The organism is Caballeronia sp. GACF4 (assembly GCF_023631025.1).
GTDB lineage: Bacteria > Pseudomonadota > Gammaproteobacteria > Burkholderiales > Burkholderiaceae > Caballeronia.
On record NZ_JALQDW010000042.1, the window covers coordinates 1 to 57,671 of the forward strand.

Here is a 57,671-nt window from a genome sequence, read left to right on the forward strand (position 1 = left end):
GGGTCGATCAGCTCGACCGCCCGGACCTGATCGATGAAGCCGCGCATCAACGCATCGCGGCCGCGTGATGGCGATGCGGTTCTGAAAGGCGTGCGGCGGACGCATCGCCGCATGGCGCTCGCGTGAGATCGGCTCAACGCCGCCTTCCATCGAATGCGCCGAATCGAACGCGTTCTTAGCGTATTCAGAGGGCACGGAGCCGCGCACAAGTTTGTCCAACTCGCGCGCCAGAGCAAGCAGATGACTCAGCGCCTCGCTTCCCTCGAATCCGCCGAATCCGCCGACTCTGCTGAATCGCACGCAGTCTTGAGCGTGTTCAAAAGGCGCAACGCCGCGCGAAAATCGTCCCACTCGCGCCATTGCGAAAAGCGCGCGCACGCCGTTTCCAGCACCGTCATCGCCTGCGCGTTGCGGCCGCTCGCATGCAAGTGACGCGCGTAGCTCGTGGCCGCGGTCAGATAGAACGAATCGCTACCCTGCATCGACGCCGTTTCCAGCGCGGACGCAAAGCAGACTTCCGCATCGAGCGACACGGCCTCGCCCGGCGGCCCCATCAGCAGAAGTTCGCCCTGCGTGCGCAAGAGTTCGCTCGCATACCACGCGTCGCCATTGTCGTTGCAACGCTTGAGCGCGCGCACGGTCGTGTCGATGGCTTCGCCGTGCCGTCCCACCTGCCCGAGCGCACGCGCATATTGCGCGGCAAGCATGGAGCGCGGCGCGTTGAAGCCGAGCGTATCGAGTTCCTTCAACGCCGCGTCGAACGCTTGAAGGACGTCGGGCGTGATGTCATCGAGCGAAATCAGGTACGCGTCGAATGCCGCGCCGCACGCCTGCGCAACGTTCAAACCCGTGCGCATCGAAATCCCAAGCAGCATGTCGATAGCCTGCCGCGCCGCCTCCCGTTCGCGCGAGAGCAACGCCAGCGGGATGCGCGCTTCGATCAGCACATAAGCGGTCACGATAGCCTGCTCGGCGGCGCATGCATCCACGACGCACGCTTCGGCCAACCGCCGCGCCTCGTCGCGCGCGCCTTGCAGCCAGAGCACGCGCGCAAGCGTGGCCTCCCCGACGATCCGCTGATCGACCGATCTCCCAAGCGGCATACGCGTCTGCAAGCGCGCCGCATGCTGCAGAAAGTGTTCGAGCGATGCCCGCGCCTTCGCCTGTTCGCCCGCATAGTGGGAAGCAATGCCGAGCAGCCGATAGCCGAGCAGCACATCGGTCGATTCCGGCTCGGCGTCGGTGGTCTGCGAATCGGCGGCGAGTGCCGCAAAGCGCCGGGCGAACGACAACGCGCTGCGCACTTCGCCCGCGCTTTGGCTCGCGTTCCACATGCCCCAGAGCGCGCGCGCCTCGAAGACGCGATCCGCCAGCGCCAGCGACAACGCCAGCACTTCCGACCACAACGCGCGAGTCTCCTTGTCCGGACCATGCACATAGACGAGCGCGGCAGCAAGCGCCGCCTGCAGACGCATCCGCACGCGCATGCAGCGATGCGAGAAAGCTTCCGCCTCGCGTCCGGTTTGCAGCGCGGCAAGCGAGCGCCGCGCCCACACGCAGCATTCCTCGACGAGCGAGAGTTCGAACAGCAGCGAGACGAATTTCACGCACAGCGTTTCCGCCAAAATGGCATCGCCTTTGGGCGAAAGCGTCCATGTCAGCGCGGCGCGCAGGTCGCCGAGCATGTCGCGCATGCGCCGTTGCCAACCTTCGGAGTGATGTCCGCCGCCATGCTGCGCGTCGTCGTTCAAAAGGCTCGCGAAATGATTGGCGTGACCGAGCGATACGCGTTGCCGCTCGCCGTTGTCATCGAGTTTTTGCAAAGCATAGGCGCGTGTCGATTCCAGCAGACGATACGCCGCTCGGCCGTTCCCCGTCTGCCGTGCGACGAGCGATTTCTCCACGAGTCCCGTTACCGCCGCGATCACATCGAACTCGCGCAATGCATCGTCGCCGACGATGGCGACCGCCGCTTCCATCGAAAAGTCCGCCACGAAAATGCCGAGGCGGCGCAGGGTCGTGCGTTCGGCGTCATCGAGTAAGGCGTGGCTCCAGTCGAGCGTCGCGCGCAAGGTCTGATGCCGTGGCAGCGCCGTGCGATTGCCGCCCGTGAGCATGCGAAAGCGGTCATCGAGATGCGCCGCAAGGGTTTCGACACCGAGTATCGTGGCGCGCGATGCAGCCAGTTCGATGGCGAGCGGTATGCCGTCCAGCCGCCGGCAAACGGTGCCGATGAGTTCCATACTGCGTTCATCGCACGAAAAGCGCAGGTCGATGGCGCGCGCGCGAGCCAGAAACAGTTGCACGGCGCTGCATCGCTTTATGTCGACGCCCGAGGCGCTTGGCGCGGGCACGCTGAGTGGCGCGACCCAGTAAAGATGCTCGCTCACCACCTTGAGCGGTTCGCGGCTCGTGGCCAGCACGCGAATGGAATCGCTCACCGTGCAAAGCGCATCGGCGAGACTCGCCGCAGGCGTGAGAACGTGTTCGCAGTTATCGAGCAGGACGAGCATGCGGCGCTCGCGCAATTCCTGCGCGATGACGGCAAGCGAGCGCGACCCCGCCGCCGGATTGATGCCGAGCGTGCCGGTGAACGCCGCCAGCACGCTTGGCAAATCTTGCGCGGGCGAAAGCGAAACGAGGTACACGCCGTCGGGGAAGCGGTCGAGCGAGCGCCGTCCGGCTTCGATGGCGAGCCGCGTCTTGCCGATCCCGCCCGCGCCGATCAGCGTCACATGCCGCGCCGCTTCGAGCGCGAGCAGGATATCGGCGATGGCGGTATCGCGTCCGACGAGCGGAGACGTATTCGAAGGCAGGTTGTGTGCAACGCCGGCGTTGGCGACGCTCGTGGGCGCATCGGCCGGTTGCCTCGTCCTGACGAGCCGGTAACCGCGTCCCGAGACGGTCTGGATCAGCACGCGGTTCGCGCCCAGCACCTTGCGCAGCGCCGACATGTGCACCTGCAGATTGTTCTCTTCGACGAGCGTATCCGGCCATACCGCCGCGAGCAGGTCGTTCTTCGAGACGAGCGCGCCGTCGGCGGCCACGAGCACGGCGAGAATATCGAACGCACGGCTTCCGAGTCGAACAGGTTCGTCATCGAGCAGCAATTGCCGACGCTCGAGATCCACCTGAAGCGGTCCGATGCGAATCATGCGCAATGGTCCAGCATATGAAGGTTTGAACGTAGCCCCGGCGCCGCACCCAAAATTCTGGCGCCCGGAAAGTGCCCCCGAAGCATAGAGCACCCGCCTTCTCCCATGTTTGGAAAAAACCGGGCTTATCGTTCAATAATTTTGCACATGCGTTTTGCACATGCGGCGCAGCGTCGAACCTAGTCGGGCAACGCGGAAGCCAAGATCATGGCGCGTGCATTGCCCAACGAAGCGTTGCGCCGTTGCGGCTTGTAGACGATATCGCCACGCACGATCCCCGCGCCCGTGAGCGCGCAACGGCCAATCTTGCGCGCCTGGCAACGCACCCAGACCTGATCCGCATAGCGGCAACGCGTCGCGTCCTGCCAGAGAATCGCGATGGTTCTCGACGACAGCCGCTCCAGCACCTCGATGCGCGCATGGTCCGCAAACGGCTGCGTCTCGCGTCCGCGCATGCGCTTCAAAGCTTCCAGCGCCGCACGATGCGCCATGTCGTTGCCGCCTTGCAGCGCATCGATCACATGCGTCCAGACCGCGCCGCGCGTGAGATTCGCGATCACCTCCGCCCCTCTTGCGGCACGTGGCGGCAGGGTTCTACGTTCTGCTACGAGGGCTTCTGGCATCGCGCATCTCCGCGTGGTCAGGCGCCGGGCGCGTCAATGGCCCGGATCGCCTTCGTAGTTGACGGGCACCCACTCGTAGCGGGCGCCCTCCTTTTTCACATGTCCCAAACCCGGAAACGCGATGTGCGCCGCCGCCACGAGATCGCCCTCGCGCGCCATGAGATCGAGCGCGGCGCGACGCGAACGGCGCGCGGCCGGTGCATCGGTGTCGTACTCGACGGACGCCTGCGGATTGCGCAACTGAATGCTCGCCACGTGGATCACGTCGCCCCACGCGAGCATCGTCTTGCCGCCGCTTTCGATGCGATACGTCGTGTGTCCCGGCGTATGACCCGGCGTCGCGATGGCGCGAATGCCGGGTTCGAGTTCGACATCGCCCGAGAACGGCACGAAACGGCCCGCCGCCACGTAAGGCGCGACGGATGCGCTCGCGGCATCGAAGAAAGTCGAGAGGAACGCAGGCGCCTTCGGCTTGTTCGCGGCATCGAGCCAGTAGTCCGCCTCAGTCCGGTTCACGCGCAGCACGGCGTTTGGAAACGCCATCGCGCCATCGACGATGACGCCGCCCACGTGATCCTTATGCAGATGCGTGAGCAGAATCTCATCTACGTCTTCCGGCCGATACCCCGCCGCCCGCAGGTTCGCCATCATCCGGCCGCAGCACGCGCCGTACAACACGCCCGCGCCGGAGTCGATCAGAATCAGCTTCGCGCCCGTGTTGACGAGGAACGCGTTGATCGAGCCTTGAACCGGCGCATCGAGGAAATCGCGCCGCAAGTCCTCGGCGATTTCCTTCTTCGATACACCCTCCACCACCGTATCGATGGGAAACGGATGCGTGCCGTCGGACAGCGCCGTGACTTCGAATCGCCCGAGCATCAGGCGATAAAAGCCCGGCCCTTGCGTGCCGACCATCGGCGCGCGGGCGAATGCCGCGTCCGTCGTCATGAAGGCGCTGACGCAAAGCACGAGGCATCCGAGACTTCTCCACTTCGACATGAGCGTTTCCCTTGCACGCACCGGTTCTCACGAAGCATAGCCACGCATAAATCGGCAGACGCGCTAATCGTCCTTAAATGTTATTAATCGGCGGTGACCGACAAGCTCAGATACGCATGAATCTGACTGACCACCGCCGCGCCGTCGCCGACCGCGGAAGCCACGCGCTTGGCCGATTCCGAGCGCACGTCGCCAACCGCGAAGATGCCCGGCACGCTCGTCTCCAGCGCGAAGCGCAGCCGCGTGCCGTGTTCCGTGCGCCCCGATCCCGTCATCACGAAGCCGCGGTTGTCGAGCGCGACGCCGCTCGCCGCGAGCCAGCGCGTCTCCGGGTCCGCGCCGATGAAGAGGAACAGATGCCGCGTCGCGATGGCCTCGTCACGCGCCTCGTCCGCATGATGGACGCGAACGTGCGTGAGGCCCGCCTCGTCGCCTTCGAGGCCGCTCAACGTGCAGCGCGTGCAGAGCATCACGTTCGGCAGGGAAGCAATACGGTCGATCAGATACCGCGACATGCTCGCGCTCAGGCTTTCGCCGCGCACGAGCACCCGCACGCTGCGCGCGAAGTTGGCAAGAAAGACGATCGCCTGACCGGCCGAATTGCCGCCGCCGATCAACACGATGTCCTGCCCCTTGACGAGCCGCGCCTCGATGGTCGACGCCCAGTAGTACGTGCCGCGCCCTTCGAAGCGGTCGAAGTCCTCGACGTCCGGCTTGCGATACGCCGCGCCGCTCGCCGCCACGATCGTGCGTGCGCTCACGCGCTGGCCATCGGTGAGCGTGACGACGAAGACGTCGTTCTCGGGCGTGACGCACGTCACCTTGCCCGGAATGGCGAGGTGCGCGCCGAACTTGAGCGCCTGCTGAAACGCGCGGGCCGCCAACGCCTGGCCCGAGATGCCGGTGGGAAAGCCGAGATAGTTTTCGATCCGCGCGCTCGCGCCCGCCTGACCGCCCGGCGCGCGCTGATCGAACACGGCCACCGAAAGCCCTTCGGTGGCCGCATACACCGACGCCGCGAGCCCGGCCGGTCCCGCGCCGACGATAGCGACATCGTAGATATGCGAAGGCTCGAACGCCGGCACGAGTCCCAGGCACGACGCGAGTTGCGCCTCGTCCGGCGCGCGCAACACGTAGCCGTTCGGGCAGAAGACGAGCGGGAAGTCGTCCGGACCGGTCGTCATGCCGGAGAGCAGCGTCACCGCTTCGGGATCGGTGCGGGCATCGACCACGGTTGCCGGGTGCGCGTTGCGGCGCAGGAAGCCTTGCAGACGGATCAGCCGCGCATCGTCTCCATTGCCGACGATGATCGGCCCGAGCCCCTGCTCGATCAATCCGAGCCGCCGCAGGATCAGCGCACGCATAATGTGCTCGCCGAGTTGCGCGTCGGCGACGATCAGCGCGCGCAGCTTGTCGGGTTCGATGACGAGCGTTTCGGCGTCGGTGAGCGCGACGCCGTCGATCAGCGCGGGCTTGCCCGAGAGTTGCGCCATCTCGGCCATGAAATGCCCGTCGTCGTGTTCGGTGACGAGCGTGGAGCGCCCGAAGCTGTCGCGCGAAGAGATGCGCACGCGCCCCTTCAGCAACACGAAAAGACCGAGCGCCACCTTGCCCGTTTCGAAGATCATGTCGCCTTTTTTGAACGACATGGGTCGCGCGAAACGCCGCACGCTTTCGATCTCGGTATCCGAGAGACGCGGAAACATCTGGTGCTGACGAAATTCAAGCGAGGAAAAAGGCACTTCGAGTTCGGATGGCGTCGCGGCACGCCCGAACGGCCTCGGTAGATCGGAATCGCTCATGACTCAGGCTCCATCGAATGCTTTACCAGCCGAACTTGAGTTCGGCGCCCACGTAGTCGGCATTGCTCGCGCCGAGATCGCGCAAAGACGAGCCGACTTGAAAATGCACGGCCTCGACCGAGGCCACGAGATTCGCCGCGACGTTATAGTCCGCGCGCACTTGCGTATAGAAGCCGGTCCAGCGCGAGCCGCGCCCGGCTGTTCCCGGCACGACCGCCGAGCCTTGTCCGTAGACGGCGTCCGCGGTGGTCTCACGCCATTGCAAGCCGACGCCCGCGAGCAGCGAGAGCTTGCTGTTGGGCTTGAGCGTGAGCGACGGCTTGATATGAATCAGGTTGGTGTATCCCGTGTAGCCCGCGAGCGTGAAGTAATAGCCGTTCGGAAAGAGCGGATTGAACGTGCCGACGCGCCCATCGCCCGGATGACGGTCGCCCGAGGCGGCATCGATCTGAATGCCCAGACGCGGGGTCCAGGGCGCCGCCGCCAACGTGTAACCGGCGAGCGAACCCACGGCCCATGCGCTGATCGTCTTCTCGCCGACATGACCGCTTTGATACATGCCTTCCACGTCCCAGTCGATATGCGAGACATTGCCCGCGTATCGCATGTCGAAGACATCGCGATGCTCGTCGCCGCTGGCATCGAGAAAGCGCGCATTGCTGCGGTTATAGCGCGAGTAATATGCGGACAGATCACCCGGCCCCACGCCCTGACGTTCGACGCGCGCGCCGCTGAAGGTGAGATGACGATTGGAGACATCGTCGAAATCCGTGTTGAAGCGATACTGCACCGGCTGCGTTGCATAGGCGATCCAGCGCCACGGACCGGTCTCGTAGTCGCCCCAGAAACCGTCGAAAGCCTGCCGCACGTTCGGGCCGTCGCGCACCGATACGAAGCGCTGCAAGTCGAACGCCATCTCCTGCCGCCCCGCGCGAAATTTGACGAGCCCGCCCGCGAGCGGATGCGTGAACGCAATGAACGCCTGACGCAGATCGAGCGGATTCTTGTCGACGGAGGTCACGTTGTCCTTGCCATACGGACGCGCGTCTTCCAGTTGCGTGAACACTTGCACATAGGGGCCGAGATGCACATCGGCGTGGACTTCGAGACGTTGCAGCACGTAGGTATCGTCGCGGCCGGAGCCTAAGCCGAAGAGCGGCGCGTCGTTCATCTCGACGCGTTCTCGCAGCACCGCGCCGAGCGACACATACGCATCCGGATTGCCGAACAGCGGAATGTACTTGAGCGCGTCGAGCGGGCGTTTCGGCACGCAAGGCAGACCGAGCACGGACCAGTCTTCCTGCCAGCGATTGAACTTGATCGCCGGCCGCGCGCACGATGCCCCCGGCGCGGCGCTGGCGTTGGTATCGTCGCCTGCGCTGCCGAGCGCCGTATCCGCCGCGGATACGGGCAGCGCCGCCGCGATCCCCGTGCCGATCAAGAACATACGCAGCGAACGCAGCGCACGGCAGCGTCTGGAACGATCAGCGGCCATCGTGGATTTCGGCGATATATCCGCCCGGGAACTCGACCATCGCCGTCTTGTAGCTTGCGCTCGCATAAGGCGGGACCAGCACCTTCGCGCCTGCCGCTTGCGCACGTTGCAGGGTCGCGGCGAGGTCATCGACACCATAGCCGGTCGTTTCCTTGCCGAACGGAAACGGCAGCTTGCCATCGGTTACGAAGACGACCATGCGCCCAAAGTTCGAGTCGATGCGAATCTGCCGGAACGTCTCGCCCGGTTTGCCGATCACGCCCGCATCGGCACGCGCATTGTCCGAGACCACCTTGCCGTGAGAAAAGCGCAGCCAGCGGCGCACGAAGTTATTCGCTTCGTAACGCGAGACATAAACGCGGTTGTCGGGCACGCTTTGCAGCGGCGCGTAGTTCGGCGCCTTGGTATGCCAATAGAGCTGCATGACGAGGCCGCCCGGCCACTGGATGATCGCGTCCTTGCCGATGGGGTCGTCGAACGGTTCGACGATCACGTCCGCGCCCGCCGCGCGCGCGGCCTTCACGGCGTCGTCGATATCGGTCACGAGATAGCCCGTGCGCTCGTTGCCGAACGGATAAGGCACGGGCGTTTCGAAGCCGAACACGGACAGCATGCCCACGGGCGTCTGCACGTATTGCGAAGCCGTCTTGCTCGGCGTGGGCGTCACGGTGAAAACCGCCTTCTGCGATGCCTTGCCGCCGAAGGTCGCGAGAAAGCTCTGCACGAAGGTATCGACATCGGCGGATGCGACGTAGACGTGGGTCGTATCGTATTGCGGACCGACCGCGACTCGACCCTTGATGGCGGACGCGGCGGTAGCGTCATGCGGACCGGCATCCGCGAACGATGCGAGAGGCGCAATGCCGATGAGAAATGCCGCCGCGATGGCGCTTGAGCGAACGAGCTTGATCATGTCGATACTCATTGATGTTTGAAGTGAGCGAACCGTAAGTCACGCCGCCCGGGCAACGCGCGGCGGCCATGCGAGCAACAGAAGCAGCGCGATGGGCAAGATCAGGCCGTAGAACGAGAGATGCACGAAGGCGAGCGCGCCGCCCACCGCGCCGATGGCAAAGGCAAGCATGGCCGTGAGCGTGGCGCGCAAACGCCCAAGCACTTGCGGCCCTTCTGCATGATGCGAACCGCGATGCGCGAGATCGACCAGATCGAGCACGATCTGCGTCACATTGCCGGTCATCACTGTGTTGGGCAGGCCGGGCTTCTGCAAGACTTTCGGGCGCGCGTTCTGCACGCCCATTGCGGTGGCGCCCAACACGCCGCAGAGCAGCACCATGCCCGATGAAGCGTCATCGATAGGCAACGCGAGCAGTCCTGTGCCGAAGAACGCGAACAACAGCAACGCTTGCCACAGATGCAATGCTGCGGCGATGTAGGCGTCGCCACGTGCCTTCATGATCTTTGCCGCCACGCTCGCCGATCCCACGCCGACGATGAACGCCGGAAACGCCAGCAGCTTGAGCAGCACGCCTTGCCCCACGCCCGCGACCTCCGCGCCGATCAGCACGAAGTTGCCCGTCACATGTGCCGTGAAGAGGCCGAACAACGCGACGAATCCCAGCGTATCCACGTATCCCGCTATGAACGCGAGCACCGTCTCTTCATGATCTTTCAAGGGATTTCTCCGGTGAAACCTCAGCCGCCTTCACGCGACGTGCCTGCCTTGTCCTTCGATACGACGTTCACGCTTTCGGTTTGCGCGAAGAACTGCGACTTCACGACCGGTATTGCGTGTTCGCCGAGTACCATGCCGAGCAGTCCCGCTAGCGCGATCAAAGGCGGCGCGGGTGACTGCACGCGCAAGAGCCAATAGAGCAGGCCGACCGCGAAGCCCACACCGAGTGAAATGACATAGCCCATGTTCTCTGTTCCATCCTTTCCTAAAGAAGAAACGCTGTCTCTCCCTTAAGGGAAAGCCTAGCAAGCCGATTGATAATTGGCCTTGGATAAAGCTTAAAAAACCTTAAGACCTCAAAAGGTCAATTGATGAAAACGCTTCACGCCCTCGCGAATCCATCCGAAAAGACTGCTATGTTCCGATGCCTGCCCGGCAGGCACCGCGCGCAACATCTGGTCGCTCGCACGATGCTCGGAAAGCAGCCTGCACATCTCGCTCGTGACCTCGGGACGTCGCGCGAGGATGGGCGTGAGCGCCTCCTTGTCGAGCCGGTACACGACGACGCGCGTCGTCGCACGCACGGTCACATCGCTTTGCACGCCCGCGAGAATGCCGGATTGACCGATGGAATCGCCGGGTGCAAGTCTTCGCACTTCGAGATCGTGCGATGCTTTCGGCACCGTCACGCTTGCCACGCCACGCGCAATGATGTGCAACGCCTGACCTTCGTCGCTGCCCGCTGCAAACACCGTTTCGCCCACTTCGAAAACATGACGTGTGAGGCGTTTGGAGAGCTCGTTCAGTTCGTCCGCATCGAGCGTATGAAAGATGGTCACGTCGCGCAACAACACGAGCTTCTCGTCGATGGCTTGCGTCGTCTGCCGTGGCGCCGACAACGGACGCAACACGACCGCACGCGAACCTAGATGCCGATGCGCCAGATCGAAGAGATCGCTGCGCACCGAAACTTTCTTGTCGAGCGAATCGACGTAACAAAGAATCTCGTATTCGATGGCGTCTTCGGTCGCGCGCCGCACACTTACGACCGGCGCGGGACGGCCGATAACGTCGATGCAACTCGCTGCGGCATCGCCGAGCGCATCGAGCACGACAGCGGGACGCACCGATGGATCCACCGAGAGCACGACGCTGATGCCGTTCGTATCGAACGGCTGATTCGAATTAACGATGTTCGTGCGCGCCGCGACGCTGTTCGGGATCACGACGATATTGCCCTGCCCGTTGAGCAGGCTTGTCGCGCGCCAGTTGCTCTCGACGACCTTGCCTTCGGCATCGCCGATAGTGATCCAGTCGCCCAGACGAAACGGCTGCGTGGCGTTGAGCACGATGCCCGAGAACACATCGTTGAGCGTGCTCTGAATTGCAAGGCCGATGACAATGGCCACCGCGCCCGAGGTCGCCAGCAACCCGCGCACGGGCAACTGCAACACGAACGCAACGGCCGCGACCGCGGCAGCCAGATAGACGAGCGCACCGAGCACGTCCTGAAAGAGCCGCTCCTTGTGCCACGCCTCGGGCAGCACGATGCGGTCGAGCATGATCGTGACGAGCCGCGCGCCTTGCAGCCACCACATCAACTCCAGCACTTGCGCAAGCAGATGCCGCAGCGGTTCGTTGGGCCAGGGCGCCGCAAAGAGCGGATTCATGCCGTGCGCGAACAACACCCACGTCGATAACGCGAACATGGACGCACGAAACGCAAGCCGCATAGGCTCGCTTCTTCGGTCCATGAAGCGCCACGCGAGGAAGTCTACGACGAGTATCGCGATGCCGAAGAGCAGGCCGTCGGTCAGGGTCGGCATCGCGTCAGTCGCCCTTGTTCAAAACGCGAAACAACTGCATCCCAGCGCGCCCCAGAAGCCGTTCGAGTCGCTGACAGGTACGTTCTTGCGCCACGCGAAACCGTGCGCATGCGCATGCACGTTGCAAAGATTCACGCAACCGTCCACGCAGGCAACCGCGGTCGGCTTGTAACGGCTATAACCGCCGAACTCCGCAACCGGCGACCATGACGGACTCACCGGCAAGTCCGGGGGACCGTATGGGGTGAACTCGTCGCTCGCATAGACGACCTTGCCGCCCACCACGGTCATGACCGAATCGAGAAACTTGATGCGGCTTTCATCGACGGTGAAGAAGTCTTCCGATAGCACCGCGAAGTCCGCGAACTGCCCCGCGACGAGCGCGCCCTTGCGATCGTCCTCGCTTGAAAACCACGCGCTGCCAACGGTATAACGGCGCAACGCTTCCATGCGGTCGAGTTTGTTCGCGCCGTTGTACATGGCCGTGCCGCCGACCGTCTTGCCCGACACCATCCAATAAAGCGAGACGAACGGGTTGAAGCTCGCCACGCGCGTGGCATCGGTGCCCGCGCCCACGGGCAGACCGGCATCGAGCATGTGGCGGATAGGCGGCGTGCGCTTCACGGCTTCCTCGCCGTATCGTGCGATGAAGTACTCGCCTTGATACGCCATGCGATGCTGGATTGCGATACCGCCGCCAAGCGCCTTTACACGGTCGATATTTTTCTGCGTGATGGTCTCGCAATGATCGAAAAACCAGCGCAAGCCATCGAAGGGAATGTCGGCATTCACACGTTCGAACACATTGAGGAAGCGTTCGATCGATTCGTTATAGGTGGCATGCAGACGGAACGGCCAGCGGTTTGCAACGAGCAGACGCACTACCGCTTCGAGTTCGGTTTCGAGCGTGTCGGGCAGGTCGGGGCGCGGTTCCAGAAAGTCTTCGAAATCAGCCGCCGAGAACACCAGCATTTCGCCTGCGCCGTTCACGCGCAGGAAGTCGTCGCCTTCGCCGGGCTTCGTCATCTTCACCCACTTCGCGAAGTCTTCAATCTCCTTCTTTGCGTTCTGCGTGAAGAGGTTGTACGCGATACGCACGGTCAATTCGTTGTGCTTCGCCAAGTCCATGATGACAGCGTAATCGTCGGGATAAGCCTGATATCCGCCGCCTGCATCGATCGCGCTCGTCACGCCAAGACGATTCAACTCGCGCATGAAGTGGCGCGTGGAATTGCGCTGCTCGTCGGGCGGCAGCTTCGGACCCTTGGCGAGCGTCGCGTAAAGAAGGCCCGCGTTGGGCCGCGCGATCAGCATGCCGGTCGGATTGCCGCGCTTGTCGCGCTGAATTTCGCCGCCGGGCGGATCGGCTGTTTCCTTCGTATAGCCGACCGCGCGCAAGGCCGCCGCGTTGAGCAATGCGCTGTCATACAGATGCAGGATGAACACCGGCGTGTCCGGGGCAATCGCGTTGATCTCTTCGAGCGTCGGACCACGGCGCTCCGCAAACTGAAATTCGTTCCAGCCGCCGACCACGCGCACCCATTGCGGGGCGGGCGTGCGTGCAACCTGCTTCCTCAGCATGTCGAGCGCGTCCGCAAGCGACGGAACGCCATCCCAACGCAACTCCATGTTGAAGTTGAGGCCGCCGCGTATGACATGCAGATGCGAATCGTTGAGGCCGGGAATCACGGTGCGCCCGTTGAGATCGATGAGGCGCGTCGCGTCGTTCGCATGACGCATCACGACTTCACGCGATCCTGCTTCGATGACCTTTCCATCGGCAACGGCGAGTGCATCCGCGAACGAACGCTTGTCGTCCTGCGTGGCAATCTTGCCGTTGAAGAATACGGTATCGGCGCGCGCGGGCGTGCCTGAACCCGTGCCTGAGCTCGTGCTTGAATTCATGGGCGTTCTCGTGTGAGGCGTGCCGCGACGCGGCGCTTGCTGGAAGCCGGCGCGATGAACTTCGCGCCAGCCTTTTCGATACGACTGCGAGCTGAATCAACCCGCTTCGCTTGCGTGTTCCCCGAGAATCGATTTCGCATAACGCACGCCGATACCATACGCGCTATGCGACTTGAGAATGTCCATGCAACCTTCGTAAGTCTCGGTGCGGCCCCAGTCGCGTTGCAGTTCGAACATGAACTGAAGCGACGTCATCGGCACCGCGCCGGCCTGGATGATTCGCTGCACGGCGCGTTCGTGCGCTTCGTGCGTGATGTCGCCACAAGCATCGGTCGGGACGTAGATTTGATAGCCTTCCGCGATCATCTGCACGGTCGGAAACGTCACGCATACTTCCGTCCAAAGACCCGCGAGCACGATCTTCTTGCGGCCCGTCGCTTCGATTGCTCGGCGAAAGCCCGCGTCTTCCCACGAGTTCATCGAGGTACGGTCAACCGGCTGCTGCTCCGGAAACACGCCTTGCACTTCGGGCACCATGTCGCCGCTAAAGGTTTTGGCGGCAACGGTAGTGAGAATGGTCGGCACCTTGAACAACTTCGCCGCCTTGGCGATAGCCTGCACGTTATGCAGGATGGTGGTGCGTTCATGCGAGGTCGTGCCAAAAAACATCTGCGGCTGATAGTCGATCAGCGCAACCGCGCAGGTATCCGGGGTCAATAGTTCTTGCGGCATTTGCAGGCTCCGTTGGAAAAGATGCGGCAGTCAGGACGAACATGCCGTGCTCGGGTGAGCGGCTGGAAGGATTGAGATGGATGATAGCCACGCGTCTTCGCCGAGTCCTTGAAAAATCCCTTAATTGTTCTTAACGAATATTCGCTAAGAAAATGCACTTCGATTTTTAGCGCGTGGGATTTTCAGGAAATGAATTTCAGGACTTCGCCTTTCGCTGGCGGGAGCATGCACCGCGATTAAACCGCCTTAAGAACAATTAATCTTTTCTCAAGTTCAAGCGTCTTCCACGCGGCTAAGATTCGGTCCACGCGTCGCGCTCAAGGAATGATTCTTAGCGCACGCGCTCGACCAACATCGCTAAAGGACACGCCATGAGCACCGTAAAGACCAAGGACGGCACGAATATTTTTTATAAGGACTGGGGCAGCGGCAAGCCGGTGGTCTTCTCGCATGGCTGGCCGCTTTGCGCGGATGCATGGGACCCGCAAATGCTGTTTCTGGCGCAGAAGGGATACCGCGTCATTGCGCATGACCGTCGCGGTCATGGCCGCTCCGACCAGACTGCGGAAGGAAACGACATGGACACATATGCGGACGATCTCGCCGCCGTGCTCGACGCGCTCGATCTCAAGGACGCCATGCTCGTCGGCCATTCGACGGGCGGCGGCGAGGTCGCGCATTACATCGGACGTCATGGCAGCGCGCGCGTCTCGAAGGCCGTGCTGATCGGAGCCGTGCCGCCGATGATGCTCAAGTCCGAGAGTAATCCGCTCGGCTTGCCGATGTCGGTGTTCGACGGCATCCGCGACAATACGGCTTCGAATCGCTCGCAATTCTTCAAGGATCTGGCCGTACCGTTTCTGGGCTACAACCGTGACGGCGCGAAGGTCATACAAGGCAACATCGACGAGTTCTGGCGGCAGGGCATGATGGGTTCGATCAAAGGCCAGTACGAGTGCATCAAGCAATTCTCGGAAGTGAACTACACCGATGATCTGAAGAAAATCGACATTCCCACGCTCGTTTTGCATGGCGACGACGATCAAATCGTGCCGATGGAAGCGTCGGGGCGACGTACGGCGGAGATCGTGAAGAACGCGACGCTAAAGGTTTATGCTGGCGCGCCGCACGGCATGTGCACGACGGAAGCCGATCGCGTGAATGCGGATCTGCTGGCGTTCTTGCAAAGCTGATGCTGCACGTGACATGCTCGCTACGAAGCGAGCATGTCAGCCGACCGAATAGTCAGTACCGCGCTTAATCCCGGATGCTTATCGGCGAATTCGATTTTGCCGTGATGCAACGTCGCCACCGCCTTGACGAGCGCGAGCCCAAGTCCCACACCGGGCGTCCCACGGCTCGCGTCGCCGCGATAGAACCGCTCGGTGACCTTGTGCTTTTCCGCGTCGGGAATACCGGGGCCATCGTCGGATACGGATAACTCTATGCCGTCATCGCGCGCCAGGAGCGACACTTCGACCTCGCCATTTTCACGCGCGAACTTGATAGCGTTATCGATCAGATTGCCGATAGCCTGCGCCAGCAGCAAGGGATCGACCACAGCGTACAGTTCGTCCGCCTGCGTCATGGAAAGCGTCACGCCACGCAGTTCCGCCACGGGCTGATAGAACTCGACTGCATCCGAGACAATGGCGAGCAAGTCGCTGGACTCGAAACCCGAGCGACGCACGCCCGCATCGATTTCGGCGAGCCGCAAGAGCGCATTGAAGATGCCGATCACGCGATCGACATCCGCAAGCGCGGGCTCCAGTTGCGCGAGCGTGGCTTCATTCCCTTCCTTGCGCAAGCCGATCATCAGCACTTCGAGACGCGAACGCAGTTCGGCAAGCGGCGTACGCAAATCATGGGCGATTGCATTCGACACGTTGCGCACGCCGTTGATGACTTCGATCAGCGCTTCCTGCGCCTGCTTGCGCGTGTTGACCTCTTCCTGAAGCAGCAAATTCTGCTCGCGCTGCAACTTCTGCAAGGCCCGCAACTTGAGATGCGTATGCACTCTCGCGGCGACTTCCTCCATGTGCAGTGGCTTGGTGACGAAGTCCACGGCGCCAGCGCTGAAGCCCGTGATCTTGTCCTCGGTCTGCGTGAGCGAGGTCATGAAGATGACCGGAATGTCGCGCGTGTTCGGGTTGGCCTTGAGCTGACGGCAGGTCTCGAAACCGTCGAGACCGGGCATCATCACGTCGAGCAGAATCAGATCGGGCTGCACGAGTTCGGCGCGGCCCAGCGCCTCGCGGCCATCGCGCGCAACGGTCACGCGCAGGTTGTTTCCTTCGAGCGCATCGACCACGAGGCCGAGATTCGTTGCGGTATCGTCGACAACGAGAACGACTGGCGTGGCGGTATCGGGTAAGTCTTGCGTACTCACGTGCTTGGGTCCAGATGTTCTTCGATCAGGGACAACAGCGCTTGCGATTCGTACCCGGCGGCAAGACATCGCAGACGCGTTGCGAAAATTTCATAGCGCTTGTCGAGTACCGTCAGATGCTCGGCCCGCTCGATGATGTCGCGCATCGAACCGAGCAGCGCAAAGCGATGCAGCAGCGCCATTTCCTCGGGCGGTGGCACGACGAGCGCTTCGTCGGCCCGAGCATGTCTTCCCGTGCGCGGCGCCCATTGCAACGCCAGAAGGCCGGTGATTTCCTTGAGCAGCACATGCAGGTTCAGCGGCTTTTCGATGAACACATTGGCGCCCGCCGCGAGATTGGCCTGCGCATTGCCGCGCGATGCATCGGCCGATACGGCGATCACCGGCACGTCGCGTAACGCTTCCAGCGCGCGCAGACGCTCCAGCATCTCGATGCCACCCATCACCGGCATGAGCGTATCGACGACGATCAGATCGGGCCGGTCCTCGCTCGCCATCGCGAGTCCTTCGCGGCCATTCTCTCCTTGCGATACGCGAAAGCCGCTACGTTGCAAGGTATCGACGAGCAGGATGCGATTGGCCGCGACATCGTCGAGCACGAGTATGTGACGCTCGCGGCCTTCATAGCGCGTGACACCCACCGGCAGAATCGCGGGCACGGGTTGCGCCGTGGCGCCGGGCGCGTCGAGTTCGAACCAGAACGCGCTGCCTCGGCCAAGCGAACTCGCGACGTGGATATCGCTTCCCATCATGCGCACGAGTTGCCGGCTGATGGCAAGACCGAGTCCCGCGCCGCCGCTCCGACGCGTGAGTTCGCCCGCCTGCTCGAAGGGCTGAAAGATCACATCGAGCCGGTCGGGGCTGATACCTATTCCCGTGTCCTTCACTTCGAAGCGCAGACGTCCGGGCCATATTTCCGAAACCGCGAGACTGACTTCGCCCTGATCCGTGAACTTCACTGCATTGACGAGCAGATTGAGCAACACCTGACGCAAGCGCTTTTCATCGACGCTGATCGCGCGCGGCAGATTCGGCGCCGCATGATAGTGGAGTTGCAGGCCCTTTTGCTGGGCGCGCACGCCGACGATCTCCGCGATGACATCGAGAAACGGACCGAGTGGCACATCGCGCACCTGCATTTCGAGCTTGCCCGCACCGATGCGCGCGAAGTCCAGCAAATCGTTGATGAGCATGAGAAGATGCTCGCCACTCTGTTCGATCACGCCAAGACTAGACAACTGTCTGCGGCTCAACGTTTCATCGCGTCGCAAGATTTGCGCATAGCCGAGGATGCCGTTGAGCGGCGTGCGCAATTCGTGGCTGATATTCGCGAGAAACTGATCCTTCGCCTTGTTGGCCGCTTCGGCGGCGTCGCGCGCCACGCGCACCGCATCTTCCAGTGCCTTGCGCGCCGAGATGTCCTGAATGATGGCGATGGTGTGACTCGTGTGCCCAGCAGAGTCGTATTGCAGCGCCACCGATAAATTGACCCACACGCGCTGACCGTCGCGTCTCACGAGCGGTTTCTCTTCCGAGTAATGCGAAACGCCGCCCTCGGTCAACATGAAATAGCGTTGCAGGCTTCCGGTCACGAAGTCGTCGTCGGTGACATCGCGCAGGCGCTTGCCGAGCAACGCATCGCGTTCGTATCCGACGATCTCGCAAGCACGCTGATTCACGCGCAAAAAGCGGCCTTCGAGGTCGCAATGCGCAATACCCACGGCCGCGTTCTCGAAGGTGCCGCGAAAGCGTTCCTCGCTCGCGCGTAGTTCGTTCTCGGCGTGCTTGAGCTCGGTGATGTCCACCAGACTCCCGACGAAGCGCACGGGCTTGCCGCTCGCATCGCGCCTTGCCATGCCGCGTACCAGCACCTTGCGATCGCTGCCATCGCTATGCAAGAGGCGGTTCTCCATCTCGAACACGCCATTCGCATGTTCGAGATAACGCTCGACGGCCGCTTCGGTCGCGGCCCGTTCCTGCGGGTGCACCACGCTCATGTACGACTCGTAGTCGAGCAATGGCTCCTTGCCGCCATAGCCGAGCCATTCCCAGATGTTCGAGAAGCGTGCCTTGCCGTGGCGAAAATCGCCGTCGGGCATGTCGATTTCCCATACGCCGACATTCGATCCGCACATCGCCGCTTCGAATCGTGCATTGGTCTCACGCAAAATCTCCGCTTCTTCCGCGCGCCGCCGTTGCGTGACATCGCGGAACACGAACACGATGCCGAGCCCTTCGCCGCGTTCATCGACGATAGGCGAACCGCTCGCTTCCACCGGCACTTCCTGGCCGTGACGCGCGATCAGCAGATTGCGGCTCGGCAAGCCGATGTCTTCATCCGCGCGCAAGAACGACGACACCGGCTCGCGCGTGATTTCATCGACGACGCAAAAGACCTCGCCCAGCAAGCGGCCGCGTGCTTCATTGCGTGGCCAGCCCGTCAACCGTTCGGCCACCGCGTTCATGAAGTCGATGCGCCCTTCCGGGTCCGTTGCGATCACGCCATCGCCGATACTCGACAGCGTCACCGCATAGCGCTCGTCGCTTTCGCGCATGCGCCGCTCGGCCGCGTATTTGTAGAGCGCCATTTCGACCACGGTGCGCAATTGCGTGTCGTCGAATGGCTTGAGCACATAACCGAACGGCTCGGCCGTGGTGGCGCGCTGCACGGTTTCCTCGTCGGCATAAGCGGTCAGGAACACGACTGGCAGCCTGAATTGCTCGCGCAGAAGCCGCGCCGCGTCGATACCGTCGAGCTCGCCTTCGAGCCGCACATCCATGAGCACGAGATCGGGACGCACTTCCTTCGCCAGCAGGAGCGCATCTTCGCCGCGCGCGGTCGAGCCGACCACCGTATGACCGTTGCGGATCATTTGCTGGGCGATATCGCGGGCGACCACTCGGTCGTCTTCCACAATCAGGATGCGTGCAGGTGCCATCGTTCGTTGAGGTCAGCTTGCTTCGGCTTCGAAGGCTATGGTGAAGACCGTGCCGCCTGCGCGGTTCACATCGACATTGCCGTGCAATTGATGCGCGAGATCATGCACGAGTTGCAGCCCGAGCGTGTCGGCCTGATTGAGCGAAAACGCGGGCGACAGTCCCACGCCATCGTCGGCGATCACGAGGCGGCAACGGTCCTTGTCCGTGATACGAAGCTCTATACGCAACAGTCCGCCGCGTCCCTCCGGAAACGCATGTTTGAGCGCATTGGACACGAGCTCGTTGATGATGAGCCCGCACGACACCGCGCGATTCATGTCGAGCTGGATATCGTCGACGACCACGTCCATGTCCACGCCGAGACGCCGCATGTCGTAAGCCTGCGCGAGATGCTTGCACAGGTTCCTCACGTGCGGCGCCATCATGATGCGAGCGAAATTGCCAGCACGATAAAGGTTTTCGTGCACCATCGCCATCGATCGCACACGGTTGCGGCTTTCGGCGAAGAGTTCGGCTACCGCCTTGTCTTCTACACGCGATGCCTGCAGATTGAGCAGGCTGCTGATGAGTTGCAGATTGTTCTTCACGCGATGATGCACTTCGTGAAGCAACGCTTCCTTCTCTTCGAGCATGGCCTCCTTCTGTTCGAGCGATGCGTTCTCGAGCGAAATAGCCGCCTGCGACGCAAGCAGTGTCAGCACCGTGATTCGCGCTGCCGTGAACACGCCGGGCGCGAGATCGTTCTCGAGATACAGCACGCCCTTGAGCTTGGCCTGCTTGATGATGGGCACGACGAGCACCGAGCGCGCGCCGCTCGAACGCAGATACTCGTCGGCGGAGAATTCATTGGGCAACGTGGCGTCGTCGATATGCACGCGCTCTCGCATGCGCATGGCGAAGTGCACGATGGATACCGGCAATTCACGCGGCGTCATCGGAGCGCTTTCCATGCGGACCTGCACACCGTCCCTGCCAGATACGGCCTGCGCCTCGATCCACAGTTTCTCTTCGCGCGGCAAGACGAGCACCGCGCGACGCGCGCCCGCATGTTCGAGCACGATGGTCATGAGCGTGCGCAAGAGCCGTTCGAGCACGATCTCGCCTGAGATTGCCTGCGACGCCTGCACGACGGTTTCCACATCGAAGCGTTCCGCCACGACATTTCTTGCCGTCAGGCTTTCCGCAGGGCTTTCGACGAGTTCCGGATAAAGCCGCTCCAGCGCGTGAACCTTCGCCATCGCGCCCCAGCGCAGATACGCGCGCCGTGCATGGCCCAGATAGACATGAGCGATAGTCGTGAATTCGCGTTCGATGTAAAAGCGCGCGGCCGTTTCATGGGCCAGCGCTTCGATCTGCACAAAGCGATGTTCGCGTGCGAGCGCGATAGCGTCTTCGTAATGACGCATCGCGTCGAACGGCCGGTTCTCGATGCGCGCGACTTCGCCTTCCACGAGCGCCGCCCGGCAGCCGAAATTCGCCGGACCGTGATAGGCCCAGACCTGCAACTTGCCGTGATACTCCGCAAGTGTTGACGACACATCGTGTTTGCGCGGATCGTGCATGCGTGCAAGCACCAGCGCCGCATGAAAATAGTATTCGGCCATTTCGAAGTGGCCGGCGGAGGTCCACAAGAGCGGCCTGGCTTTATCGCCCGCAGCGGCGGCGCCCGCTATGTCATCGGCGAAATGGAGCCATTGCTGCTTGCGAATCCAGTACCAGCATGCGGCAATCGCGAGACTGGCATCGGCTTCGAGGCGGCGCTCGAACTCGGCTTCGTCGAACCCCGCGAGAAGCACGCTGTCGCCACGCAAGTGACCGATCAGCCGCAACTGCGAAGTAATGATATCGACGATAAGCCCGAACTTCGCGCTCTTCACGACCGACAGCCGCTCTTGTGCCTCGCGCTCCACGTCTGCAAGCGGTTCGCCCGCAGCCAGCAGACTCGTGATCAACGTGCAACTGCTGAAGCCCGTATAAGTCAGATCGCCGCTCTCCGTCGCGGCATCGAACGCGCGGCGCAACAAGGGCAGATTCGTGCGAATGTGCCGCGTCCACGGCGTGACGTGATACGCGAAGCACATGTAGACGCGCGCCTTGAAGCGGTCGAGCGCGCGTTCGTCGACGAGCGCAAGTCCCAGGCGCCCAAAGCCGAACCCCGCCTGATAGTCGCCGAAGATAGGGCCGGTCACCATGCCGAGATAGGCATAGCCGAGCGACGATGCATCGCTATTGCCGTGCGCCACGCTCAGATTCGCCATGCGGCACAGCACCAGGCAGACGAGGTCTTCATCGCTGAAGAACGCGGGCGGCAGCACGGCCGTGAGCACATCGAGCGTGGCGGCGAGATCGGACGCTTCGAGCAAGGGCAGGTCGATCAGGCGTTCTATCGGCTTCGAGCCGATCTGCCGAAGCAGCGCGTCGTATTCAAGGCGCGCGGCGGCTCGTCCCGGATGCGGCTCCCACTCGATACCGACGTGCCGCAAATACTCCAGACACGTTTGCACGGCAAGCTGCATCTGATCGAGCGCGGTGTAGAGCGTGACGCGCAGGAACGTGACAATGGCGCGATCCGGCAGCGTGCTTGCCCGCTCGGCGAGTTCGGTCAATCGCTTGCACGCGGCTTGGGTATCGCCTGTCAGGAACTCGCACTCGGCGCGGTTGCTTTCCAGCGCGAACTTGCGCGCATAGTCGTCGTGCCATCGAGCGGTATCGAGAAGATCGCTTCCCGTCGAGAAGTACGTCAAGGCGGAACCGAACGCCGACGAAGCCTTCGCGCGCTTGCCCGCCTGCAAATTGAGCTCGACGATTCGCTCGCGCTCCGCCGCGTTATCGACCAATGCGATCGCGCGATCGTACTGATTGACGATCTCGAAGATGTCGGCCTCGGCGTCATGCGCTTCGGTCGCATCGAACATTCGCGCGATTCGCAAGTGCGCGAGCGCGCGCTCGCCCGGCGGAATCATCGCGTAGGCTGCTTCCTGCACGCGGTCGTGAACGAATGCATAACCGTTCTCGCGCCTATACACGAGACCTGCTTCGACCGCATTGCCGAGCGCGGCGTCGATGTCGCCTACGGCATCGGCACACACTTGCGCGAGCGTCGCATCCGTTGCCGCGTTGCCGAGACACGCGAACCACTTCAGCATGTCTTGCGTCGCTTGCGGCGCGCGCGCAATGCGCTCCACCATCAGATCGACGACGCTTTCCGCAAAACGCGCCGCACGAATGCGGTCGATGTCCCAGCGCCAGACGCGTGTATCGCGGTCGAAATGCAACAGCCGTTCCTCTTCGAGAATGCGCAGGAACTGCACCACGAAAAAGGGATTGCCACCGGTCTTGTCGAATAGCAGGCTGGCGAGCGGTTCTGCTTCAGCGGCGTCGGCATGCAGCGTGTCGGTCAGCAGATTCGATACATCGCCGGGCGCAAGAGGCGCCAGCAGAATGAGATGCAGCGGCGTGCTGGTTTCGCGCACCGTCGCGAGCACGCGTGAGAGCGTGTGCGTGGGGCCCACTTCGTTGTCCCGATACGCGCCGATGAAGAGCACGTGACGCGTATCCGCGGACGCCGCCATATATTCGATCCAGCTGCTCGTGCCGGAATCGAGCCATTGGAGATCGTCGAGAAAGAGCACGAGCGTCTCGCCTGGACCACAGAACGTGCCGATGAAACGCGCGAGCACCGCTTGCAGACGCACATGTGCCTCGCGTGGCCCGAGCGCCGGCACAGCGGGTTGCGGACCGATCACACGTTCCAGTTCCGGCACGAGATCGACGATGAGTTGCGCATGCGCGCCAAGCGCATCGGCAAGACGCGCCTGCCATGACGGCAGGTCGAAGGCTTTATCGTCGAGCAGTTGGCGGATCAATTGCTGAAAAGATTGCGCGAGGGTGGCGTAGGGAATGTCGCGCTTGTATTGATCGAACTTGCCTGATGCGAAGCGCCCGTTACCGGCCACGAGCCTCTTTTGCAGGTCGCCAACGAGCGCCGATTTGCCGATACCCGAGTAGCCCGACACCAGCACGAATTCCGAGCGACCTTGCTGCGCCACGCGCTGAAATGCGTTCGCGAGCGCCGCGCTTTCGACTTCGCGTCCGTAAAGGCGTTCGGGAATGAGCAAATGTTCGGGCGCGTCGTGCTCGCCCGGCGTGAACGCTTCGATACGCTCGCTGCGTTGCCATGAATCGAGACAGCGCCGCAAATCGTGTTCGAGCCCGAGCGCGGTCTGATAGCGTTCCTCGGCGGCTTTCGCGAGAAGCCGCGCGACGATGGCGGCCAACTGTCGCGGGACGTGAGGCGCTTGTTCGGCAAGTGGAATCGGCTGACGCGCGATATGACAATGCAGCCATTCGGCGGGCGACGCGGCGCGATACGGCAGCTTGCCCGCGAGCATCTCGTAGAAAACGACGCCGAGCGAATACAAGTCACAGCGCGAGTCCACACCGCGATTCGTGAGCCCCGTTTGCTCGGGCGAAAGGTAAGCGAGCGCGTCCATGGTCACGGGCGCGAGTTCCGTTGCGGGACGTTCGCGCGTTGCTCTCGATGCGCGTCCGAAACCCGTGAGCGCCACTTCGCCGCTCGCTACATCGACGAGTATGTTGGCCGGTCGCAAGTCCTTGTGCATGACGCCACGCGCATGCAGCACCTTGAGCGCCGCTGCAAGACTCACCGCGATGCGCAAGCTCTCATGCACGCCGAGTGTTCCCGCAGATATCGATGCAAGCGAAACACCGCCGCGATCTTCGAGCAGAAGCGTGGCCGCGCCACGCAACTCCACCAGCGCATGCGGCCGCGTGAGAACCGGGCTGTCGAGTAGCGCGCGCAGCTCGAACGCACGCGTGAGCCGCGCCTGACTCTCCACGACTTGCGCCACGTGCGCCACAGGCAGCGCCACGGCAAGCCAAGTCTGCGCGTCTTCGCGACGCCACAGCCGCGACAGGACGAACTCGCCGTCATCGCACAGGGTTCGCCGCTCGAAGTTCCGCAGTTCCAGCATGCTCGCGCCCTCCCGCTACGCTTCTGCGGTCAGCATATAGCCGGCATTGCGGACGGTCAGGAGCAGCGACTTGTCGAAGCCGGTATCGATCTTCTGACGCAGTTTGCTCACGTGCACGTCGATCACGTTGGTCTGCGGATCGAAGTGATATTCCCAGATATTTTCCAGCAGCATGGTGCGCGTCACAACTTGTTCCGCGTGGCGCATGAGATATTCGAGCAGCTTGAATTCGCGCGGCTTGAGCACGATAGCCTTGCCCGCGCGCACGACCTTGCGCGAAAGCAGGTCTATGCTCAGATCGCCTACCTTCAACGCCGTGTCCACGAGGTTTTCTTGCGAGCGTCGCGTCAATGCGTCGAGCCTCGCCGCGACTTCGCCCAGCGCAAAGGGTTTGACGACGTAATCGTCACCGCCGGCCTTGAGGCCGCGAATGCGTTCATCCACTTCGCCAAGCGCGCTCAGAATGAGGATAGGCACCTTGTTGCCGGTCGCGCGCAACGCCGAGATGATGCCGAGGCCGTCGATACCGCCCGGCAGCATGCGGTCCAAGATGATCGAATCGTAGGTCTCGCCGGCCGCGAGAAACATGCCGTCGCGGCCATTGTCCGCACAATCGATGACATGGCCCATTTCGGCCAAACCCTTGCGCAAGAATCCGGCGACTTGCTCGTTGTCTTCGATGACCAGGATTTTCATTTTATGGCTCGTAACAGGCTCGAAGCGCACTCTGATTTTCGAGTACAGGGCTTCCCGCCGTGCATTATGCGCCCGCATGGTCCGCGCATAAATCCGGTCATTATTAAATTAAGTTAACGTGCGCGCGGATAATGGCAAGGCATTCACGAATTACAAATGAAGGCGCGGAGTTAACTAAGCTTAATGATTTTCTCATCGGGCGCAAAGGCTGGGAAGCATAGGATCGGTTATGTGATCGGACATCCATCGCAAACGGAACGACACCATGAACGCCATTGCCGAGTTGCCCTTACCCGGATCGCACAGCGGCATTATCGATCTGGGCGGCATACGGATCGACCTCGAAGCACGTACCTTGCACCGTCAAGGCGAGATCATGTCCGTGGGCTCGCGCGCATTCGATATTCTCGTCGTGCTGGCTAAAGCGGAAGGGCGCCTCGTCACCAAGGACGAATTGATGAGCGCAGTCTGGCCGCGCACCGTCGTCGAAGAAAACAATATCCAGGTTCACTTATCCAGCCTGCGTAAAAACCTGGGCAGCGATCGCGACATTATCGTGACCGTGCCGGGCCGTGGGTACAGACTGACAAGGCGAACTGTCAGACCTTCGTGTCCGCATGCCGAGGCGCGTTTCGCTCGACCGGAACTCATCGGGCGAGAAGACGCGCTTGCCCGTATTTCCACGATGCTCGCCGCGACGCAAGTGCTCACGCTCGTGGGCGCGGGCGGCATCGGCAAATCGGCGCTCGCGCTCGAAGCGGCGCGTCAATGGACAGCGGCGCGCGCAGAGCCGATCTTCTTCGCCGATCTCGCGCGACTCGACCACCCGCGCTCGGTGCAAGAAGCCATCGCGCGCGCATGCGGTTTGGCGGAACACGAGCCGCTCGACTTCTCGTCGCTGCCCGAGCGTGGACTCGTGTTCATCGACAATGCCGAGCATGTGATCGCGCATGCCGCGCAAATAGTCGATGCGCTCGCCGCCGCCAATGACGGCATCCGCGTTCTGGTTACGAGCCGCGAGCCATTGCGCATCATGTCCGAGACGCTCTATCGCGTCGATCCGCTCGACGTGCCGCGCGCCGGATCGACGGATGCGCAAACGCTCGAACATGCTTCCGTGCGGCTCTTTCTCCGCCGTGGCCGCGCCGTGCAGCGTAATCTCGGCGACGACAGCGCGCAGATCGGCCGCATAGGGACGATATGCCGGCGGCTCGACGGCAATCCGCTTGCCATCGAACTGGCGACGGCGCGTCTTGCCGCGCTCGGCCTCGAAGATATTCATCGGCGGCTGGACGACCGCCTGTCCATGCTTGCTGGCGGATACCGCACCGCGCTGCCGCGTCATCAGACGTTGCGTGCGAATTTCGACTGGAGCTACGGGCCGCTCGCCGCGCAGGAGAAGACCTTGCTGCGCAGGATGGCCGTTTTCGAAGACTCGTTTTCGTTCGAAGCCCTGTGCGCTGTCGCATGCGATGACGGACTTGCGCTCGCAACCGTGATCGACGCCGCGAGCGAACTCGCCGCGAAATCGCTGTTGATCGTCGAATATGACGGCCCCGTTGTGCGCTACCGGTTATCGGAATCGATGCGTGCGTATGCGCTGGAAAGGCTCGCGGCGGAGGGCGACAGCACGGCAATCGCCGGGCGTCTCGCGCATTATGTGGAACATTGCGCCGACTTTTCCGGTGCCGACGAAGCGAATGAGCCCTACACCCCGCGAGGTCTCGTTGTCGAGTAAGGTTAGACGTTAAGCGAAGCGTGAGAAGATCACGCGGCACCAGGTCAATCCCGCCACGAAAGCCGAGGAACGCATGGACCGCCTGACCGGCATCGAAGTATTCGTCGCGACCGTCGATGGCGGCAGTTTCGCCGCTGCCGCGCGACGTTTCGGGTTATCGCCCGCGATGGCCGGCAAGTACGTGAGCGCAATCGAAGCCGAACTGAACGCGCGGCTTCTGCATCGCACGACGCGCAAGCTGAGTCTGACCGAGGTCGGCCAACACTATTACGAGCGATGCAAACGCATCCTCGAAGCCTACGAAGAGGCCAATCGCGAGGCGAGCGACGCACAGGACACGCCGCGTGGCGTGTTGCGAATCGCGGCGCCCGTCACGTTCGGAGCGATGCATCTCGGCGACGTCCTCGCTGCATATCTTGAGCAGCATCCGCATGTCACGATAGAAGTGTCGTTGAACGACCGCTATGTCGATCTGCTCGAAGCCGGCGTGGACGTGGCGATACGTATCGGTCGCCTCAACGACTCCGGCCTCGTCGCGCGCAGGCTCGCGCCGTGTCGAATGGTCATCTGCGCATCGCCCGGCTATGTCGAACGACACGGCACGCCGCGCAACCCCGACGACTTGCGGCAAGCGCCGCGACTCGCGTTCAGCGAAGCGGTGTCGGTGGGAGACTGGACGCTCGCCGATACGAAAGGCCGCGCACATGTCATCGACGGGCCATGCCGCATGGCCGCGAACAACACGCAGATGCTGTTGGCTGCGGCGCTTGCGGGCGCGGGTATCGCGTATGGGCCGACCTTCGTGTTCGGCGAACACATCGCGCGGGGGAATCTTGTCGCGCTGTTGCCGGACTATCGGACGCCGGAGTTGGCGATTCAGGCGGTTTATCCGAGCGCACGACATATGCCGCTGAAAGTGCGGCTTCTGCTCGATAGTTTGGTCGCCGCGTTCGGCGACGAGCCGCCTTGGGACCGCACGTCACGCTGATTCCGTTCAACGCGCTTGCAGTTCGTCGATGAACTTTTCGATAAGCGCAGCCACGGCTGCTGGCGCTTCGAGTGGCGATAAGTGCCCGATGCCGGGCAAGACATGAAGGCGCGCGTCCGCTATGCGAGGCAACAGTTCCTTCCGCAAGGTCTCGACGCGGTCCACCTGGTCGAGTTCGCCTGAGATCACCGTGACGGGAACACTGATCGACCCGACTTCATTCGTGATGTCTTCGAGCATGGCGGCGTTCGGCCACGCCGCCTTGGCTTGCGGCGCGCCACGCAAGCTGTCGGCAATCACTTGCTCGCGCAACTCGGGTGCAAGCGGACTTGCGGTGAGCACGTTATCCATGACCCATTCGACCGATTCGCGCGAGTCGTAGGCTGCGGCCATCGCGGCTCGCTGGGCATCGGGAAGCTGCATCGGCGAGGGCGGCGAGGGCGCGATAAGCACGACGCCCTGCAATCCGCGAGGCCTGCGCGATGCGAGCAATTGCGCGACCTTGCCGCCCATCGAATGGCCGATCAGGATGTAGCGATGCAAGTGCAGTGCTTCGACGACGTCTGCTGCGTCGTTTGCAAGATCGGCTATTGCGTAGGCTTGCTCGGTCGCGCTGGATTCGCCCCATCCACGATGATCGAGCGCGATGGTGTGTCGAGCGTTCGACAATGCGCCGATAACGCCGTCCCATGTCCGTGACGATCCGCCCCAGTAGTGGAGAAACACGAGTGCCGGCTCGCTGCTTCCTTGTTCCTTGACGTGAATCCTCGCTCCGCGTGTTTCGATGTTCATGGCGATGCTCCTCGGGCTTAGTGACGAAAGAGCATCTTAGGTGCGATCGTCTGGATTGATAATTCGCTCAACATGATCGGCACTCGATCACGCCGGGATCGAATTCGATGCCTTGGCAAAGCGCCGGACAGCGCGAATCGTGGACGTAAGGGAGGAAAGCAGAGCACCGCGGATGCCGCTCGACACCATGCATCTCACTTAGAATCACCATCTGGTCTTGTCGACTTGGAGCGTTTTCATGATCAAGAGAGTGCTGACGACCGGTGCAATGCTCGCGAGTATTGTCGTGACGACGCCTGCTCACGCCGATGCAAACGCCGACAAGGCCGCGATCGCGCAAAGGCTGCAAGCATGGTCAAAGGCTTTCAACGCGCGCGATGCCGAAGGCGTCTGCGATATCTTCGCGCCCGACCTGGTCTCGACCGTCCCGGAAGCGCTCGATGGCAATCGCGACACGATCTGCAAGAAGCTCGCGGTGCTGTTTGCAAAGCCCGGACTAAGCTTGCAATACGACAGCCCCGACATTCGCGAGATCATCGTTTCCGGCGATATCGCCATCGTGCGATTGTTCTGGACGCTCACCGCCCGCATGGGTGACAAAGAGAGCGTGACCGAAGAAGCAGGCATGGACATTTTCCAGCGGCAACCGGACGGTCAATGGTCCATCGCCCGCTTCATGTCGTTCAGCGCGACGCCTAACACCGTACTCGAATAAACGAGAGCAGAACCAAGGGAATATTCCGCGCGCCCGGTTCGTTTAGATGGAGGATGCCGTGTCTTGCGGCCGCCTCGTAGCTATTCGACCTGGAGTGACCCATGAAACTCATTCGTGCGTTTTCGCTATTGCTTGCCGTGCTTGCCCTATCCCTCGCTGGCTGCCAGACCGACGGCGCCGGTGCAAGCTCGTCGGGCACGTCATCGAGCAGCGGCAGCAGCGGCGGCTATTGACCCACGCGGTGGCGACGCCGCCTCCGCGCGACTTTAAAAGCGCGCTGACTGCGTTCATCGACATAGTTGGCCGCGCCTCCGTGCTTTCGTCGAATGAGGCGCAGCCTGCTTATCTCGATCCTTTCGCTCCCGGCGATGCCCGCACGTGGCAAGCGTCAGCGGTCGTCATGCCATCGAGCGTGGAGCAGATCCGCGCGGTCCTGCAAGTGGCGAACCGATTCAAAGTGCCGCTGTGGAGCGTATCGACGGGACGCAACTTCGCTTACGGCGGCGCGGCGCCAAGGCTTGCGGGCAGCGTCGTGCTCGATCTGCAACGCATGAACCGCATACTCGAGATCGACGAAAAGCTGGCTTATGCGCTCGTCGAACCCGGCGTGAGTTACTACGACCTGTATCGTGAATTGAAGGCGCGTGGCACGCGTTTATGGCTCGATCCGCCAGCGGCGGGCTGGGGCAGCGTCATCGGCAATACGCTCGAGCGCGGTTACGGCACGACGCCGTATGGCGACCACGCCGCGATGCAATGCGGCATGGAAGTGGTGCTTGCAAACGGCGATGTCGTGCGCACCGGCATGGGCGCCATGAACGCGAGCCGCGACTGGCAAGTGTTCAAGCCCGGTTTCGGTCCTTCTTATGACACCATGTTCGCGCAGTCGAATCTGGGCATCGTGACCAAGCTCGGCGTGTGGCTCATGCCCGAGCCCGAGGGCTACATGATCGCGCGCTATGCCTTCAAACGCGATACCGACCTCGAACGGATCGTCGAAACGCTGCGGCCATTGAAGCTGGACGACACGATACAGAGCAGCGCTGTCATCGAAAGCGCGGTGCGCTGGGCGGCGGGCGTATCGACACGCAAGCGGTGGTACGACGGCCCCGGTGCGATGCCCGAAGCGACCATCGACGCAATGGCGCGCGACATCGACATCGGCCGCTGGAACCTGCGCTTCTGTCTTTATGGACCGCGCGAACTGGTCAACGTGCGGCGCGACATCATCCATCGGCGCTTTGCATCGATTGCCGATGCACGCCTCTTCGACATGCCCTATCGCGACGCATCCGATGAACCGACAGGCGGCGGCGATCGCAGTCAGGTCGGCATTCCCGGACTCGATGCGTTCAACATGCTGAACTGGCGTGGCGGTTCGGGCGCGCATGTCGACTTCTCGCCGATATGCCCGCCAACCGGCGCCGATGCAACCAAGCAATACATGATGGTGCGTGACCGCGCCGCACAGTTCGGCTTCGATTACTACGGCGGCTTCACGGCGGAACGGCGACACATGCATCACATCTTCGCGGCCATTTTCGACCGCGACGACAGCGCTCGAACAAATGCTGCGGGCACGCTGGTGCGCACGCTGATCGAGGATGCGGGCCAGGCCGGCTATGGCCAATATCGCACGCATCTCGCGTATATGGACCTTGCGGCTTCGCAATACGACTTCAACGACCACGCGTTGATGCGGCTCACGAACACGCTGAAAACCGCGCTCGATCCGAATGGCATTCTGTCGCCCGGCAAGCAGGGTATCTGGCCTGCCGCTCGGTCGAAGGACGCTCGATGAGACGCGCCCGCCGCGAATTCTTGACTGGCGTATCCCTGGCGGCGGCGTATGCGTGGGCCATCGGAAGCATCGGCGATACGAAGGCGGCACGCATGCGTCTCCTCGTCGTATGCGATGAACGTTGCTCGGATAGCCGCGCGTTTGCGCATCGCGCGAGCTTGAACGGTGCGCGCGTCGTTGCATGGCGAAACGATGCCGGCTTGCTATGGCACGAACGCCTGCTTCCGGATGCATCGCTCGGCGTACCCCTTGCCGGTCTGACGACATACGCGGATGCCTTCGTTCTCTCGCGTCTCGCATGGACGTGCGGCCTGCGCATGACGAAGCTTGCATGCAATGCCGAGGCGCTCGTCGCATGGCGCATGGAGCAACTGAATCAATCCTCTGTTGATTGAAACACCGTCTATCTGCCGATCGATCGACGCAAACGCTTTCGGTTGTCGACCTGCAACACCGCTCGACGCGTTTGAAAAAACGTATATGCGAATCGTTCGCATTTCACTAAAATCGCAGCACGCATGCATCCGTCCTCTCGCGACGACCGCATTGCATCTTCTCAGCACCACACGTGGCAACGCATAGCACCTCTAACAGCGGTTCTCCTTCGGATATTCTTCGCTATGTCAGCAACTGCTCTGTCGCGCCCGCGCGTTCGCAAAGTTTATGCGGCGGTTCTTCGACTTTTTGTCTGCGCCGTGTTGCCCGCCTCTTTGAGTATCACCGCACGAGCGCAAACGGAGCCGCAGGCATCGCCGGCCAATGCAGACACCGCGCTGCCCGCCGTAAACGTGCGCGGCGTCGCCGAAACGCTTCCCGGCGATTTCGAACCCGCATACGCGGGCGGACAGGTTGCGCGCGGCGCCCAGTTCGGCGTGCTGGGCAGTCAGAAGCTCATCGATGTTCCGTTCAGCATGACGAGTTATACGGCGAAAGCGATCGAGGATTCGCAAGCGCGCACCATCGGCGATCTGCTGGCGCACGATCCCGCCGTTCGTCCCGCATATGGCTTCGGCAACTTCTCTGAAGTATTCGTGATTCGCGGCTTCCAGCTCAATGGCGACGACATCTCGCTCAACGGCCTGTACGGCATCACGCCGCGTCAGCTCGTCTCGCCTGATGTATTGGAACGCGTCGACGTATTCAAAGGCGCCAACGCGTTTCTGAACGGCGCGTCGCCGACTGGCTCGGCAATCGGCGGCGGCATCAATCTCGAACTCAAGCGCGCCGACGATAAACCGCTCACGCGCGTCACCGTCGATGGCAGCGCGTCCGGTCAGATCGGCACGCACGTCGACGTGGGCCGGCGCTTCGGCAGCGAAGGACAATTCGGCGTTCGCGTGAATGGCTCGATAGACGGCGGCGAAACCAGCATCGACGACGAGTTCCGCCATAACCAGACCACCGCCGTTTCGCTCGACTGGCGCGGCGACAAGCTGAGGCTGTATGGCGATTTCCTTTACCAGCGCAAGAACATCGACCAGGGCCGCTCGACGGTTTCCGTCACGGGCGACGTGGTGCCCGAGCCGCTGTCCGCCACGCACAACTTCGCGCAGCCGTGGACGCATAGCACGCTGGAAGACACGGTAGGCATCGCGCGCGCGGAATACGACTTCTTGCCTGGATGGACCGCATACGCCAGTGGCGGCATCCGGCGCACACACGAGGACGGCACGTATTCGTCACCGACCTTCAACGCGCTCACGGGCACCACGAGCACGCGCGGCGACGTATTGCGCACCACCGACGCGCTGTCCGGCGAAGCCGGCGTGCGCGGCCGCTTCGTGACGGGTCCGGTCTCGCATCTCGTCTCGGCGGGTTTTGCCATCACGAGCGTCGAAGACCGCGAGGCATTCGCCTTCAGCGGGCCCTTCCCGACGACGCTCTATGGCGGCGGCGTCGTGCCGGAACCGGCGGCGACGAGCTTCGTCGCGGGCAGTTTCTCCGATCCGGGTCTCGCGGACCGCATCCTCACGCGCAGTTTCGCAGTATCGGATACGCTCGGCTTTCTCAACGACCGCGTGCTCTTCACCATCGGCGCGCGTCATCAGCAACTGCATCAGAACAACTATACGGTCGGCACGGACGCGATCTCGAACACCTATGATCAGTCGATCAACACGCCGATCTTCGGTCTCGTCGTGAAGCCGACCAACACGATCTCCCTGTTCGCGAATCGCGCCGAGTCGCTCGCGGCAGGACAGACGGCGCCGTTCGGTGCCGCCAATGTCGGGCAGACGCTCTCGCCGAACCGCACGAAGCAATACGAAGTGGGCACGAAGTACGACACGAATCGGTTTGGCGCGGAGCTCGCGCTGTTCCAGATCGAGCAGCCCACGGCGTACACGGACAGCACGAACAACATCTTCGCCACGAACGGAACGCAACGGCATCGCGGAATCGAAATGTCGGTGTATGGCGAACCGCTCAAGGGCGTGCGCGTGCTCGCCGGCGCGACGTTGCTGAACGCGAAGCAACTCGATACGAACGGCGGCGCAACCGATGGTTATCGGCCCATTGGTGTGCCGAGTTATCTCTTCAATTTGGGCGGCGAATACGATCTGCCTTGGGTGCCCGGCCTGACCTTCAACGCGGCGTGGATCCACACGAGCAATCAGTATCTGGACGCGACCAACCATTTATCGATACCCGCGTGGGACCGCTTCGATCTCGGCGCGCGCTATACGACGACCGTGTTCAAGCACGTAACGACGCTGCGCGCCACGGTTGAAAACGTGACGAACAAATCGTACTGGTCGTCGACGACGGGCGCCTATCTGACAATGGGAAAACCGCGTACGTTGCTGATGTCGGTGACTGCGGACTTTTGATGCCGCGCGCGCGATCTTCGTTACGCCGATAATCGCGCGCCGGTTCAGTTAGAGGAAGTCGCGCCTGCGCCCGGCTTCACCGTACCATCGGCCTGTGGAACTTCCACGGGTTTGACTTCGACGGGCGCGGTGCCGTTTTCCTTCAAGCCGAGCTTATCGGCGGTTTTCGGCGATACATCCACGATCCGGTCTTTCACGTAAGGACCGCGATCCCTGATCTCGACTACGTCGCTATTGCCGTTCTCCAGATTCGTCACGCGCGCTTTCGTACCGAGCGGAAGCGTCTTGCTTGCCGCCGAATTGGATTGCGGATTCATCGGCGTACCGTCGGCCATTTTCTTCTTGTAGAAGTTTCGGCCGTAATACGAAGCCTTGCCCTTGCGTTCCTTGCCGGAGCGGTCGAGATTCACGGGTTCCGCGGCTGCCGCTTTTGCTGTCGCATTCACGTTTGCCTGGCTATGACGCGCATGCTTCTGCGCGCGCTTATGCGCGTGTGTGTGCGTTTGCGTTTGCGTTTTTTCCTGCGCCGCCGGGAATGCGGCATTGAGCCAACACGTCAGCGTGACGAAGACAAGCGCTCGAATCTTCGTTCCGCTTCGCGCTCGTTCCTTCAGATGTATCGTGCTGAGGGTGTCATTCCCCATCGTACGAAGTCGCATTCGTCTCTTCTCCTTGGGCTTTGTGCAGCCATTGACGCCTCGTATGTTTGATTTTGATTATTCGTACGACGAGCATGCGATGCTCTACGTGCTTTCCATCCATTCGCTACGCGTGCCGTGGATGCACGAATCGCTCCCGAACGACAAGTTGACGCTCGATGGGACCACGCTCTAACGTAAGATCTTTGGTGCGCGATACGCGCGACCTTGATAACGATGACGGAGTCCACGCAATGACCCATGATCTCGACAACAAAATCGCCCTCGTCACGGGAACATCGGGAATAGGTGCGTCTGTCGTCTTGCGAATGGCTGCGGGAGGCGCGCACGTCGCGGCGTTGGGCATCGATGAAACGTTGAACGCCGCCTTGCGTCGACGCGCCGAGGATGCGGGGCTGAAAGTGACCGTGCTCAAGGCGGATGTGTCGGACCCGGCGCAAGTCGAAGCGGCGATGCGCGAGACGGTCGAACTATTTGGCGGGCTCGATATCATCGTCAATTCGGCGGCCATTCATCCTTATGGCGATCTCGTCGAGACATCGCACGAGACGTTTGCGCGCTGCATGAACGTGAACGTAGGCTCGATTCATCTGACCGCACACTTCGGCGTGCCCGAAATGCGCAAGCGCGGCGGTGGCGCAATCGTCAATATATCGAGCGTTCAGGGCTTTAGTTGTCAGGCAGGCGTCGCGGCCTACGTGGCATCTAAAGGCGCGATCCATGCAATGACGCGAGCGATGGCAATCGACTTCGCACCCGACAAGATTCGCGTCACGTCGGTGAGCCCCGCATCGGTACGCACGCCGATTCTCGAACTCGCCGCGCGAACCTTCGACGGACCGGACGCGAACGTCGAGGAAGCCTTCGCGCGATTCGGCGCAGCGCATCCGCTCGGGCGGATCGGCGAACCCGAAGAAGTGGCCGAACTGGTCGCGTTCCTCGCGTCGGATCGCGCGCTTTTCATCAGCGGCTCGGATCACAAGATAGATGGCGCGTTGCTCGCGGGGCTTGGAGTTCGGTAAATGAATGGCACGTTCGCGGCTTCATGGAATCGTTGTATCAAGCGGTGGAGTTGTATAGCAGATCGCGTTGCGATGAAGTTTTCGCGGAGCTTCCTCACCGCCTGACAGAGAGGCCGGCAATACGCCGGCTTCCGATGGTCGATCATCATGGCAACCGTCTACCAACTCGACGACAAGTCGCCCGGACGCGCTTTCAGGGCTCCATCGAAAGTACAGGCGTTGCGTCCAGCGCGCTGGCCCATGCAAGCAACTCGTTCGCTGGCAATGCTTGCGAGAAGAGAAAGCCTTGCAGTTCATCGCAACCGATGCCGCGCAGCGTATCCGCCTGATGTTCGCTCTCCACACCTTCCGCAACCACACGCAAGCCCAATTCGTGCCCGAGATCGATGATCGCCTTCACGATAGCGAGATCGGCTGGCGCATCGAGCATGTCGTGCACGAACGCTCGATCTATCTTGAGACGGTCAAGCGGAAAGCGATTGAGGTAACTGAGGCTCGAATAACCGGTGCCAAAGTCATCGAGCGAGAGCTTCACGCCGAGCGCACGAATCGCGCGGATGGCCGCGACGTAGCTCTCGGCGTTATCCATGAGCACCGTTTCGGTGATCTCGAGTTCGAGGAACTGCGGCAACACGCGATACTTCGTGAGACTGCGCGCGAGCACGCCCACGAGTTCGGGATCGCGCAATTGAATCGCCGATACATTCACGGAAGCGCTTATTTCCAGACCATCGCGCTCGCGCCACGTTGCAATTTGACGACATGCTTCGTCGATGACCCACGCACCCATCGGAATGATGAGCCGCGTCTCTTCGGCCACGGGAATGAACTGCGAAGGCATGACGGAGCCAAGCGTCGGACTATCCCAGCGTAACAGGCCTTCGACGCTCGTCAGCATGCCGGTGCGCGCATCGAGACAAGGCTGCCACGCAATGCGCAATTCGTTGCGTTCTATCGCGGTACGCAGACATGCTTCGAGCGAGAGCCGATAGCGCACGTGCTCTGCCATGTCGGCCGAAAAGAACTTCACGAGATTGCGCCCCGCCGCTTTGGCCTGATACATCGCGGAGTCGGCGTTTTGCATGAGCGTGTCGATGTCCGCGCCATCTTCCGGATACAGCGCGACGCCCACGCTGCACGACACCTGCAACGTCACGCCGCTCACTTCATGCGGCTCACGCAAGAGCGCGAAGAAACGCTCTTCGACGGTACGCAGCACATCGGCTGCGTTGGTCACGCCGTTGAGAATGACGGTGAACTCGTCGCCGCCAAGACGGCTGACCGTATCGTTGCTGCGCACGGCCTTGAGGAGACGCCGCGACACCGAACGCAACAGACCATCGCCGATATGATGACCCAGCGAATCGTTGATATTCTTGAAGCGGTCGAGATCGATGAACAGCACCGCTACGCGTTGCCGCGTGCGTTGCGCTTGCGCGATCGCCACTTCGAGACGCGTGCCGAACAACGCGCGATTCGGCAGTTCCGTGAGCACGTCATGCTCCGCCAGAAACTGGATACGCGCCTCGCTCTTCTTGCGGTCCGTGATGTCGATCAACGTGCAGATATAGTGCGACACGCTGCTATGCTTGTCGCGCACGGTGCTGACCATGAGCCACGCTGGATAATCGCCGCCTTGCCTGCGTCGCACCTGCGCTTCGCCGTTCCACGTACCGCTGCGTTCAATTCGATTCGCAAGCCGCGCGATGATGCCGCGCTCATCGCTTGCGTCGTGTGCCGCGATAAACGCGGGCGGCTTGCCGACCACGTCATCGCTGCGATATCCGGTTGCACGATAGAACGAGGGATTCGCGGTGACGAGCCGCGCGTCGGCATCGAGAATGACGATCGCCTCCGACGATGCCTCGAACACCCTGCCCCAAAGCTCAAGACGTTGCTCCATCAGCTTGATCTGGTTGATCGGCGTAAAGGCCGTGAGAATGGCGTCGCGGCCCTGGAAATTGAGGCGGCGCGCGGAGAGCATCGCCCACGTGGGTTGCGCCGTGGCTTTCCAGTGAACCTCGAATTCGTCGATAGCCTCGCGGTCGGACAGTTGCTGGAAAAAGCGTGCACGCGTCGATGAATCGAGACCGAAGGCCCACGGGTCTGTTGCGCAACCGTTGAGCCAGAAGAGGCCGGGCGTATTCGCGTGCAGCACTTCGTGGCCGGGAACGGCGGTGACGACCATCGGCACGGGCGTGGCTTCGACGAGTGCGTATTGCGCGGCGGATGCGCGCGTCGTGGCCGCGAGTTCCTTCTGCACGTCGCGTTCGTGGTCGAGTTGCGCAAGCATCTCGTTGAAGCCACGCACCAGTTGACCGATTTCGTCCTGACTATGCCAGCTTGCACGTTGCGAATGGTCGCCCGTTCGCCGCACGATATCCATCACGCGCGCGAGCTTGCGCAAGGGCGACGAAATCTGCTGCGCGACGCAATACACCATCGCCAGAATGCCGCATAAGAGAAAGAGCGCGGTGCCCAGATGCAGCCACATGCGTGAGAACAGCATATGTACACGCACATGCAGCAGCTCGTCGAGTTGCGTGCCTGTCACGCGCCAGCTCGTGCTTGCGCTTGCGACGAGCGCTTGCTGCGCGGTATCGACGATGGATACGACAGCGGGATCGGGCGCGGCGTTGCCATCCACGACGATGCGCGCCGCGTGACGAAACGCTTCGACCGAGGTACGCATGCGTGCAAACGAAGGCGTGAGCGTTGCATCGAGTTCGTGATTCGCGGCGCCTGCTTCAGCGAAGTCGGAGCGCAGACCTTGCATGACGCCATCGAGTTGTCCTTCGAGCACGAGATAGCGCGTGCGTACTTCCTCGCGCGAGCGTGCCGGATCGAGCCCTTCGTGCAGATGTTTGCCGATGCCATCGACTGCATCGATCAGCGCCGGATAGCGCAGAATCGATTGCGACATTGCGTAGTAGCTGTCGAGGTCGGGATCGAGAATAAGGTTCGATTGATTGCCGATGCGTGTGATGAGTTCGCGGCAGGCATCGAGCGCGGCGCTGGTCGTCGCGGGCTTCGGCGGCGTTTCGTGAGAGAGCGCGTCGAGCGCTTCGCGCAAGGTCCCGTTGAGCTCGGCGCTCTTCATGTGCTCGCCGTATTGCGCTTCCGCGTTCGCGAGATCGTCGATGGACTTGCGCCATGCACCCGATGGCAGACGTTGCCCCGCGCCCGCGAATGCGACTTCGACGAGCGCGTCTTTCACCACATGCACGTAGGCGTTGCCGACGATCTCCTTGTTCGAGAAATCGATGGCAAGATACTTCTCGTGGATCAGGATGCCGCTGATGTAGATCACCGCGCTCAGGTCGAGCAGATAGATGAGCAGCAGCTTGTGCCCGACCCGCAGGCGCGCGAGCAGCCGGAAGAAAGGATTGCGCTTCATGGAGCGCTTCGCTTCGCGCGACTCAGCGGGATCAAGTGAACCTCGTGCAATGGTTGGCGCGCCGGCACTCGATGTGAGCCGGACCGATATCACGCGCTAACGGCCGGAGGTTATTGAACTTTAGTTATTGATCGAAGTTCACTGTTTGGGTGCTAGAGTGGGCGATTGAGGTGCGTAAAATGCGCTAAAGATGCGCGGAAATTTGCGTTTCACGGTGCTTAGTGTCGGTTCACAATCCTCAATCCAACTCGTGTATGCCATCCCATCGGCCGCTTCGGCCACACTCGACGACGCCCTCCTCTATCGCAAGGCTTCCGGCGTTTCGTTCAGATCTTCGTCGCGCCCCTTCTACTCCCGCGAAGACAACATCGACGAATAACGAACGACCTCACCCCGCAATCGACGCCTCCACCGCCGCGAGATACGCCGACAAAGCGCGCCTCACTTCACGCAGATAACGGCCGGCAAGCTGCACATCGCCCATGGCGGGACGCAGCTTGATGGCAAGCGCGCCCGTCGCGAGCGCATGCAGCATGTCCACATACAACGCGCGCTCGGACGCTTTCACGCCAGGAATGCGTGCGTCGAGGACCTTGCGTAACGTGCCCGCCTTGCGCTTGTTCTTGTGATCGTCGTCGTGCGGCATGATCGACATGAGAATCAGGCAGTCGGGATGCTGCTCAAGGTACGTGATATACGGCGTCATGAAGCGGTCGATCACCGCTTCCGCAGAAATACCGCGCCAGTAATCCGTGTCGAGTCCGACCAGCTCGGCTTCGATCTCGTCGGTCGCCGCCATATGGCGGTCCCACAGCGCGTTCAAGAGACAGTCGCGGTCCGGAAAGAAGTGATACATCGAGCCGATCGGCGTGCGTGCCTGCCGCGCGACGCCGTGCATGGTCACGCCAGTCAGCCCCTTTTCGACGATCAGTTCAGCCGCCGCATCGAGCACCGTCTCGATGCGCGCGCGGCCACGCGCCTGCAATGGCGCACGCGCGCTGCTGCCGCGATCGCTCGCTGTCGTGGCTTCTTCCCGTGGCGACGATGGTTTCTTCATTGTCAATCCTCTCCATGATGAAACTGGACGCGTCCGTCTAGTCTGCGTCATACTAGACGATATCGTCTAGTATCAGCGGCCCCGATTGCTTGCCTTACACGCGTAATTATCTCGCGGTCGCGTTAAACGTTGGAGAGAAACATGGCAGCAGAAGCGCCCGCCGATAGCGGCAAGATCAACGACACCACCACGCGTAAGCCTTCGCGCAAGGGCGTGCTTATCGTCGTCGGTATCGTCGCGGTGGTAGTCGGCATCGCATGGGGCGTGCGCTGGTGGACGGTCGGCCGCTTCATCGAAACCACGGACGACGCCTATCTCAAGGCCGACAGCGTGACCGTCGCGCCGAAGGTGAGCGGCTACGTCACCGAAGTGCTCGTCGCGGACAATCAGACGGTCGCCGCCGGCGCGCCGGTCGCGCGGTTGGACACTCGGCAATATCAGGCGCAACTCGATCAGGCCAAGGCCACGCTCGACGCCCGCGCCGCCGACATCCTCCGTGCCGAGGCCGAAGTCAAACAGCAGCAGGCCAACGCAGAACAGGCGAAGGCGCAAGCGGAGGTATCGCGCGTGAGTTTGCGGCAAGCCGAAGCCGACGTGCGCCGCTACGAGCCACTTGCCGCGAGCGGCGCGGAAACCGCCGAACGTCTTGCCAATCTCGTCAGCACGCGCGATCAGGCGCGCGCCACGCTCGCCGCGAATCTCGCGGCGGCGCGTTCGGCCAGCACACAGATCGGTGCGACCGAAGCGCAAATCGTGCAGGCGAAGGCACAGATGGAAGCCGCACAGGCGCAACTGGATCAGTCCAGCCTCGACGTGCACGACACCACGCTTTATAGCCCGCTCGCGGGGCGCGTAGGCGACCGCAGCGTGCGCGTCGGTCAGTATGTGCAGCCGGGCACGCGGCTCATGACCATCGTCCCGGTCGAAGCGCTCTATCTCGAAGCGAACTTCAAGGAAACTCAAGTGGGCCGCATGCGCGTAGGCCAGCCGGCCACGCTGCATGTCGACGCCATCAAGGGCGCCGATCTGCATGGCGTGGTCGAGAGTTTCTCGCCGGGCACTGGCGCGCAGTTCGCGCTCTTGCCGCCGGAAAATGCCACCGGCAACTTCACGAAGATCGTGCAGCGCGTGCCGGTGCGTATTCGCGTGGATACGGGTCCGCAAACGCGCAAGGTGCTGTTGCCGGGTCTGTCCGTCACCGTCGATGTCGACACGCGCTCCGCCACCGACGACAGCCGCCATATCGCCGAAGAGAACAGTCATGACTGAGGCCCGTGCCGCGCGCGCGAGCGCCGGCGACTGGATCGCCGTCACGGCAGGCGCGCTCGGCGCGCTGATGGCCACGCTCGACATCTCCATCACCAACTCGGCGTTGCCGCAAATTCAGGGGGAAATCGGCGCGACAGGCACCGAAGGCACGTGGATCTCGACGGGCTATCTGATGTCCGAAATCGTGATGATTCCGCTCGCGGCGTGGCTCACGCGCGTCTTCGGCCTGCGCAACTTCCTCCTGAGCAACGCAACGCTCTTCACCTTGTTCTCGGTGATCTGCGGCTTCTCGCACTCGTTGCCGATGATGATCGCCGGCCGCATCGGCCAAGGCTTCACCGGCGGCGCGATGATCCCCACGGCGCAGACCATCATCCGCACGCGGCTGCCGCGCGAGCAGATGCCCGTGGGCATGACCATCTTCGGGCTGATCGTGCTGCTCGGGCCGCTGCTCGGTCCCGTGCTCGGCGGCTGGCTCGCGGAGAACATCTCGTGGTCGTGGTGCTTCTTTCTCAACATCCCCGTGGGCGTCGCGCTGATCGCGTTGCTGATCACCGGTCTGCCGCAGGAAAAGCCGCAGTGGGACGCCTTTTTCAAGGCGGACTGGCTCGGCATCGCGGGACTCGCCATCGGGCTGAGTTCGCTTACCGTCGTGCTCGAAGAAGGTCAGCGCAATCAGTGGTTCGAGTCGAGCGAGATCGTCTTGCTCACGTGCGTCACGGCATTCGGCTTTTTGCTGATCGCGCTGTCGCAAGTCTTCGCGAAGCGGCCTATCGTGCGGCTGTCTCTGTTGCGCAATCCGCGCTATGCAAGCGTGATTCTCATTGTCTTCGCGGTCGGCGCGGGGCTTTACTGCGTGTCGTTTCTGCTGCCGCAGTTCCTGAGCATCGTCGCGGGATACAACGCGTTGCAGTCCGGCTCGATCATGCTGGTGTCAGGCGTGCCGGCGTTTCTCATCATGCCCGTGTTGCCGCGCCTGCTCGGCAAGTTCGACTTCCGCGTGCTCGTCATCACCGGCTTGTTGTTCTTCGCGGCGAGCTGTCTGCTCGACATATCGCTGACGGCGCAAAGCGTCGGACACGACTTCTACGCCTCGCAAATTTTGCGCGGCTTCGGCCAGATGCTCGCAATGATGCCGCTCAATCAAGCCTCCATGGCCGCGGTCTCGCGCGAGGAATCCGGCGATGCCGCGGGCCTCTACAACATGGCGCGCAACCTCGGCGGATCGGTCGGGCTCGCGATCATCGGGACGGTCATCGACCGGCGTAATGACTTTCACGGCGAGGCCATCCGCGAGACGCTCACGGCCAATTCGGTGCTCGGCCAGGACCGGCTCGCGGCCAACGCGGCGGGATTTTTCGCGCAAGGCGGCGACATGGCGCACGCCAAGATGCAGGCGCTCGGGCAATTGTCCGTGCAGATCGGCCAGCAAGCCATCGTCATGACCTACTCCGAAACCTTCTTCATCCTCGCGATCGCGTTGCTGGCCTGCGTGCCGCTCGCCCTTCTGCTCAAAACGCCGCGTCATCAGGCTGGCGAAACGCCATCCGCCGGCCACTAATGTCATGAACGATTCAACGATGTCTCTCAACTCCTTCCGTCGCCGGCGCGCCATGCCGTTCTTGCTTGCGCTCATTTGCTCCGCGTGCACGGTGGGTCCGGATTACCGTGGCGCGCCGGATATCGCGGCGGAATCGCTCAAAAGCGGGACGTTCGTGCGTACGCCGCAGCAGGGCGTCGACGTCTCGCATGCACCCGCCAAGTGGTGGCTCGCGCTGAACGACCCGAAACTGAACGATCTTGTCGATGCGGCGCTTTCCAGCAATCCCGATGTGAAAATCGCGCAGGCGAAACTGCGGCAAGCGCGCTCGCAATTGCGCGGGCAAGAGGCCAACGGCATGCCGAAGGCGTCGGCATCGGCGGCGGCGTTGCGTATGCGCTCGCCCGATCTCGGCAGCTTCGCTGCATCCAATGCGGGAGGTTCGGATCAGGGCACGGCGACATCCAGCGGGCGTGGTCCGCTCGACTTCTACACCGCCGGCTTCGACGCCTCGTGGGAACTCGATCTCTTCGGCGGCACGCGTCGCGCGGTCGAAGCGGCATCCGACGAAGCCGACGCCGTCAAAGCGGATCTCGCCGACACGCAGGTGTCGCTCGCGGCGGAAGTCGCGTCCACCTACGTCGGCTTGCGCGACCAGCAACGACGTCTCGCGCTCGGCCGCAGCACCGCCGAATATCAGCAGCAAATGCTCACGCTCACCGAGCAGCGCCGCGCGCGCGGCACGGCGGCCGACGTGGATGTCGAGCGCCTCACGACGCAAGTGGATACCACGCGCGCGACGCTCGTGCCGTTGCAGGTGCAGATCACCGATTCGCTGGATCAACTCGCCCTGCTCACGGGCCGCGCGCCCGGCGCGCTGGACGCGCAACTCGGTGAGGCCGCGCCCTTGCCCGACCTGCCAGCTTCGGTGGCTATCGGCGAGCCATCGGCGATGCTGCAACAGCGCCCGGACATCCGCGCGGCGGAACGGCGCCTCGCATCGAGCAATGCGCAAATCGGCGAGCATGTCGCGGACTATTTTCCGAAGGTGACGTTGCTCGGCGATATCGGCTTCACGGCGTCGGACCCGGGACATTTACTGCGCAAGCAGAATTTCTCGTGGCTCGGCGTGCCGTATCTGCAATGGAACGTGCTGGACTTCGGCCGCACGGCGGCGAGCGTGGATACCGCGAAGGCTTCGCGCGACGAAGCCGAGGCGCGTTATGAAAAGACCGTGCTGGCCGCGCTCAAGGACGCCAATTCGGCGCTCGCGCGCTACGGCTATCAGCGCGAGCATCTAGTGCGGCTCGAAGAGGTCAATGCGTCGTCGGAGCGCGCCGCCATCCTCGTGCGTCAGCGCTACAAGGCGGGCGTGTCGACCTTGATCGATCTGCTCGATGCCCAGCGCACGCAGTTCGCCGCGCAGCAGGACGTGGTTGCGGCGCAGGGCGAATTGCTCAAAGACTTCGTGTCGCTACAAAAGAGTCTTGGCCTCGGCTGGCAACAGGGAGATGACGCGAACCAGCTTGCGGCGGCGCATTGAGCCGTTTAGAAGCCGGCGTCTCGTGCGCAAACCGGAATGCGCGCGGTGAATCTCGTGCCGATCTCGGCGCTCGATTCCACTCCGAGCGTTCCGCCGTGCGCCGAGACGATCTGCTTGCAGATATAGAGCCCGAGTCCGAGCCCGCCGCCCGGCGCGCTCGTCGCGGGACGCCAATAAGGCTCGAACACTTTTGAGAGCGTCTCCGGCGCGATAGGCTCGCCGCCATTGGTCACCGACAGCGTGAGGTGATCGCGCTCTACCGCAATCTTCACCGTGACGGGCGTATCGGCGCCGCCGTGAGTCATCGCGTTGCCGAGCAGGTTGGAAAGCAACTGCTGAATGCGAACGAGATCGCAACTGACCGCGGAATCAACCTGTATGGCGCGATTCACCGCGCGCGACGGGTTCGCCACGCAAAGCTCGTCGACGACCGCGCGCAGGTAAGGCGCGATGTCATCCACCGCGACGATGCTAACCGACATGCCCGAGCCGAGACGGCCGCGCGCGAGATCGAGCACGTCGTCGATCAGCCGCGCCATGCGCGCCGCCGTGGCCTTGAGCCGATTGCCGATACCGACGAGATCCGGCTCGCTCTTGCGCCGGCTCAACAATTCGCCATTCGCGCTCACGGCGCTCAACGGATTGCGCAAATCGTGACCCAATACCGCGATGAACTGCTCCCGAAGATGCGCCGTCTCGCGCTCGTCGAACAGTTGCGCTTCAGTGGACCATTGCCGCTTTTCGCTGGCGAGCTGCATGCCGATGAGATTTGCGAACACCTCGAACATGCGCACGACGCGCGGCTCGGATACCTTCGCCGGACGCGGATCGACTGCGCAGAGGTTACCGAAATACTCGCCGTCCGGCAAAACGATAGGCACGGAAATATAGCTTTCGAGACCGTAAATGGCGGGTGTGTGATGATCGCGATACGTGGTGTCGCTGCTGAATCGATCGACGATGATCGGCGCACGCGAGGCCCGCGATTCCGAGCAGAGCGTGGTGCGCAGTTCGAGTTGTCCGCCCGGCACCAGTCCGAAATTGATGTTGTCCTGAACGGCGCACGCCGTCCAGGTCGAGTCGGTGACGCGCGCGACGGCCGCGAAACCCATTCCAGTTTCGTCGCAGATCATCTTGAGTATCGACGGCACCGCGCCGATTCCAGCCACGGCGCCCATGTCGCGCGCCAATGCCTCTCGCGAATCCGCCGGTAAAAGTGGTCTATTCACGGCTTCCCTCCTCATCCGCGACATTGTGACAGAGCACGCTCATGCGGTACCAAAGTTTTACGGATAACCGTGCGGCAAATAGCCGATCGATCCGCGCTGCCATGCACCGCAAAGGTTTGCGCATCGCGCGTTAAACGTTATTCAACGGGTTTGAACGTACAAGCCGTGAATAAATACGCTGTGTGCTGGATAACAGGTGATTCCCGCTTATTTAAAGGATGCGACAGACGTGGTGCGCGGCTCGCGTGCGAGCTGCGTGATAATGAACCTTATTGCAAAGAACTAAAACGATCTGCGGCCGACGAAAAGCCGGCTGCGGTTATCGATCTCGCAAAGCGCACGGTGAATCCACTCACGGATTTGCAACATTGGACGCGCGGAATCAAATAAGTTTTTCTCGGGAGCCGGCTGCGTAGCATTGCAGCGCGAGCGCGCAAGGCGCTCCTTGGTTCCGCTCGGATCGCTCGGTTTTGTTCGAGCATTGCTCCTTTTGACTTGCACTCTCACTGGCAAAGCTGCTTCCTCCACATGGCCGGCCGGTCACGCGCGTGGCGCCAAGGACATAGGCCATGATGCACAATTTCCTTTCCAATAATCGCTCAGAGCTGGTGGAGCGGTGTCGAGCCAAGGTCGCGAGCCGCCCGACGCGCGCAGCCTCCGATGCGCAGCTCAAAAACGGCGTGCCGATGTTTCTCGACCAATTGATCAAGACGCTGCGCATCGAGCAAGGCAGCGATCCGCTCGCGAGTCGCGCGGTATCGGGTGCGGCCGGCGGCATCATGACGGAATCGGAGATGGGCGCAACGGCCGGACAGCATGGTCACGCGCTGCATTTGCTCGGTTATACGATCGCTCAGGTCGTGCACGATTACGGCGATCTTTGTCAGGCCATTACCGATTTGGCGCACGAGCGCGATGTGCCATTCCAGATCAATGAATATCGAACGTTAAACCGCTGTCTCGATAACGCCATTGCGAAGGCTGTCACCGAATTCAGTTATCAACGCGCGCAAAGCACAAATCAGGAACAACAGCGCGCCTCTCAGGAACGGGCGGGCGAACTTGCCCACGAACTGAGAAACGCGCTGTCCATCGCGACAACGGCCTTCGAAGCCGCAAGAACCGGAAGTCTGAGCCTGACGGGCGCCACGGGAACGGTACTTCAGCGTGGCCTGGCTTCGCTGCGCACGCTAATCGACGGCTCCATTGCGGACGTCAAGGAATTGGCGGACGGCGGGACGTCGGCGGCGACGTTTTCGTTGGCCGACTTCATTACCGAGGTAGCGCACGCGGCTGAACTAGCAGCGCAAGTGCGAGGCGTGAAATTCACGGTGTCTCCCGTCGACAGCACGCTTGCCGTCAGCGCCGACCGCGATGCGCTTTATTCGGCACTTGGCAATCTGCTGCAAAACGCGTTCAAGTTCACGCGCCCGCAAAGCGAAGTGTCGCTCAACGCTTATGCCGTGGCCGGCCGCATTCTAATGGACGTGAAAGACCATTGCGGGGGACTTCCGCCCGACTCCACGCTCACCATGTTCGAACCATTCACGCAGCAGTCCGCCGACAAGAGCGGCTTGGGCCTGGGCTTGTCGATTTCCAAAAAGATCGTCGAGACATATGGCGGCGTGTTGAGCGTAGCGAACCTACCGGGCGTCGGGTGTATCTTCACCATCAACCTGGCGCGCCATTCGGTTTGACGACGGCGCTCGAATCAGCGGGCGCTTTTTAGCGAACTGGCGTGAAGCGCCAGCGTTTCGAGTAGCGCGCTCAACCTGAGCGGCTTCGTGAAGTGGTAATTGAAACCGGCGCGTATCGATGCCGCGCGTTCCGCCATCGAAGACAACGCGGTCACGGCGATCAGAAGCGTCAGTTTGTGCTCGTCGGCCTGGCGCAACTGACGCGCAACCTCGCGCCCGTCCATGAGCGGCATTTCGACATCGATCAGGGCAATCTCGGGGCGCCACCGGCGAATCTCGGCCAGCGCCGCGCAACCGTTTTGGGCCGTATGGACATCGTAGCCTTCGAGCGATAGTGCTGAAGCGCATGCCGCACGAATGGCGGCATCGTCGTCCGCAACAAGGAGACGGGGCAGGTGCTTGCGCATGATGGTGCTCGCTTTTTTAATGGCTAATACATCTATTCGAGCATTGAGCATTCCCGACCATGCAGACTATTCGTGCGGCGCGCCTCTAATAGCCCTGCTCGGGCTCGCAAACGACATGAAAATTGACGAGCGTGGTCTGCCCGAACGTGTTGCTGAGCGCGACATCGGCGGCGTCGCGGCCGTACGCCATCAGCACGCGGCCAACGCGCGGCGCGTTATTGCGCGGGTCGAAGACCTGCCATGTGCCGCCGACATAGGCCTCGAACCACGCCGCGAAATCCATCGGCGCATAAGGCGGCGGCAAGCCGACATCGCTGATATAGCCGGTGCAGTAACGTGCCGGAATATTCAGCGCGCGGCACAGCGTCACCGCGAGATGCGCGAAGTCGCGGCACACGCCCACGCGCTCCTGGTAAGCCTCCCAGGCCGTCTTGGTCGGGCGCGCATGGTGATAGCCGAACGTGATGTGATGATGCGCGAAGTCGCAGATTGCCTGCACGCGGGCCGCGCCCGGCGCGGAATTGCCGAAGAGTTGCCAGGCGGCTTCCGATAGCAGATCGGTTTCGCAGTACCGGCTGCCGAGGAGAAAGACAAGGCACTCGTCGGGCAGTTCTTCCACCGCGTGTTGCCGGCCATCCACGGGACGCGTTTCGAACTCGCCCGATACATCGAGCAATGCGGAAGTCGACAGTTCGAAACGCCCCGGCGGCGCCACGATCCGGCTGCACAAATTACCGAAACCATCGCGATACTGAGTAATCGGCACCGGCGGATTGGTGGCGAGCACGTCCGCCACGATCACATCGTTGGCATGCGAGTAATGCGTGTTGAGCATCAGCATCATGGGTGTCGGCTGCGGACACTCATAGGCAAGATCGTAGCCAACGCGGAGTCTCATCGGACGTCCTTTGCTGTGATGATTCGTGTGGGGCGTCTCGAAGGACGCCGCAAGCGAGGCGCTTGCAGCCACACTATACTGCGCCGCCCTGAAGTCATTAAAGCCGGAAAATTAATGTGGAGCGTGCGGTATCGCGCGGTTCAAAAGCGCGCGCCCGGCACGCATCGCACACATCGCACGCTACGCGCCACGCAGCAGGATAGCTTCGAGATCGTCCTCCTCTTCTTCCGCCGTATGCAGGCGCAGGGTAGCTTCGATATGCGCGAGATGCTCGACCATGAGCTTTTGCGCCAGCTTGACGTTGCCGGCTTCGAGCGCATCGATCAGGCGCGCGTGCTCGTCGTGCGGACACGCCTCCGAGGTCGGCGCGTTGTAGAGCAGGATGGTCAGACACGTGAGCATCTGCAGGCCGCGCATGGTGCGCTCGATGAAGCGGTTGCCGCCAAGCTGCGCCAGCAACACATGAAACTCCCCCGAGAGCCGTACAGCGGTGCGTCGGTCATTGCGCTTGCGTGCATCTTCCTCGCGCGCGACATGCGCCCTCAATGACGCGATGTCCTTCTTCGTCGCGGACCGGCAAACCTTCTCGATTACGGGCAGTTCTATCTGCCGCCGCGCCTCGAAAAGTTCGCGCGCTTCTTCCACCGTCGGGCTCGCGATAAACGCGCCCCGGTTCGGCACGATAGTCACCACCAGTTCATGCGAAAGCTGTTGCAGCACCGCGCGCACCACCGTGCGGCTCACGCCGAAGATGGCGGCGAGCCGGTCTTCCGCGAGCTTCGTCCCCGGATGCAGGCGATGTTCGGCGATGGCATTCATCAACCGTTCGTAAATGGGGTTGCGTTGAACGCCGTCGAATGACCCTTTGACGTCGAGTTCATTCGATGCGCTTCGTTTCTTGTCTGTGGGCATGAGGTCTTCCTGAGTCCTGCGGTATTCCTGGGCGCGATTATCCGCTTAGATTGCATACGATTCAAATCGGGATTGTATGTATCAGCGCTGTGAAGCGCCGAACAAACCAAGCAAAAAGCAGCATTGTTGGTGCCAAAAAGCATCGCGAAGGTGCAGCGTTACACGCCGATGGTGCGAAATGGTCCAATTGAACCGCAGCAAGTCTCGTATACAAACGTAGCTGATTTTGTAGTCAATAATCTGCATCGCTAGTAAACAAAGGCAGTCGCGGTTAACGTCAACTTACGTATGCAAAAGTGGCACGGTCTTCGCTAAAGCTCTCGGGCGATGCCTCTAAGCGCTGCACGACGTCTCACGGAACGAACCCGACCACTGGGAACACGATGCGAAAGTTGTTGCTGGCGCACGGCGGTGCGCTTTCCAATCTGCCGCTCTTCGTCGCCATCGACGCGGGCTTGCTCGAAGCGCGCGGACTTCACGCCGAAGCACCAGAGCTGGCCGAATTCAAATCGACGGCCGCGCTGTTGCGTACCGGTGCGGCGCAACTGGGCACCACGGGCTTTACGCAAGCGTTAGTCGATCACGCGTTGCCCGATCCGCTGCGCATCGTCGGCGGCAGCGGCAAGCTCGGCATGGCGCTGGTCGGGCAAGGCGGTTTGACCGTCGAGGCACTGCGCGGCCAGCGCGTGGGCACCTTCGCCGACGACCCCATGGAGGCCCTGCTCTACGACGCCTTGCGCATTTACGGCGTCGGCATGAGCGAGGTCGAATGTGTGCACTTCGGCTCGCTGACCGCCGCCGCCGGCGATCTGCTCGCCGGCCGCATTGCCGCGTTGACGCTGGTGGAACCGTATATCTCGCGCTTCGTGGCGCAAGGCTTCGATGTGCTTTGCGACGGCATAGAAGCATGGGGCGGCGACTATCCCGACACACTGCTCGTCGCGCGTGAAAGTTTTCTCGTGGCACAGCCGGACATCGTGCGCGAAGTGCTCGCCGGCATGCTCGAAGCGCAAGCGCTCATCGAGCGCGATCCGCACGCCGCGTTGCGCGCGAGTGCGCATCGATGGCCCGAGTTTTCGCATGACGAGTTGCTCGCCGGCATGGCGCGTCAGCCATCCGACGTCGATATTCGGCCGTTACGCGCCAGCGTGCTCGCGCGGGCATCGGCGCTCGAAGCGCTTGGACGCATGCGTATCACGCCGCGCTTGAGCGACATCTTCGCCCTCGATCTGCTCGACGGCTTGCTCAAGTCCGGACCGATTTTCCAATGAAACGCCTTTGTTCAATTTGACGGGGATATCAGATGTTCAGGAAATTCATCGATAAAAACGCGGCATCGCTGCGTCTTAGCGCGGTCAGCCACGAGCGGCGCGACTTTCTTGCGCGCAGTGCCTGCATGGCGGGCGGCGCGATGCTCGGCGGCGCATGGCTCACCAACGCCAGCGCGGCCGGCGGTCTCACGCTCAAGGCGACGCACGGCACGGGCCTCTGTAATTGCCCGTTCTTTCTCGTGAAGGAGCGCAATCTGGCGCAAGGCGTGACGCTCGATTTCGTGACCACGCCGACCAATGCCGACATCGCGGCGCTCTTCGGCGCGGGCGTGGTGGATGTGAGCGTCGTGCCGTACACCAACTTCATGACGCTCTACGATGCGGGCGCGCCCATCAAGGTCGTCGCGGGATCGGGCGTGCAGGGCTGCGTGATCGTCGCGCAGCCGGGCATCACGTCGGCGGAGCAGTTGCGCGGCAAGACCATCGGCACGTTCCAGGCCGATACGCTCGAAATGCTGCCCTACGATTATCTGAAGAAAGCGGGCATGAGCTTCAAGGACGTCAAGGTGCGCTACTTCGGCACGTCGCCGGAACTGGCGCAGGCGTTCATCGCGGGCAATATCGATGCGATGTGCCATATCGAGCCGTACGCCACGCAGGCGCTGAAGTCGCGCGCGGGTTCGGTCATGCTTTCCAATGGCGTCGATGTGTACGGCGCGAACTATTCCGACTGCGTGCTCGCGGTGCGCGAGAAGTTGCTGCACGAGAATCGCGATGCCGTGAAGTCGCTCATCAAGGCCATGATGGTCGCGCAGCATCAGGAAGAACAGGATCGCGCGACCGCCGTGAAGGACACCGTCGGCAAATACTTCAAGACGAGCTACGACGCCACGCTCGACGCCGCCACCAAGCAGCCGCCGATGATCGATCAGCGTGGCAACGAAGCGTTCATCCTCGGCCGCGCGGAAAATCTGAAGGAGCTTCGCTACATCAAGAAGCTGCCAGGCAAGGACATGTTCGACTGGGGGCCGCTCACCGAAGTCATCAAGGAAAACGGCGACCTGTACGCGCAATTGCAGCGAAAGACCGCATGAGCAGCCTCATGGGATACGCCACTTCCCGCTTGAAGCGCGCGAGCGACAAGACCGCCGATGGACGCGCGCGGGCGCGGCGCGCGCCGCTCCTTGCGCGCATCGTGCCGCTTCTGTGGGGCATCGCTTCGCTTGCGTGCTTCATCGCCGTGTGGGAAGCGGCCTGGGCGCTGCACTGGGCCGATCCACTCTTGCTGCCGCCGCCGCATATCTTTTTGCGCAACTTCGGCTCGCAGGCGCAGTACTTTTTGTCGAGCGATGTAATCGGCGAGCAGTCGAGCGGCACGGCCTTCGGCGCGCTGGCGATGACCATCGTCGCGACTACCTTGCGCGTGCTCGCCGGTCTCACGCTCGGCTTCGTTTGCGCGGTGGCGATGGGCGTGGCCATCCGTTACTTTCGTCTCTTCGGCAATCTCACGCTGCCCACCATCACGCTGCTTGCGCCGATCTCGCCCATTGCGTGGCTGCCTGTCGCGATCTTTCTGTTCGGCATCGGCAATGGGCCAGCGGTGTTCATGGTCTTCATCTCGCTCTTCTTCGTGATGACGGTATCGACCATCGGACAAATAGACAGCGTGAGCCGCACGCAACTGAACGTGGCCGCCGTAATGGGCGCCACGCGCGCGCAGACGTTTCGCCATGTGATCCTGCCCGCGATTCTGCCGTCGCTTTTCATGGTGCTGCGCATGAACCTGTTCGGCGCGTGGATGGTCGTGCTGATTGCGGAGGCGACCGGCGTGGGCAGCGGGCTCGGACAAGTGGTGATGCTCTCGCGCAATACCTTCAACGCGAGCCTTTCGTTCTTCACGATGACGCTGATCGGCGTGCTCGGTTTCGCGTTCGATTACCTGTTGCGCATCGTGCAGCGCAAAGTGCTGTTTTGGGTGCCGGAAAGCGGCCTGAGGAAATGACATGACCGAACAAGCCTTTGCCGACGTTGCACCGAAGCGCTGCGGCCAGCCGCCGCTCGTGACCTGCACGGGCGTCGGCAAGACGTGGGAGACGGACGGCGAACCGTTCGTGGCGTTACGCGACATCGACCTCGAAGTAGCGCGCGGCGAGTTTGTCGTCTTTCTGGGTCCGAGCGGATGCGGCAAGAGCACGCTGCTCTTTCTCATGGCGGGACTCGAACAGGCGACCGAAGGCCGCATTGTGTGCGGCGGCGCGGAAGTGCATGCGCCGGGCACGGATCGCGGGCTCGTGTTTCAGGAGGCGTCGCTTTATCCATGGCTCACGGTTGGCGAGAACGTCACGTTCGGCTTGAAGATGCAGCATGTGCCGAAGGATCGCCGCCGCCAGGTCGCGCAGGAGATTCTCGAACGCGTGGGACTTTCCGAAGCCATCGACAAGCGGCCGGATCAGTTGTCGGGCGGCATGCGGCAGCGCGCGGCCGTGGCGCGCGCGCTTGCGCTCAAGCCGGAAATCCTGCTGCTCGATGAACCCTTCGCCGCACTCGATGTGCAAACGCGCGCCCGCATGCAGGACTTTCTGATTCAGGTGTGGCGGCAAGCGGGCGTATCGATGGTCTTCGTCACGCATCATATCGACGAAGCCATTGCGCTCGCGGATCGTATCGTCGTGTTCACGGCGCGGCCCGGGCGGATCAAGACGATCATTCCCGTCGACATGCCGCGTCCGCGCGATTCGCGCAGTCCGGCCTTTCACGCGCTCGCCGATCGATTGACCGACCTGTTGCGCGACGAAGTTGACCGCGCGTTCGCGGAGCAGGAGCGCATCAAGTGACCGACGACGTGCTTCGCGTAGCCGCGATTCAATCGCCGCCCTGCACCACCGATCTCGCGCACAACGCGGCCATCGCTTTCGATGCGGTGCGCCGCGCCGCGAACGAAGGCGCGCGTCTCATCGCGCTGCCGGAACTCGCGACGGTGCCGTATTTCGCGGGCTCGCCTGCGGGACGTTATCGCGAATGGGCGAATCCCGCGCAAGGCGCTTTCGCAGATAAGTGGGCCGCGCTCGCAAAGGAATGCGATGCCGCGCTCATCGTGCCGTTCTACGAGCACGATCCCGCGAGCGGTTGCTATCACAACGCGGTGCTTGGCTTCGATGCCAAAGGCTTATCGTTGCGTGCGAATGCAAGCCCGGTTGCCCGCAAGCTGCACTTGCCCGTCGGCGACGATCCCCCGCCCGGCTATGACGAGCCCGCGCATTTCACGCCCGGCTCGGGTCTGCATGTGGTGAACGTCGGTGTCTGGCGCGTGGGCGTGCTGGTTTGCTACGACCGGCGTTTTCCCGAGTGCTGGCGCGCGCTGCGGGCACAAGGCGCGGACCTCGTGATCGTGCCGGTGGCGGGCAGCGGCGGCGACGACATGGACTTCTTCGTCGGTGAAATGCGCACGCATGCCCGCGAAAACGGCCTCGCCGTGCTGTGCGCGAACAAGGCTGGCGACGAGTTTCTCGATGACGCGCGTATCGACAACTTCGGCGAATCGTGTGTGATCGCGGCCGATGGAGCGGTGCTCGCGCGAAGGTCCGGCATGCTCGGCGCAGGCATCGTGAGCGCGACGCTCGTGCACACGGATATCGCGCGCACGCGGGGCCGGCTCAATTATTACGCGCATCGGCGGACCGATCTATACGGCACGCCGTCGTTCTGATTTTCCCCATTCACTTCGAGAGAGCAGGGAACGCGATGTCCGAATCATTGATCGTGGCAGGATGGATTGTGAAAGGCGTGGCCGACCGGCATGCGGCCGAGGTCGTGCGCGACGCGGCGCTGTATCAACGCGATGGCGTGATCGTCGAGATCGGCCCCCGCGATGCGATGGTGCAGAAGTATCCGCACGCGCTGCGCCTCGGTTCGCCCGACACGGTGCTGATGCCGGGCTTCGTCAACAGCCACCATCATGTCGGTCTCACGCCGGTGCAACTCGGCTCGCCGGACCATGCGCTCGAACTCTGGTTCGCGAGCCGCATGGGGGCACGCGATATCGACTTGTATCTGGACACGCTCTACTCCGCCTTCGAGATGATCGCCTCGGGCATCACGACCGTGCAGCATATTCACGGCTGGCGTCCCGGTCCGCTCGATGCCATCCATCGGGCCGCGTCGCGCGTGCTCGATGCTTATCGCGATCTCGGCATGCGCGCGTCGTACAGCTTCGCGGTGCGCGATCAGAACCTGCTCGTCTACGAAGCCGACGACGACTTTTGCAACCGCCTGCCGTCCGAAACCGGCGATAAGCTGCGGGCGCATCTGCGGCGTTTTCGCATTCCGCTCGCGGATTACCTGCAACTCTTCGATACCCTCACGCGCGAGAACGAAGGCCATGCGCTAACGGCCATTCAGCTCGCGCCGGCCAACCTTCACTGGTGCAGCGACGACACGCTGCTCGCGCTCAAGGAGAAGTCGGCACGGCACGGCGTGCCCATGCACATGCATCTGGTCGAAACCGCGTATCAAAAGGAATATGCGCGGCGTCGCTCGGGCAAGACGGCAGTCGGCCATCTGAACGATCTGGGCCTGCTCGGTCCTTCGCTCACGCTCGGCCACGGTGTCTGGCTCACCGAGGCGGACATCGAGACCATCGCGCATACGGGCACCTGCATCTGCCATAACTGCAGTTCGAACTTCCGGCTGCGCAGCGGCGTCGCGCCGCTTAACGCGTTTGCGCGGCATGGCGTGACGGTCGGCATGGGGCTCGACGAAGCGGGCATCAACGAAGATCGCGACATGCTTCAGGAGATGCGTCTTGCGCTCAACGTTCACCGCACGCCGGGCATGGACGACGACGTGCCGACATGCCCGCAGATTCTCAAGATGGCAAGCGAGGACGGCGCGCGTACGACGCCGTTCGGCGCGCGTATCGGCAGGCTCGAAGAGGGGCGTCTCGCCGATCTCGTGCTGATGAACTACAAGACCGCGACGTGGCCGTATCAGGACGACGACATTCCCATGCTCGACGCGTTGATGATGCGCGCCAAGACCAATGCCGTCGATGCCGTGATGATCGGTGGCGAAGTGGTGTATCGCGAAGGCCGCTTCACGCGTATGGATCGCGATGCGGTGCTCGAAGACATCGCGCGTACGCTCTCGCAGCCGCGCAGCCCGGAAGAGACCGCGCGCCGCGAATTGGGGCGCGCCGTGTTTCCGCACGTCAAGGCGTTCTATGATGGCTATCTGACCGGCGAAAGCGAGACGCCGCGCGAGCCGTTTTACGCGCCGTCGTCGCGCATCTGATGCGGAGACCGAACGTGCAGGCGCTTTTACAATCGATCGATACGCGCTTCGAAGCGCAAGTGGAATTTCTCGCGGCGCTCGTGCGAAAGCCTTCCGACAATCCGCCCGGCGACTGCGCGCAGCACGCGCACATGACCGCCGGGCTGCTCGAAGCGCTCGGCTTCGAAGTCGAACGTCACGCGGTGCCGCAAACGCTCGTCGAGGCGGCGGGCATGCAGAGCGTCACGAATCTCGTCGTGCGGCAACGCTTTGGCGTTGGACCTGTCATCGCGCTCAACGCGCATGGCGATGTGGTGCCGCCCGGCGAGGGGTGGTCGAGCGACCCGTACGGCGCGCAGATTCGCGAGGGCGCGTTGTACGGGCGCGGCGCGGCGGTATCGAAGTCGGATTTCGCCACGTATGCGTTCGCGTTGAAGGCGCTGGTCGAAAGCGGCGTTGATCTCAAAGGCACGATCGAGCTGCATCTCACCTACGACGAGGAAACCGGCGGTCTGCTCGGGCCGGGATGGTTGCTTGCCGAAGGCATCGTCAAGCCGGATTACGCCATCTGCGCGGGCTTCAGCTACGCCATCACGGTTGCGCACAACGGCTGCCTGCATCTGGAAGTCACGGTGAGCGGCAAGTCGGCGCATGCGGCACGGCCCGATACCGGACACGACGCGCTCGAAGCCGCGACCGTCGTGCTGAACGCGCTGTATGCGCATCGGCGCGAGTTGCAGGAGATTCGCTCGGCCACGCCCGGTATCGAGCATCCGACGCTCGTCGTCGGGCTGATCGAAGGCGGAATCAACACCAATGTCGTGCCCGACCGCGTGAAGCTGCGGCTCGACCGGCGCATCGTGCCCGAGGAAGATCCGGCGCGCGCGCGTGAACGCCTGGAAAGCGTCGTGCGCGATGCGGCGCGCGAACTGCCGGGCATCACCATCACCACGCGCGAAGTGCTGGCCGCGACGCCCATGCGCACGCTGCCGGGCGCCGAACGTCTCACGCACGCATTGCAGGACGCGGCGCTCACGATCATGGGAATCGACATACCTGCCGAAGGCGTGCCGCTCTATACCGACGCGCGTCTTTATTGCGAAGCGGGCGTGCCGACCGTGATCTATGGCGCGGGGCCGCGCACGCTGCTGGAAGCGAACGGACATCGCGCGGACGAGCACGTCAAGCTCGAAGACATGCGTATCGCGACGAAGACCGTCGCGCTCGCGCTGACCCGGCTTTTGGGCGGCGCTTGAGTTCAGGCCACGAATCGAACGAAAGGAAGTCATGCGCATCAAGCTCATCAATCCCAACACGACGCAAGGCATGACCGACGCGATGGCCCGCTGCGCGCGCGCGGTCGCTTCGCCCGGCACGGAAGTCGTGGCGGTCAGTCCGACAATGGGCCCGCCTTCGATCGAAGGCCATTACGACGATGCGCTCGCCACGCC

46 protein-coding genes (1 of these 46 running past the window's edge) are annotated in these 57,671 nt (G+C 62.3%); 22 read left to right on the plus strand and 24 right to left on the minus strand.

Annotated features, from left to right (window positions below; all coding sequences use genetic code 11):
• From NCR40_RS30085 to NCR40_RS30140, 12 genes are all read right to left on the minus strand, one after another.
• Positions 1-219, minus strand: a 219-nt coding sequence (locus tag NCR40_RS30085; RefSeq protein ID WP_250511675.1) for a hypothetical protein, incomplete at its 3' end; no start/stop codon positions are given.
• 26 nt (positions 220-245) lie between these two features.
• Positions 246-3,155: an ATP-binding protein gene (locus tag NCR40_RS30090; RefSeq protein ID WP_250511676.1), complete on the minus strand. Its 2,910-nt coding sequence runs from the start codon at positions 3,153-3,155 to the stop codon at positions 246-248.
• 179 nt (positions 3,156-3,334) lie between these two features.
• Complete coding sequence (locus tag NCR40_RS30095) at positions 3,335-3,778, minus strand: DUF3331 domain-containing protein (RefSeq protein ID WP_250511677.1); 444 nt, start codon at positions 3,776-3,778, stop codon at positions 3,335-3,337.
• Positions 3,779-3,811: 33 nt separating this feature from the next.
• Positions 3,812-4,777: an MBL fold metallo-hydrolase gene (locus NCR40_RS30100; protein WP_502801049.1), complete on the minus strand. Its 966-nt coding sequence runs from the start codon at positions 4,775-4,777 to the stop codon at positions 3,812-3,814.
• An 83-nt stretch (positions 4,778-4,860) separates the two neighbouring features.
• Positions 4,861-6,579 carry an FAD-dependent oxidoreductase gene (locus NCR40_RS30105; protein ID WP_244831214.1) on the minus strand — a complete coding sequence of 573 codons (1,719 nt, stop codon included), beginning with the start codon at positions 6,577-6,579 and terminating at the stop codon, positions 4,861-4,863.
• A 22-nt stretch (positions 6,580-6,601) separates the two neighbouring features.
• Complete coding sequence (locus NCR40_RS30110; protein ID WP_502799784.1) at positions 6,602-8,140, minus strand: alginate export family protein; 1,539 nt, start codon at positions 8,138-8,140, stop codon at positions 6,602-6,604.
• The gene (locus tag NCR40_RS30115; RefSeq protein ID WP_502801050.1) at positions 8,064-8,999 is read right to left on the minus strand and encodes a VOC family protein; all 936 of its coding nucleotides are present in this window, start codon (positions 8,997-8,999) and stop codon (positions 8,064-8,066) included. Before NCR40_RS30115 ends, NCR40_RS30110 begins: the two co-directional genes overlap by 77 nt.
• Positions 9,000-9,026: 27 nt before the next feature.
• Positions 9,027-9,707 carry a YoaK family protein gene (locus tag NCR40_RS30120; RefSeq protein ID WP_250511679.1) on the minus strand — a complete coding sequence of 227 codons (681 nt, stop codon included), beginning with the start codon at positions 9,705-9,707 and terminating at the stop codon, positions 9,027-9,029.
• A gap of 20 nt (positions 9,708-9,727) precedes the next feature.
• Positions 9,728-9,952: a DUF1427 family protein gene (locus NCR40_RS30125; RefSeq protein ID WP_244831210.1), complete on the minus strand. Its 225-nt coding sequence runs from the start codon at positions 9,950-9,952 to the stop codon at positions 9,728-9,730.
• Between the two features lie 111 nt (positions 9,953-10,063).
• Positions 10,064-11,533 (minus strand): mechanosensitive ion channel family protein, encoded by a 1,470-nt coding sequence (locus NCR40_RS30130; protein WP_250511680.1) that lies wholly within the window; start codon positions 11,531-11,533, stop codon positions 10,064-10,066.
• Between the two features lie 18 nt (positions 11,534-11,551).
• Positions 11,552-13,438 (minus strand): amidohydrolase, encoded by a 1,887-nt coding sequence (locus NCR40_RS30135; protein WP_250467890.1) that lies wholly within the window; start codon positions 13,436-13,438, stop codon positions 11,552-11,554.
• Positions 13,439-13,534: 96 nt separating this feature from the next.
• A complete protein-coding gene (locus NCR40_RS30140; RefSeq protein WP_244831207.1) occupies positions 13,535-14,170 on the minus strand; it encodes a hydrolase in 636 nt (211 codons plus the stop codon).
• Positions 14,171-14,541: 371 nt separating this feature from the next.
• Between NCR40_RS30140 and NCR40_RS30145 the strand changes: the two genes are divergently transcribed.
• The gene (locus NCR40_RS30145) at positions 14,542-15,363 is read left to right on the plus strand and encodes an alpha/beta fold hydrolase (RefSeq protein WP_250511681.1); all 822 of its coding nucleotides are present in this window, start codon (positions 14,542-14,544) and stop codon (positions 15,361-15,363) included.
• Positions 15,364-15,383: 20 nt separating this feature from the next.
• On the opposite strand, the gene NCR40_RS30150 is transcribed toward NCR40_RS30145, so the two are convergent.
• From NCR40_RS30150 to NCR40_RS30165, 4 genes are read right to left on the minus strand one after another with little or no spacing between them, the layout of a single operon-like run.
• A complete protein-coding gene (locus NCR40_RS30150) occupies positions 15,384-16,559 on the minus strand; it encodes a hybrid sensor histidine kinase/response regulator (RefSeq protein WP_250511682.1) in 1,176 nt (391 codons plus the stop codon).
• Entirely contained in the window at positions 16,556-19,498 is a 2,943-nt protein-coding gene (locus tag NCR40_RS30155; protein WP_250511683.1) for a hybrid sensor histidine kinase/response regulator, read from the minus strand. The genes NCR40_RS30150 and NCR40_RS30155 overlap by 4 nt, the downstream gene beginning before the upstream one ends.
• A gap of 12 nt (positions 19,499-19,510) precedes the next feature.
• Positions 19,511-24,493: an AAA family ATPase gene (locus tag NCR40_RS30160; RefSeq protein ID WP_250511684.1), complete on the minus strand. Its 4,983-nt coding sequence runs from the start codon at positions 24,491-24,493 to the stop codon at positions 19,511-19,513.
• 15 nt (positions 24,494-24,508) lie between these two features.
• Positions 24,509-25,189, minus strand: coding sequence for a response regulator transcription factor (locus tag NCR40_RS30165; protein ID WP_244831202.1), 681 nt, complete (start codon positions 25,187-25,189; stop codon positions 24,509-24,511).
• 265 nt (positions 25,190-25,454) lie between these two features.
• Here NCR40_RS30165 and NCR40_RS30170 point away from each other — a divergent pair, with 265 nt between their 5' ends.
• On the plus strand, positions 25,455-26,927 hold the full coding sequence (locus tag NCR40_RS30170; protein WP_250511685.1) for an ATP-binding protein: 1,473 nt from the start codon (positions 25,455-25,457) through the stop codon (positions 26,925-26,927).
• 73 nt (positions 26,928-27,000) lie between these two features.
• The gene (locus NCR40_RS30175; RefSeq protein WP_250511686.1) at positions 27,001-27,915 is read left to right on the plus strand and encodes a LysR family transcriptional regulator; all 915 of its coding nucleotides are present in this window, start codon (positions 27,001-27,003) and stop codon (positions 27,913-27,915) included.
• A gap of 6 nt (positions 27,916-27,921) precedes the next feature.
• On the opposite strand, the gene NCR40_RS30180 is transcribed toward NCR40_RS30175, so the two are convergent.
• The gene (locus NCR40_RS30180; protein ID WP_250511687.1) at positions 27,922-28,707 is read right to left on the minus strand and encodes an alpha/beta fold hydrolase; all 786 of its coding nucleotides are present in this window, start codon (positions 28,705-28,707) and stop codon (positions 27,922-27,924) included.
• A gap of 238 nt (positions 28,708-28,945) precedes the next feature.
• On the opposite strand from NCR40_RS30180, the gene NCR40_RS30185 reads away from it, so the two are divergent.
• From NCR40_RS30185 to NCR40_RS30200, 5 genes are all read left to right on the plus strand, one after another.
• Positions 28,946-29,422, plus strand: a complete 477-nt coding sequence (locus tag NCR40_RS30185; RefSeq protein ID WP_250511688.1) for a YybH family protein — start codon at positions 28,946-28,948, stop codon at positions 29,420-29,422.
• A 101-nt stretch (positions 29,423-29,523) separates the two neighbouring features.
• Positions 29,524-29,655 carry a hypothetical protein gene (locus NCR40_RS31395; protein WP_284507915.1) on the plus strand — a complete coding sequence of 44 codons (132 nt, stop codon included), beginning with the start codon at positions 29,524-29,526 and terminating at the stop codon, positions 29,653-29,655.
• A complete protein-coding gene (locus NCR40_RS30190) occupies positions 29,652-31,223 on the plus strand; it encodes an FAD-binding oxidoreductase (RefSeq protein WP_502801051.1) in 1,572 nt (523 codons plus the stop codon). The genes NCR40_RS31395 and NCR40_RS30190 overlap by 4 nt, the downstream gene beginning before the upstream one ends.
• Positions 31,220-31,618 carry a hypothetical protein gene (locus NCR40_RS30195; RefSeq protein ID WP_250511689.1) on the plus strand — a complete coding sequence of 133 codons (399 nt, stop codon included), beginning with the start codon at positions 31,220-31,222 and terminating at the stop codon, positions 31,616-31,618. The genes NCR40_RS30190 and NCR40_RS30195 overlap by 4 nt, the downstream gene beginning before the upstream one ends.
• A gap of 225 nt (positions 31,619-31,843) precedes the next feature.
• Positions 31,844-34,051, plus strand: coding sequence for a TonB-dependent receptor (locus tag NCR40_RS30200; RefSeq protein WP_250511690.1), 2,208 nt, complete (start codon positions 31,844-31,846; stop codon positions 34,049-34,051).
• Between the two features lie 44 nt (positions 34,052-34,095).
• Here the strand turns inward: NCR40_RS30200 and NCR40_RS30205 are convergent, their stop codons facing one another.
• A complete protein-coding gene (locus NCR40_RS30205; protein WP_250467880.1) occupies positions 34,096-34,710 on the minus strand; it encodes a septal ring lytic transglycosylase RlpA family protein in 615 nt (204 codons plus the stop codon).
• A gap of 43 nt (positions 34,711-34,753) precedes the next feature.
• Here NCR40_RS30205 and NCR40_RS31400 point away from each other — a divergent pair, with 43 nt between their 5' ends.
• Together NCR40_RS31400 and NCR40_RS30210 are read left to right on the plus strand one after the other, a co-directional pair.
• Entirely contained in the window at positions 34,754-34,885 is a 132-nt protein-coding gene (locus NCR40_RS31400; RefSeq protein WP_255784979.1) for a hypothetical protein, read from the plus strand.
• A gap of 58 nt (positions 34,886-34,943) precedes the next feature.
• Entirely contained in the window at positions 34,944-35,732 is a 789-nt protein-coding gene (locus NCR40_RS30210) for an SDR family NAD(P)-dependent oxidoreductase (protein WP_250511691.1), read from the plus strand.
• Positions 35,733-35,925: 193 nt separating this feature from the next.
• On the opposite strand, the gene NCR40_RS30215 is transcribed toward NCR40_RS30210, so the two are convergent.
• Positions 35,926-39,129 (minus strand): bifunctional diguanylate cyclase/phosphodiesterase, encoded by a 3,204-nt coding sequence (locus tag NCR40_RS30215; protein ID WP_250511692.1) that lies wholly within the window; start codon positions 39,127-39,129, stop codon positions 35,926-35,928.
• 388 nt (positions 39,130-39,517) lie between these two features.
• A complete protein-coding gene (locus tag NCR40_RS30220; protein WP_250511693.1) occupies positions 39,518-40,186 on the minus strand; it encodes a TetR/AcrR family transcriptional regulator in 669 nt (222 codons plus the stop codon).
• Between the two features lie 141 nt (positions 40,187-40,327).
• Between NCR40_RS30220 and NCR40_RS30225 the strand changes: the two genes are divergently transcribed.
• Genes NCR40_RS30225 through NCR40_RS30235 form a run of 3 tightly spaced genes read left to right on the plus strand, consistent with a single transcriptional unit; the run spans position 40,328 to position 44,538 of the window.
• Complete coding sequence (locus NCR40_RS30225; protein WP_244831190.1) at positions 40,328-41,455, plus strand: HlyD family secretion protein; 1,128 nt, start codon at positions 40,328-40,330, stop codon at positions 41,453-41,455.
• Positions 41,448-43,016 (plus strand): MDR family MFS transporter, encoded by a 1,569-nt coding sequence (locus tag NCR40_RS30230; RefSeq protein ID WP_250511694.1) that lies wholly within the window; start codon positions 41,448-41,450, stop codon positions 43,014-43,016. The genes NCR40_RS30225 and NCR40_RS30230 overlap by 8 nt, the downstream gene beginning before the upstream one ends.
• A gap of 19 nt (positions 43,017-43,035) precedes the next feature.
• A complete protein-coding gene (locus tag NCR40_RS30235; protein WP_250511695.1) occupies positions 43,036-44,538 on the plus strand; it encodes an efflux transporter outer membrane subunit in 1,503 nt (500 codons plus the stop codon).
• Positions 44,539-44,543: 5 nt separating this feature from the next.
• On the opposite strand, the gene NCR40_RS30240 is transcribed toward NCR40_RS30235, so the two are convergent.
• Positions 44,544-45,767 (minus strand): GAF domain-containing sensor histidine kinase, encoded by a 1,224-nt coding sequence (locus NCR40_RS30240; RefSeq protein WP_250511696.1) that lies wholly within the window; start codon positions 45,765-45,767, stop codon positions 44,544-44,546.
• Positions 45,768-46,336: 569 nt separating this feature from the next.
• Between NCR40_RS30240 and NCR40_RS30245 the strand changes: the two genes are divergently transcribed.
• A complete protein-coding gene (locus NCR40_RS30245; protein WP_250511697.1) occupies positions 46,337-47,464 on the plus strand; it encodes a sensor histidine kinase in 1,128 nt (375 codons plus the stop codon).
• Positions 47,465-47,478: 14 nt separating this feature from the next.
• Here NCR40_RS30245 and NCR40_RS30250 read toward each other — a convergent pair whose 3' ends face one another.
• From NCR40_RS30250 to NCR40_RS30260, 3 genes are all read right to left on the minus strand, one after another.
• The gene (locus NCR40_RS30250; protein WP_250467872.1) at positions 47,479-47,871 is read right to left on the minus strand and encodes a response regulator; all 393 of its coding nucleotides are present in this window, start codon (positions 47,869-47,871) and stop codon (positions 47,479-47,481) included.
• An 85-nt stretch (positions 47,872-47,956) separates the two neighbouring features.
• Positions 47,957-48,769: a transglutaminase-like domain-containing protein gene (locus NCR40_RS30255; protein ID WP_250511698.1), complete on the minus strand. Its 813-nt coding sequence runs from the start codon at positions 48,767-48,769 to the stop codon at positions 47,957-47,959.
• Between the two features lie 180 nt (positions 48,770-48,949).
• Positions 48,950-49,681: a GntR family transcriptional regulator gene (locus NCR40_RS30260; RefSeq protein ID WP_244831183.1), complete on the minus strand. Its 732-nt coding sequence runs from the start codon at positions 49,679-49,681 to the stop codon at positions 48,950-48,952.
• Positions 49,682-50,064: 383 nt separating this feature from the next.
• On the opposite strand from NCR40_RS30260, the gene NCR40_RS30265 reads away from it, so the two are divergent.
• The 8 genes in view from NCR40_RS30265 to NCR40_RS30300 are tightly spaced (at most 35 nt apart) and all read left to right on the plus strand, a layout consistent with a single transcriptional unit that may run on beyond the window.
• Positions 50,065-50,952, plus strand: coding sequence for an ABC transporter substrate-binding protein (locus tag NCR40_RS30265; RefSeq protein ID WP_250467869.1), 888 nt, complete (start codon positions 50,065-50,067; stop codon positions 50,950-50,952).
• Between the two features lie 32 nt (positions 50,953-50,984).
• On the plus strand, positions 50,985-52,046 hold the full coding sequence (locus tag NCR40_RS30270) for an ABC transporter substrate-binding protein (protein ID WP_250511699.1): 1,062 nt from the start codon (positions 50,985-50,987) through the stop codon (positions 52,044-52,046).
• Positions 52,043-52,954: an ABC transporter permease gene (locus NCR40_RS30275; protein ID WP_250467868.1), complete on the plus strand. Its 912-nt coding sequence runs from the start codon at positions 52,043-52,045 to the stop codon at positions 52,952-52,954. Before NCR40_RS30270 ends, NCR40_RS30275 begins: the two co-directional genes overlap by 4 nt.
• 1 nt (position 52,955) lies before the next feature.
• Entirely contained in the window at positions 52,956-53,786 is an 831-nt protein-coding gene (locus NCR40_RS30280) for an ABC transporter ATP-binding protein (protein ID WP_250511700.1), read from the plus strand.
• Entirely contained in the window at positions 53,783-54,658 is an 876-nt protein-coding gene (locus NCR40_RS30285; protein ID WP_250511701.1) for a carbon-nitrogen hydrolase family protein, read from the plus strand. The genes NCR40_RS30280 and NCR40_RS30285 overlap by 4 nt, the downstream gene beginning before the upstream one ends.
• A gap of 35 nt (positions 54,659-54,693) precedes the next feature.
• On the plus strand, positions 54,694-56,241 hold the full coding sequence (locus NCR40_RS30290; RefSeq protein WP_250511702.1) for an amidohydrolase family protein: 1,548 nt from the start codon (positions 54,694-54,696) through the stop codon (positions 56,239-56,241).
• On the plus strand, positions 56,241-57,476 hold the full coding sequence (locus NCR40_RS30295; protein ID WP_502801052.1) for an ArgE/DapE family deacylase: 1,236 nt from the start codon (positions 56,241-56,243) through the stop codon (positions 57,474-57,476). Before NCR40_RS30290 ends, NCR40_RS30295 begins: the two co-directional genes overlap by 1 nt.
• Before the next feature lie 31 nt (positions 57,477-57,507).
• Positions 57,508-57,671: the beginning of an aspartate/glutamate racemase family protein gene (locus NCR40_RS30300; protein ID WP_244831175.1), read on the plus strand. 571 nt of this gene lie beyond the right edge of the window; only the first 164 of its 735 coding nucleotides appear in the window; the start codon lies at positions 57,508-57,510; its stop codon lies off the right edge, out of view.

Coding starts and splice junctions, on each gene's coding strand:
- NCR40_RS30295 (WP_502801052.1), top strand. CDS start 56,241: ATGCGGAGACCGAACGTGCAGGCGCTTTTACAATCGATCGATACGCGC.
- NCR40_RS30255 (WP_250511698.1), bottom strand. CDS start 48,769: ATGAGACTCCGCGTTGGCTACGATCTTGCCTATGAGTGTCCGCAGCCG.
- NCR40_RS30250 (WP_250467872.1), bottom strand. CDS start 47,871: ATGCGCAAGCACCTGCCCCGTCTCCTTGTTGCGGACGACGATGCCGCC.
- NCR40_RS30160 (WP_250511684.1), bottom strand. CDS start 24,493: ATGCTGGAACTGCGGAACTTCGAGCGGCGAACCCTGTGCGATGACGGC.
- NCR40_RS30260 (WP_244831183.1), bottom strand. CDS start 49,681: ATGCCCACAGACAAGAAACGAAGCGCATCGAATGAACTCGACGTCAAA.
- NCR40_RS30170 (WP_250511685.1), top strand. CDS start 25,455: ATGAACGCCATTGCCGAGTTGCCCTTACCCGGATCGCACAGCGGCATT.
- NCR40_RS30210 (WP_250511691.1), top strand. CDS start 34,944: ATGACCCATGATCTCGACAACAAAATCGCCCTCGTCACGGGAACATCG.
- NCR40_RS30265 (WP_250467869.1), top strand. CDS start 50,065: ATGCGAAAGTTGTTGCTGGCGCACGGCGGTGCGCTTTCCAATCTGCCG.
- NCR40_RS30230 (WP_250511694.1), top strand. CDS start 41,448: ATGACTGAGGCCCGTGCCGCGCGCGCGAGCGCCGGCGACTGGATCGCC.
- NCR40_RS30205 (WP_250467880.1), bottom strand. CDS start 34,710: ATGCGACTTCGTACGATGGGGAATGACACCCTCAGCACGATACATCTG.
- NCR40_RS30235 (WP_250511695.1), top strand. CDS start 43,036: ATGTCTCTCAACTCCTTCCGTCGCCGGCGCGCCATGCCGTTCTTGCTT.
- NCR40_RS30195 (WP_250511689.1), top strand. CDS start 31,220: ATGAGACGCGCCCGCCGCGAATTCTTGACTGGCGTATCCCTGGCGGCG.
- NCR40_RS30165 (WP_244831202.1), bottom strand. CDS start 25,189: ATGAAAATCCTGGTCATCGAAGACAACGAGCAAGTCGCCGGATTCTTG.
- NCR40_RS30215 (WP_250511692.1), bottom strand. CDS start 39,129: ATGAAGCGCAATCCTTTCTTCCGGCTGCTCGCGCGCCTGCGGGTCGGG.
- NCR40_RS30105 (WP_244831214.1), bottom strand. CDS start 6,579: ATGAGCGATTCCGATCTACCGAGGCCGTTCGGGCGTGCCGCGACGCCA.
- NCR40_RS30245 (WP_250511697.1), top strand. CDS start 46,337: ATGATGCACAATTTCCTTTCCAATAATCGCTCAGAGCTGGTGGAGCGG.
- NCR40_RS30270 (WP_250511699.1), top strand. CDS start 50,985: ATGTTCAGGAAATTCATCGATAAAAACGCGGCATCGCTGCGTCTTAGC.
- NCR40_RS30090 (WP_250511676.1), bottom strand. CDS start 3,155: ATGATTCGCATCGGACCGCTTCAGGTGGATCTCGAGCGTCGGCAATTG.
- NCR40_RS30280 (WP_250511700.1), top strand. CDS start 52,956: ATGACCGAACAAGCCTTTGCCGACGTTGCACCGAAGCGCTGCGGCCAG.
- NCR40_RS30110 (WP_502799784.1), bottom strand. CDS start 8,140: ATGCGAGCGCAAGCTACAAGACGGCGATGGTCGAGTTCCCGGGCGGAT.
- NCR40_RS30180 (WP_250511687.1), bottom strand. CDS start 28,707: ATGAACATCGAAACACGCGGAGCGAGGATTCACGTCAAGGAACAAGGA.
- NCR40_RS30145 (WP_250511681.1), top strand. CDS start 14,542: ATGAGCACCGTAAAGACCAAGGACGGCACGAATATTTTTTATAAGGAC.
- NCR40_RS30275 (WP_250467868.1), top strand. CDS start 52,043: ATGAGCAGCCTCATGGGATACGCCACTTCCCGCTTGAAGCGCGCGAGC.
- NCR40_RS31395 (WP_284507915.1), top strand. CDS start 29,524: ATGAAACTCATTCGTGCGTTTTCGCTATTGCTTGCCGTGCTTGCCCTA.
- NCR40_RS30220 (WP_250511693.1), bottom strand. CDS start 40,186: ATGAAGAAACCATCGTCGCCACGGGAAGAAGCCACGACAGCGAGCGAT.
- NCR40_RS30130 (WP_250511680.1), bottom strand. CDS start 11,533: ATGCCGACCCTGACCGACGGCCTGCTCTTCGGCATCGCGATACTCGTC.
- NCR40_RS31400 (WP_255784979.1), top strand. CDS start 34,754: ATGTTTGATTTTGATTATTCGTACGACGAGCATGCGATGCTCTACGTG.
- NCR40_RS30140 (WP_244831207.1), bottom strand. CDS start 14,170: ATGCCGCAAGAACTATTGACCCCGGATACCTGCGCGGTTGCGCTGATC.
- NCR40_RS30290 (WP_250511702.1), top strand. CDS start 54,694: ATGTCCGAATCATTGATCGTGGCAGGATGGATTGTGAAAGGCGTGGCC.
- NCR40_RS30095 (WP_250511677.1), bottom strand. CDS start 3,778: ATGCCAGAAGCCCTCGTAGCAGAACGTAGAACCCTGCCGCCACGTGCC.
- NCR40_RS30135 (WP_250467890.1), bottom strand. CDS start 13,438: ATGAATTCAAGCACGAGCTCAGGCACGGGTTCAGGCACGCCCGCGCGC.
- NCR40_RS30200 (WP_250511690.1), top strand. CDS start 31,844: ATGTCAGCAACTGCTCTGTCGCGCCCGCGCGTTCGCAAAGTTTATGCG.
- NCR40_RS30125 (WP_244831210.1), bottom strand. CDS start 9,952: ATGGGCTATGTCATTTCACTCGGTGTGGGCTTCGCGGTCGGCCTGCTC.
- NCR40_RS30225 (WP_244831190.1), top strand. CDS start 40,328: ATGGCAGCAGAAGCGCCCGCCGATAGCGGCAAGATCAACGACACCACC.
- NCR40_RS30185 (WP_250511688.1), top strand. CDS start 28,946: ATGATCAAGAGAGTGCTGACGACCGGTGCAATGCTCGCGAGTATTGTC.
- NCR40_RS30175 (WP_250511686.1), top strand. CDS start 27,001: ATGGACCGCCTGACCGGCATCGAAGTATTCGTCGCGACCGTCGATGGC.
- NCR40_RS30100 (WP_502801049.1), bottom strand. CDS start 4,777: ATGTCGAAGTGGAGAAGTCTCGGATGCCTCGTGCTTTGCGTCAGCGCC.
- NCR40_RS30155 (WP_250511683.1), bottom strand. CDS start 19,498: ATGGCACCTGCACGCATCCTGATTGTGGAAGACGACCGAGTGGTCGCC.
- NCR40_RS30115 (WP_502801050.1), bottom strand. CDS start 8,999: ATGAGTATCGACATGATCAAGCTCGTTCGCTCAAGCGCCATCGCGGCG.